This is a genomic window from Bradyrhizobium sp. ORS 86, assembly GCF_045571475.1.
Lineage (GTDB): Bacteria > Pseudomonadota > Alphaproteobacteria > Rhizobiales > Xanthobacteraceae > Bradyrhizobium.
Genome location: NZ_CP120699.1, coordinates 3,530,029 through 3,585,292 on the forward strand (window position 1 = coordinate 3,530,029; position 55,264 = coordinate 3,585,292).

The window sequence follows — 55,264 nt, forward strand, 5'->3', positions numbered from 1 at the left end:
TCAGCGTCCGCTTCAGCGCGAAGCCGAGCACGATCAGCAGAAACACCGGCAACAGCGCTGCGATCACCACGGCCATGGTCAGCGATCCCGGCGCAGCTTCGCCAGCCGGTCCAGCGCGCCCTGCAGGATGAAGATTGCGGCGTGCTCGTCGATCACCTCGGCGCGTCGGCTGCGGCTGACATCCATCCCGATCAGCTCGCGCTCGACCGCTGCGGTCGAGAGCCGCTCGTCCCACAGCGCAATGGCAAGCGGGGTGAGGCCGGCGAGGTTACGGGCAAAGGCCCGGGTCGATTGCGCGCGCGGGCCTTCGCTGCCGTCCATGTTGATCGGCAGGCCCAGCACGAAGCCGACCGCGTTGCGCTCGGCCGCGATCACCAGCAGCCGCGCCGCGTCGGCCTTGAAGGCTTTGCGCTGGATGGTCTCGACGCCGGTCGCGAGCCGCCGGTCCGGATCGGAGACGGCAACGCCGATGGTCTTGGTGCCGAGGTCGAGGCCAACAAGCGCGCCGCGCTCGGGCCAGTGCGGTGCTGCATCGGTCAGGGGAAGGATAGGGGCGGGCATGGCCTTGCGCATAGCACCGCAGCCGCAGGAGCGCAAAGTTCGCCTTCACCTCTCCCAATGGGAGAGGTCTCAACGTGCAGCTTGCATTATGCGGCGATCACGCGGTCGTCGCCGGCAAGGCAGGCGGCCAGTCCCTGCAGCGCGCTGGACTGGTGCGCGGTGCGGCGCTGGACGAACAGCGTCTCGACATGGGCATGCTGCGGGCTGAGCTTGTGGATTTTGATGTCACTTCTCACATGGCCGCGCTCGACGACGGCGCGCGGTAGCATGGTCACACCCATGTCAGCAGCGACGCAGCCGATCATGCCGTCGAGCGTGCCGAGCTCGAAGCGCGCGGCCGACGGCCAGCCGAATTCGGTGAAAACCTGTTCGAGCCGCTGCCGGTAGGTGCAGCCGGTGCGGAACACCAGCGCAGTCGGCCCGGATTCCGGCGTCCCCGCGCGCAGTTCGGCCAGGCTCTTCCAGCGCCGCGCGGTGACGAGCACGAGCTCTTCGCGGAAGGCCGCCGTCGCGGTGAGCTCGGCGTGCTCGATCGGGCCGGCGACAAAGGCGCCGTCGAGTGAACCGTCGAGCACGGCCGCCACGAGATCGGCGGTCGGGCTGGTTCGCAGTGTCAGGCGTACAGCGGGATAGCGGCGATGAAATTCGGCCAGCAGCGCGGGCAGCCGCACGGCGGCCGTTGTCTCCATCGAGCCGATCGACAATGGACCCTTGGGCTCGCCATCGTCGCGCGCGGCCAGCACCGCTTCACGTGTCAGCGCCGCCATGCGTTGAGCGTAAGGCAACAATCTGCGGCCGGCGCCGGTCAGCGTCATGCCGCGGCTGTGCCGTTCGAACAGCGCAGTGCCGATCTCCGCCTCCAGCGCCTTGATCCGCTGGGTGACGTTGGACTGCACCGTGTTGAGCTCCTCAGCGGCGCGCGTGATGCCGCCAAGCCGTGCGACCGCAGAGAAAGTGAGCAGATCAGTCAGTTCCACTGGCGACGCTCCGTTTCATTATGGAGATGGTAGCGTTCTCTCGTATTCATTTTTCAAGAATGTTAGGCCGGCCTACGCTCGCTGTCCAGAATAGGGAGCGAGCGCATGCCGATCAGCACTGAACTGACCGCGCGATTGGGCATCCAGCATCCGGTCCTGCTGGCGCCGATGGACACGATTTCCGGAAGCCGGCTCGTCCGGGCGGTAAGCGAAGCCGGTGGCTTCGGCATTCTCGGGGGCGGCTATGGAGACCGCGACCGGCTTGCGGCGGAGACGGCGAAGCTGAAGGGTTTCGCGCGTCCGTTCGGTATCGGCTTCATCACCTGGAGTTTGGCGAAGCGTCCCGAGCTGCTCGATCTTGCGCTCGAGGCGCGGCCGCATGCCGTCATGCTATCGTTCGGCGATCCCGCGCCGTTCGCGCCGAGCATCAAGGCGGCGGGCGCGCTTTTGATCTGTCAGGTGCAAGCCGAGGACATGGCACGGCCGGCGCTCGACTGCGGCGCCGACATCCTGATCGCGCAGGGGACGGAAGCCGGTGGGCACGGTGCGTCGCGCACGACGGTTGATATCGTGCCGGCGATCGTCGATCTCGCGGCGGGGCGGGTGCCGGTGGTCGCCGCCGGCGGGATTGCGGACGGGCGTGGGCTGGCGGCGATGCTGATGCTCGGCGCTTCGGGCGTGCTGATGGGAACGCGCTTCTATGCGAGTGTCGAGGCTGACGGCGCCGACGAGGCGAAGCGCCGGATTTGCGCCGCAAGGAGCGGCGAGACCGTGCGCGGCGTCGTGTTCGACTGGTCGCGCAAGCTGATGTGGCCGTCGCCATTCACCGCGCGCTCGCTTTCCAACGACCATCTGCGGCGCTGGACCGGCCGCGAGATCGAGCTGATGCAGCGCGCCGATCAGATTGCCGCCGAATATGCCGAGGCGAAGGCTGCCGGCAACTTTGATGTGGCTGCCGTATTTGCCGGCGAGTCCGCCGGCCTGATCCATGATATTCCACCCGCGGCCGAGATCGTCGGTCGCATCATCGCCGAGGCCGAGCAGTCGCTGCAGGGTCGGCGCAACTCTCTTCCTTCTCCCCTTGTGGGAGAAGGTGGCGCGGACAAAGTACGCGCCGGATGAGGGGTCTGTTTCCGCGGAGGCAGACCCCTCACCCGGCGCCTTCGGCGCCACCCTCTCCCACAAGGGGAGAGGGTACTTCCCCATCAGCCGAGCAATAAGACACACCATGTGGCCGGATCGTCGTATCATCGACCTCTTCAAGACCGAATTCCCGATCGTGCTGGCACCGATGGCGGGCGTGATGGACGCCGAGCTGGTGATTGCCGTGTCGCAGGGCGGCGGGCTCGGCTCGCTGCCGTCCGCGATGCTGTCGGCGGACAAGGCGCGCGAGCAGGTCAACATCATCCGCCAACGCGTCAACGCGCCGGTCAACATGAACTTCTTCTGCCACAAGGCAGTCGATGCCGATCCCGCCCGCGAGGCGAAGTGGCGGCAGCGGCTCGCGACCTACTATGGTGAATACGGCCTCGATCCGAACGCGCCGGTCAACGCAGCGAACCGCGCGCCCTTCGACGATGCGTTCTGCGCGGTGGTCGAGGAGTTGAAGCCGGAGGTCGTGAGCTTTCATTTCGGCCTGCCGGAGCCGAAGCTGCTGCGGCGGGTGAAAGCCACGGGCGCGGTCGTGATGTCGTCGGCGACGACGGTGAAGGAGGCGATCTGGCTGGAAGAGAACGGTGCCGATGTCGTGATCGCGCAGGGCGCCGAGGCGGGCGGTCACCGCGGCATGTTCCTCACGGACAACATCGCCGAGCAGCCGGGTACGTTTGCGCTGGTGCCGCAGGTGGTCGACGCGGTGAAGCTGCCGGTGATAGCGGCCGGCGGCATCGCCGACGGCCGCGGGATCGCGGCGGCGTTCGCGCTCGGCGCGTCCGGCGTGCAGATCGGCACCGCTTATCTGCGCTGCCCGGAGTCCAAGGTCATTCCGGCCGCGCGGGTGGCGCTGGCGCAGGCGAGCGACGAATCGACCGTCATCACCAACGTGATGACCGGCCGTCCGGCGCGCGGCGTCGCCAACCGGGTGATGCGCGAGGTCGGCCCGATCTCACCAGACGCACCGGCGTTCCCGCATGCGGCCACGGCACTCGGGCCGCTGAAGGTCGCTTCCGAAAAGCAGGGGAAGGTGGAGTTCACCAATCTCTGGGCCGGTCAGGCGGTGCGGATGGGCCGGGATATGCCGGCCGCCGAATTGACGCGCGCGCTGGCCGGCGCTGCGCTGACGCGAATGAGTGCGCTGTCTCAGCTCTGATGCGCGGACTCGTCGCGTTTGATCTCGAGATGCTCGGCGGCGAGCGTGCGATAATGCGCGGCCATTTCCTTGTAGTGTCGTCGGGAAATCGGGTCGGTCGCGCTTTCGGCACGGCGCTCGAACATCTCGGCCTTTTCCTGCAGAACCTTTGCCTGGGACATCGCAGCTCTCGATGGCAGTTCTTGCCTCACTCAGACCAGGCAGGCGACGTAGACGATCGCGATGCCGAGCACCGTCCCGATCGACCAAAGCGCTGGGTCCCAGCCTTCGGGCCGGGGCTTGTTTCCTGGCTTGGACATAACGCGCTCCACATTCTTCAGTTTCCGGGAAGTAGGCGCCGCGAATGTTTCGGGACGACTTCGTCGGGCCGCAAAGTGGTTTCGTCGCGGGGCTTACGGCTGGATATGCCCGGTTTGGCAGGACGTTCCGCCTGATCGTGGGCTAGGAGGCGGATTCCGAGGGCTGCCGCGGTTGCGGTGCAAAACCGGGCTCTGCTATACGGCGGGCTGACCTTTCAGCCTGACCTTTACGCCCTGGGGCTATATATAATGTCCGTCGACGCCACGACCGTCCGCCGCATCGCGCATCTGGCGCGGATCGCGGTCAGCGATGCCGAAGTTCCCCATCTCCAAGGCGAGCTGAACGCGATCCTGGACTTTGTCGAGCAACTGTCGGAAGTGAACGTCGAGGGCGTCGAGCCGATGACCTCGGTGACGCCGATGGAGATGAAGAAGCGCGCCGACGTGGTCAATGACGGCGACATTGCCGATGCGGTCGTCGGAAACGCGCCGGACACGGTGAACCACTTCTTCCTGGTGCCGAAGGTGGTCGAGTAGCTCTTTAATTCGGGAACGACAGTCCGATGTGTCTGCTCTGCGACGACGAGAAGGCCTACAAGGCCTATATGGATTTCCTCGATGCGATGGAGCGGAAGGGGAAGGTCGCCGATCCAAACGAGGCGATGGACGCCGTGCTCGACCATCTCGAGGCGCTTGACGCGGCCCGCGCCAAGGAAAATGCCAAGAGAAATACAAATCCCTGGCAAGACGATCCCGCCAACGACAAGACCTTGTCTCCGTTCTTCTGCAGCCCGATCAATAAATGACCGATTTGACATCGCTGACTATCGCCGAGGCCCGCCAGGGCCTCGCGAACAAGTCCTTCACCGCGCGCGAACTCACCGACGCCCATCTGGCGGCGATGGAAGCTGCGCGCGTGCTCAACGCCTATGTGCTGGAAACGCCGGATCGCGCGCGCGAGATGGCGAAAGCGGCTGACGACAAGATCGCGAAGGGCGAGGGTGGTCCGCTCGCGGGCATTCCGCTCGGCATCAAGGACCTGTTCGCGACCCGCGACATCAGAACCACCGCGTGCTCGAAGATCCTCGGCAACTTCCTGCCGCCCTACGAGTCGACCGTGACCTCGCAGCTCTGGCGCGACGGCGCGGTGCTGCTCGGCAAGCTCAACAACGACGAGTTCGCGATGGGCTCGTCGAACGAGACCTCATGCTTCGGCCCGGTCACCAATCCGTGGCGGCGCGAGGGCTCCAACACCACGCTGGTGCCGGGCGGCTCGTCCGGCGGCTCGGCTTCGGCGGTGGCGGCCTTGCTGTGCATGGGCGCGACCGCGACCGACACCGGCGGCTCGATCCGTCAGCCGGCGGCATTCACCGCGACCGTCGGCATCAAGCCGACCTATGGCCGCTGCTCGCGCTGGGGCATCGTGGCGTTCGCATCCTCGCTGGACCAGGCCGGCCCGATCGCGCGCAGCGTCCGCGACGCCGCGATCCTGATGCGCTCGATGGCGGGCCACGATCCCAAGGACACCACGTCGGTCGACGTCGCTGTGCCGGATTACGAGGCCGCGATCGGCAAGTCGGTGAAGGGCATGAGGATCGGCATCCCGAAGGAGTATCGCCTCGACGGCATGCCGGCCGAGATCGAGAAGCTCTGGAGTGAGGGCGCCAAGTGGTTGAAGGCGGCCGGTGCCGAGCTCGTCGAGGTGTCGCTGCCGCACACCAAATACGCGCTGCCGGCCTATTACATCGTCGCGCCCGCCGAAGCCTCGTCGAACCTCGCGCGTTACGACGGCGTGCGCTACGGCCTGCGCGTGCCGGGTCGCGGCGTCACCGAGATGTATGAGGGCACCCGCGCCGAAGGCTTCGGCGCCGAGGTGCGCCGCCGCGTGCTGATCGGCACCTATGTGCTGTCGGCCGGCTATTACGATGCCTATTATCTGCGCGCGCAAAAGGTGCGTACGCTGATCAAGAGGGATTTCGAGGATTGCTTCGCCAAGGGCGTGAACGCGATCCTCACGCCGGCAACGCCCTCGGCGGCATTCGGGATCGCCGAGAAGGCCGGCGCCGATCCGGTCGAGATGTATCTCAACGACATCTTCACAGTGACCGTGAACATGGCGGGGCTGCCGGGCATCGCCGTCCCCGCCGGCAAGGATGCGCAAGGGTTGCCGCTCGGCCTGCAATTGATCGGCCGTCCGTTCGACGAGGAGACGCTGTTCTCGCTCGGTGAGGTGATCGAGCAGGCTGCAGGCCGCTTCACACCGGCGAAATGGTGGTGAGCGATGGCGGATTTCCGGGCCAGTCTCGCTGACGCTGCGCCGGACAAGTCGCTGTCGCCGCCGCTCGCCGCTCTGTGGTGGGCCGCCAAGGGCGATTGGGATCAGGCGCACCGGATCGTCCAGGACGAGAGCGACGCCAATTCGGCCTGGGTGCACGCCTATCTGCATCGCGTCGAGGGCGATCTCGGCAATGCCGGTTGCTGGTATCGGCGGGCCGGTCAGCCTGTGGCGAAGGACACGCTCGAAGCCGAGTGGGAGCGGATCGTCGCCGCGCTGTTGTGAGCGTGCCGGTGCCGAGGCACCGCGATCGTTAACCGTGTTTCGGCCGCCATGCCGCCGCCTAGATTGACCGTGATACGCTGCTGGAACCGAGGCGGGGGCCAGTTAGAGAGTAATCGTGCGTGGGTCAGGTAGAGGGGGATGGCTGTCAACGATGCTGGTGGCCGTGGTGGCGGTGGGCCTGGCGGGCTGCGCGACCGTCTACAATCTGCCCGGCAATGCGCCGCTCGGCATGGCGCTCGCCGACAATGCGATCGCCCGCGACATTCCCGACTACCAGGACGACGTGCTGCTGGCGCTGTCGTTCTCCGGCGGCGGCACGCGCGCCGCGGCGTTTTCCTTCGGCGTGTTGCAGGAGCTTGACCGCGTTCGCTCCAGCGTGGCCGGCACCAAGACGCTGCTCGACCGCGTCGACTTCGTTTCCGGCGTATCCGGCGGATCGGTCACCGCCGCCTATTTCGGCCTGAAGCGTCGGGCCGCGCTCGACGATTTCCGCGAACGCTTCCTGCTGCGCAACGCCGAAGAGGGACTGAAGACCCGGGTCTCGCTCGGCAATATCGGGCGCGCGTTGGGCGGCGGCGTCAACGACAGCCAGTTCACCGATTGGCTCGATCGCAACCTGTTCGACGGCGCGCGCTTCGACGCATTGCCCGACGATCGCCGGCCGCGGGTCTGGATCAACGCGTCCGACATCTACAACCGTACGCCCTTCGTGTTCGGCAAGACGTCATTCGACGCGCTGTGCAGCGACATTCGTTCCTATCGCGTCGCCGAGGCGGTCGCGGCATCCGCCGCGGTGCCGCTGGCGTTCGCGCCGATCGTGCTGGAGACCTATCCCGGCGGCTGTTCGGCACCCCTGCCGCCCTGGCTCGAGCGGGTGCGCAACGATCCGAATGCGCAGCCGCTGCTGCACTCGTTTGCCGAAGCGATGGCACGCTACCGCGATGGCTCGATGCGTTACGTCAAGCTGCTCGACGGCGGCCTGGTCGACAATTTCGGCTTGTCGGGGTTGAGCATCGGGCTGCTTGCCGCGCAGCGGCCGTATGAACCGCTCAGCGAACGGCAGGCGGCAAAGCTACGGCGCATCCTGTTCCTGGTCGTCGATGCCGGCCGCGGCGTGTCCGGCGACTTCGTGCAGACGGTCGAAGGGCCGAACGGCGTCGAGCTGGTGGCCGCGGCCGCCGACACCGCGATCGACGCCAGCGTGCGCTCGAGCTACGCCGCATTCACCGCGCTCGCCAACGACTGGTCGGGCAAGCTCAAGCGCTGGCGCTGCGGCCTGTCGGCGGCGGATCGCAGCCGGCTCGGTATCGGCGCGAGCTGGAAGTGCGGCGACGTCGGCATCTATATCGAACGTCTGGGTTTCGACCGGCTGGGACCGGAGCGCGCCGGCATCCTCAATGCCATCCCGACGCGGTTTTCGCTGCCGCCGGAGCAGGTCGATCAGTTGATCGCGGGCGGGGCAGATGCCCTGCGTTCGAGCACGGCGTATCAATCGTTCCGGCGCGGTCTCTGACCGACGGCAAATCCGGCCCCGGGGCGGCTTGACTGCCGCGGTCGGTTGCGCGAAGCCCAGTTCATCCCAGATATCACTTTATCCGGAAAACGAGATCCATGACCGCATCTGCCGCACCCCACAAACTGATCAAAGGCGCGACCGGCGACTGGGAGGTCGTGATCGGCATGGAGGTCCATGCCCAGGTCACCTCGAGCTCAAAGCTGTTCTCAGGCGCGTCGACCGCGTTCGGCGGCGATCCCAATTCCCATGTCTCGTTGGTGGACGCCGCGATGCCGGGCATGCTGCCCGTCATCAACGAGGAGTGCGTCCGCCAGGCGGTACGTACCGGTCTCGGGCTGAATGCGAAGATCAACCTGCGCTCGGTGTTCGACCGCAAGAACTATTTCTACCCGGACTCGCCGCAGGGCTACCAGATCAGCCAGTACAAGTCGCCGATCGTCGGCGAGGGCGAGGTGCTGCTGGAGCTCGACGGCGGCCGAAGCGTGACGGTTGGGATTGAGCGGCTGCATCTGGAGCAGGATGCCGGCAAGTTGCTGCACGATCAGTCACCCACGATGTCCTATGTCGACCTCAATCGCTGCGGCGTGGCATTGATGGAGATTGTCTCCAAGCCCGACATTCGCGATGCCGAGCAGGCCAAGGCGTACGTGAGCAAGCTGCGCTCGATCCTGCGCTACCTCGGCACCTGCGATGGCGACATGGAGAAGGGCAACCTGCGCGCCGACGTCAACGTGTCGGTGCGCCGCTACGGCGAGACCGCGTTCGGCACCCGCTGCGAGATCAAGAACATGAACTCGGTCAACTTCATCGGCCAGGCGATCGAGTATGAGGCGCGGCGCCAGATCGATATCATCGAGGATGGCGGCAGCATCGAGCAGGAGACCCGCCTGTTCGATCCCAACAAGGGCGAGACGCGTTCGATGCGCACCAAGGAGGAGGCGCACGACTACCGTTACTTCCCGGATCCGGATCTGCTGCCGCTCGAGTTCAGCCAGGCCTTCGTCGACGATCTCAAGGCGCATCTGCCGGAGCTGCCAGACCAGAAGAAGATCCGGTTTATTACGGGCTTCGGTCTGTCGCTCTACGATGCGAGCGTGCTGGTCGCCGAGCGCGAAAGCGCCGACTTCTACGAGACGGTGCTGTCCGGCCTCGCTGACAAGGCGCGCGACGGCAAGCTCGCCGCCAACTGGGTGATCAACGAGCTGTTCGGCCGTCTGAACAAGGAGAGCCGCGACATTGCGTCGTCGCCGGTGTCGGCCGCGCAGCTTGGTGCGATCGTCGATCTGATCGGCGAGGGCACGATTTCCGGCAAGATCGCCAAGGACTTGTTCGAGATCGTCTGGCAGGAAGGCGGCGATCCGCGCGAGCTTGTCGAGACGCGCGGCATGAAGCAGGTCACCGATCTCGGCGCGATCGAAAAGGTGGTCGACGACATCATCGCGGCCAATCCGGACAAGGTCGCGCAGGCCAAGGCGAAGCCGCAGATGGTTGGATGGTTCGTCGGCCAGGTGATGAAGTCGTCCGGCGGCAAGGCGAATCCGCAGGCGGTGAACGACCTGCTCAAGTCCAAGCTCGGGATCTGAACGAACGAGACGACGCGTCGCTCCGGAGCATGATCCTTCCCGCAAGTGGTCTCGCGCTTCCGGATCATGCTCTCGCAACGTCTCCTTCGGCGTCGTCGCGCGCGCGTGATCGCACTGTGATCGCGCCTCACACCCTCCGTTCGTCGTCGCGATGACGACCGTCCTGCCGAATCGCCCAAGCCGCGATTCGTCCTCGAAGCGGGTCTCGATGACCGCAAACGAGGCGAAAGGCAGCTTTCCCACGAAATTTTTTTCGTTGCCAAAGATTGCGACTCGGAGGCGTCTGCGTTCTGCATTCCGACATCGCCAACGACTCAACGTGACAACGATCGCGCATCGATAGAGCAAATGCGAATTCAAGAAGTGCCTGCAAAACGGGCGTTTCCTGCGATATTGACAAATGCCGATGTCGACGGCTGCTGCACTTCTTGCATCGTCGCGCTTGCGCATCATCGATTTGTTCGATGGCGTGCGCTGCGCCTACACCCATCGCTGCGTCAACACTTCCTTAAGCGGGACACTGTTTTTTTTGGCCTGTTGGTGTATTCGGGAAGAAGTGCATTTCGATTCCCGAGTGCACGCAGCGAAGTAAGAGCCATCTCACATACTGGAGGGCAACATGGCTAAGAAGGCTAAGAAGGCGAAGAAGGCGAAGAGCGCAGTGAAGAAGACTGCGAAGAAGACCCGCAAGGTCGCCAAGAAGAAGAAGTAAGCCTCTCGCCTCGAGAGGATTGCCGGCAGCTTGATGCCGGCACGTCGCGAGGGCCACCGGGCAGAGTGCTGAGAGGCAACTGCCACGCGAGGCTCTGGTTGACGAAAGAGGGTGTCGGCGAGACATCAGGTCAAACGGCTGGATCGTATTTCGGGAAGCTTCTCTTTCCAAAACCGGTCCGGCAGAAGAAACGAGAGATTTCTTCGTTCGGTGCGGAACTCTCTTGGTTCCGCAATTTCACCGGCAGGAATGCCCAAGTGAAATCTGATCCTGACGTGTTCGCCGACCCCCTCGTTCCGGCGGCCCGCGCAGTCCGCGCTCCGGCGCCTCATTTCCCCAAAGTCCAGCTCTGATCGTCTTTCAGCCAAGCGGCCCCGCGTTCCCTGAGCGTTCGCGGCAGACGTGCCATGACGCCGAGCCACCGGCCGGTCGTGAACGGCCGCCGGCCTCAAACTCCAAACCACCGCGCGCGGGCGTGACGTCGGCACGACATGGCACGTTGCCATTGCCGGCAATGGTTATCGTTGTCCGAAAGGCAAGGGTAAACCGGCGTTCACGAATGCAAGGAAGTGCTTGCGGCACAGGCACTTCTGCGATTCCTGAAATCACGGTGCGCGCCCCGAATTTACATCCCGTTCATCGCGATACTTAAACCGCTCTTCAAACTTGAACGGCATGATCTCCCCAACAAGCCGACAAACGGCAGGCGCATGATCCGGCGGATCAGCGCGGAGGCAAACAGGCGTTTTGGACAGTGGACGGGGGCCGCGCTCGGGGGAGTGCGGTCAACAAGAAAAGGGGAGTTGCAACGGTGTTTCAGGGGGTCATCGATCAGGAGACGGCCGTTCCGGTCGCAGCAACCGCGATCCAGGACGTGCTGTTCGAACGCGGATTGTATTGGGCGAGCGGTCGCTCCGGCGTCGTCAATCTCGTCGCGGCGCACAAATGGTTCAACCTGGCGGCCCTCAAGGGGCGCACCGAGGCGATTGCGCTGCGCCGCGAAGTCGCCGAGCAGATGTCCGACGTCGAGATCGCGATCGCCCAGCGCGAGGCTCGCGACTGGATGACGACGAACTAACGGATCGGTGTTGATAGGGGGCCCGCCGGCTCCCTTCGCGATCTCTAGAACCAGTATCGCGCCGCATAGATCACCGCCATCACAACGCCAGCTACTCGCGTTCGCGGGGCAGGATCTCGTCCGCGATCTCCAGGATATGTTCGAGCTATGCCAGCGGCGTCCAGCCGGCGCTGCGCGATACGTGTCGGACTGTCCCACACCACGCCACGGAGCGCTCTGCACAGCCTCAGGGCACGGCCACCGACGCAATCGGCGAGTCGGTTCGCAGCGTCGCCATCGCGATGACGGCGGCGGCGACGTTGGCGGCCGCGCTGATCGCCACCGGGATGAAATAGCTGTGGCTGACGTCGAACGCGAAGCCCGCGGCGCTCGGGCCCAGCAGCGTCCCGATTGCGACGCTGGTGTAGAGGATGCCGATGATGCCGCCGACATTGCGGCCGCCGAAATGATCGGTGACGACGGCGGGCAGGATCGCGACCCAGCCGCCATAGAACACCCCGAACAGCAGCGCGAAGATCGTGAGCGACCAGAACCCTCCGGCGATCGCCCAGATCGCGAGCGAAACCGCCATCCCGACATACATCGCAATGAGGAACGTATCGCGGCCGATGCGGTCGGCGATGCTCCCCAGGACGAAGCGGCCGGCCGTGCTGCCGACGCCGATCATCCCGAGCAGCAGCACTGCGAGCGCTGATGTCACGTGGTGGTCGACAGCAAAAGGCACCAGATGCACGAAGGGGACGAACACCCCGAATGCGCTGATCAGACACGCCGCATAGAGACCGGCGAAGCGCGGCGTTCGCACCGCCTCGCCGATCGAGACGCCTTGGCGGGCCGGCGCGCTCGACATCGAGCCGAGCGGAACACCGTCCGGTCCGGTGCCATGGCGGCGCGGATCGTCGGCGATCAGCAGCGATGAGCCGACGCCGGTGATGACGGCGAGGACGCCCAGCACGAGATAGGCGTCGCGCCACCCGAGGCTTGCGATCAGCCACGTCGCGAGCGGCGGCATCACCAGCGTGCCTACGCCGATCCCGCTGACCGCCAGTCCCGACGCGAAGCCGCGCCGCTTGACGAACCAGCGCTGCACCGCGCCGAGCGTCGGCACATAGGCGCAGCCGACGCCGGCCCCGATGCCGATGCCGTAGGCGGCATAGACCTGGACGATCGTCTGCGCCTGGCTCGCGAGCATGAGGCCGAGACCGACCAGCGCCATGCCGAGCGCAGCGAGCTTGCGCGCGCCCCAGCGGTCGGCAAGTGGTCCGGAGATCATGCCGAGACCGAAATAGAGGAAGCCCGCGAGGGAGAAGACCAGCGACACCGAGCCGCGCGAGGCGCCGAAATCGCGCTGCAGGGATTCCACGAAAGACGAGAAGGTGTAGGCGCTGCCGAAGCCGACGAACGTGACGACGAAGGCGGCGGCCACGACGAGCCAGCCGTAGAACAGCTTTGTTGTTGGTTGCGCGCTATGCATGATGGCGCTCCTCATGATTGCTGGGTTGGTGCCGCGCGGCCGACAGCATCGGCGGGCGGATAGAGCAGCATCTGGGTGCAGCGAAACAGCGCGATGGTCCGTCCAGTCACCTCGCTCCGGATCTCGGCATCCCAGACCTGAGTCATGCGTCCGGCATGTACGAGGCGCGCTTCGCAGCTCACGACGCCTTCTCGCGCGGCGCCGATGAAGTTCGTCTTCAGCTCACCGGTGGCAAAGCCGGTGGCGCCCTCCGGCAGCGACGCGAGACAGCCGAATCCGCATGCGGAGTCAGCCAGCGCGACGATGGTTGCGCCGTGCAGAAGGCCATGCGGCGAGAAGTGCATCTTCGCGACGTTGAAGCGGCCGCTGACGCGGCCTTTCCCGGCTTCGGTCCATTGAAATTCCAGCAGGCCGGGTAAACTTCCCGTCTGCGATGCATTGATGTGATCGACGAGCGTGGTTGCATTATCACTGCCGGTCGGCCCCTGGAGGGTGAGTCTGTCGGGGGCATCAGTCATGTCCGGCGCTCCATCAGCCACGCAATGCCATCCGGCACCGGGACGGCATTGTGGCGTTGCGTATGGCCTAGAAAATCTAAGCTCAACCATGCAGCTTTCTCCGCGTTGACGCGGCTTTAGCCCACGATCTAGACTGATATGGCTCAAGAGGCGGAGGGTCGCAAACCAGAATTGCTGGCCACAAGAGATTAGAAAATCTAAATCATGAATCAGAAGGTTCCGCCACTGAATGCGCTCAAGGCGTTTGAGGCTGCGGCACGTCATCTCTCGGTGAAGCTCGCGGCCGAGGAGCTGTGCGTGACACCGGGCGCGGTCAGCCAGATGCTCAAGACGCTGGAGGCTCACCTCGGCGTGCGACTGTTCGAGCGCGTGCCGCGCGGCATCTATCTCACCGACGCCGGCCGCGACTACCTGCCGTCGATCCGCAATGCCTTTCGCCAGATCGCCGAAGCGTCGCGCCGCGTGGCGGCGTCAAACGATGTCGGCACGCTCACGGTCAGCGTCACTCCATTCTTTGCGTCGGCGTGGCTGGTGCCGCGGATGGCGTCGTTTCAGCGCGCGCATCCCGAGATCGATCTGCAGATCGTCACCAGCAGCGCGCTGGTGGATTTCTCGCGCAGCGGCGTCGACGTCGCGGTGCGCCACGGGCTCGGCCGCTATCCGGGACTGCGCAGCGACCGCGTTGTGACGGTCGAGATGGTGGTGGTCGCGGCTCCGTCGCTGGTGGCGCGCCTTGGGCGGCCCGCATCACCCGCCGATCTCGCGCGCTGGCCGCAGGTCCACGACGCCGATCGCAAGGGCTGGAGCCTGTGGTTTCAGACCAATGGCGTCGTGGAGGTTCGCGCGCCGCGCGGGCCGTCCTTCGACGACACGGGCCTGCTCTTGAAAGCGGTGATGTCGGGGCAGGGCGCGGGCCTGCTGCCGGCGGCGATGGTCGAGAACGAAATCCGCAGCGGCGAGTTGATCCAGCTCGTGCAGACCACGCAGATGGAAGAGTTCGCCTATTACCTGGTCTGCCCGGACAACAAGCAGGGGCTCCCGAAGATCGTAGCGTTCCGGGAGTGGATATTGGGGCCTGCAGGGGAATCGGCTGCCGTCAAGCAGTAGCTATCGATAGAACGCATTGGGCGGCACACCGAAGTGCTTGCGGAACATCGCGGAGAACGCGCTTTGGCTGGCGTAGCCGCTGTCGAGCGCGACATTGACGACCCGCTCGCCGCGCGCAAGACGTTCCAGCGCGAACAGCAGGCGCGCCTGCTGGCGCCACTCGCCGAACGTCATTCCGGTTTCCCTGATGAACAGGCGATGCACAGTCTTCGAGGTGACCTTCAGCTTGCGCGCCCATTGCTCGGCGGTTGAGGCATTGTCCGGGCGGGCGATCAGCGCCCGGCAGATTCGCCGGATCCTGGCATTGCGCGGCATCGGCAGATGCAGCGGCAGCACATCGACCTCACGTAGCTGATCGAGCAGGACATGCATCAGGCGCTCGTCGCTGGTGCCGGGTGCGTAATCGAGCGGGACACGCATCGCGGCAACGAACAGCTCGCGCAGCAGCGCAGACACCGCGAAGACGCAGCTCGTCCGCGGCAGGTTCGGCGCGACATCGGAGTCGACGAAGATGGTCCGGATCTTGACCGCACCGCACATGCGGACCTCATGCGCGAGCCCGGCCACCAGCCAGACGGCGCGATTGGGTGGGACCACCCAGGTGCCTTCAGTGGAGCGCACGATCATGACGCCTTCGATCGCGTAGAGCAGTTGGCCGCGTGGATGTGCATGCAGGCCGGTCGACGTGCCGCTCGGATAGTCGATCTCCATCGCCGCCATCGGCCGCGCCGTGGCGTGATAGTCGAGATGTCGCGTGATCAATGCGTCGAGCATGTCCCAATCTCGATAGGAGAGGTCACTTTAGCGTGAGACGGACTTCGGCGCGACAGGTAGTTGCTGGCGGCTCAATCATCCAGCGCGCCGTGAGGTCATGTTCAAGCAGAAAGCCGCACTTCTTTATCCCTTCGTCGCCATCGTGCTGTGGGCCGGGAATGTCATCGTGTCCCGTCTGTCGGCGCACGCCGTCGGTCCGCAGGCGATCACGTTCTATCGCTTGCTCGTCGCAGTGGCGCTGATGAGCCCCTTCGTCGCGCGCGGTGCCTGGCGCAACCGGCTCGCGATCTGGCCGCATATCGGACAACTCGCCATCCTCGGCTTCCTCGCGATGTGCCTGTTCCAGAGCTTGTCATATCTGGCCGCCGAAACGACGACCGCGACCAACATGGCGGTGTTCACGGCGCTCACGCCGCTGCTGACAGTCGGGCTCAGCGTCGCTTTGCTGGGCGAGGCGCCGACGCTGGGAATGGTCTGCGGCGCGCCGCTGTCGTTCGCGGGTCTCGTCTATCTCGTGAGCGGTGGTGAGGTATCGTCGCTGCTGCGCAACGGCGTGCACGCGGGCGACATCCTGATGCTGCTCGCCGCGATCGTCTACGCGTTGTACGGCGTGCTGTTGAAGCGATGGAGCTTGCCGATCACCGGATGGCAATCCACCTACATGCAGGCGCTCTGCGCGCTGGCGATCATGTTTCCCGCCTTCCTCGCAACGCCTGTGCCGCTCCGTCAGCTCAATTCCGCAACGCTGCCGTTGATCTTCTATGCCGGAGGGCTCGCCTCGGTCGTGCTTCCGTTCCTCTGGATCCGCGGTGTTCAGCAACTCGGGCCAAACCGCTGCGCGATCGTCATGAACCTGCTGCCGGTGCTGACCGCGGCAGCCGCAATCGTGATGCTTGGCGAGCCGGTCCGATCATTCCATGGCATCGGCGGCGGCCTGGCGCTGCTTGGCGTTGCCGCCGCGCAGGCGTTCCAGCGGCCGTTGGGAAGGGCTCTGCGTGATTGAGCAATCATTGCGGCGCTGGCCGGCCATCCGCGCGGGACCTCCTGGGAACTCAACTCGTATGCGCACCGTTATCGACATTCGAACGGCACGAGGCTGCGACGTCACGTTCACCAGCCCGGGAGGGGCCGATGAAAGCTCTGTTGATAGCTGTGTCGATGCTCACGCTCGGCATCGGCCCGGCGGCAGCGACAACCTGGTGCGGACCCGGCTGCCATCCGACCGTCCACGGTGTGTGTGTCGTGGACGGCTGGGGCACCGGGGCGCGCGTCTGGAATGAATGCCCGGCGGGATCTCATCCTCGCCCGCCGTGTCCGGCGGATTATGTCTGGCACCGGCAGATGCGGGCCTGTTTCCCGAGGTAGCGCGTCCTGTCAGTGACCGCGTCGCAAGGTCGCAACTCCGATGCGGACGGCCTGCAACCATCGGTTAACCATAGCGGTTGGAGAGTGACGACATCGCATGGAGGCGGTTATGACCGGGAAGATGCTGATTCTCGCGATGCTGGTGAGCGCGATCGGGCTGGACTTCACGCTCGGATATATCTTGGGTCTGCTGGATTTCGACCTCTGAAGCGCGCAGTAGGAGGCGTGGTTGTTCGGACGCACCACGCCATCGCGGCGTCCAGTCTCCCGATCGAAGGAATTGTAATGCGGCTGGCGGAGACGGAGGGATTCGAACCCTCGATAGGCCTTTACAAGCCTATAACGGTTTAGCAAACCGCCGCCTTCAGCCACTCGGCCACGTCTCCAGTGGCGCCGATATGCCCGAGAGGGCGCTGGGCCGCAAGCGGCAGATTCAGATTACGGCAAGATGTTTGATGGCAGCTCGGACTTGCGTGCCGGGCCCTAGCGCCGGATCGGGCACAAACGGTCCGCCAGCTTGCCTCTCCCCCGGCGTGGCCCGGTTGCCTAGCGACTGTTCAAGTTCGCAAAAATTCTATTTTCACCAATGGTTTACGTGGCGATTTGCGCCGTGTTCAGACATCGGCCGGACAGGTTGTCGAAAACCCTCTTCGTCAGCTCATTCGAGGCTGGCGCCGCGGCGCAGGTCGGCTTCGATCTGCAGCTTGGTTCCACCGCCGAACCGGGCGCGGTAGACCTGCAGGTTCTCCATGATCCGCTGGACGTAATTCCGCGTCTCCGAGAATGGAATCAGCTCGACCCAGTCGACCGCGTCGACCTTCGGGTCGCGTGGATCGCCGTAGCGCTCGATCCACTTCCGCACGCTGCCGCGCCCGGCGTTGTAGGCGGCAAAGGTCAGGATGTAGGAGCCGCGGTAGTCCTCGAGCAGGCCGCCGAGCTCGGCCGCGCCAAGCATCGCGTTGTAGACCGGATCGGTCTTCATCCGGCTGAGGTCGAAGCCGATGCCGGCGCGCTTGCAGACGTAGCGGCCGGCCTCCGGCGTCACCTGCATGAGTCCATAGGCCTGCGCCGGCGACACCACGGCGGGATTGAATGCGCTTTCCTGGCGCGCGATGGCATAGACGATGCTCGGCTCGACCTCCGGACCGACCTGTCTGAAGGAAGGGATTCCGTTGATCGGATAGGCGTAGTGGTCGAACGGCAAGCCGCGATTGAGCGCGGCCTTGCCCAAGAGCAGCATGCCGCGCGCATCGCCGTGGCGTGCGGTCAATTCGCCGAGACCGGCGAGGGCTTCCGGATCGCCATTGTCGCCCTGGTCGCTGTAAATCGGGATCGCCAGCTCGCGCTCGCCGATATCGTAGAGCAGCGCTGCCGCGCGCACGATCTCCAGCCGCTCGGCGCCGCGGCCGCGCGGCACGCCGTTCAGTTCGATCTGGGGCAGGCCGAGCTTGGCGCGCGCGAGCTGGCCGTAATAGCTGGTCGACTGCTCGGCCGCGCGCGCATAGGCGGCGCGCGCTTCCTGGCCACGGCCGGCGGCTTCCGCGGCGCGGCCCTGCCAGTAGCCGGCGCGCGCGAGCGCGGTCGGGTTGACGCTGCCGACGCCGATCCGCGCGAAGTGTTGCGCTGCGACCGCCGGATCGTTCAGGAAGCGGAGCGCAATCCAGCCCGAGGTGAATTCCTGCTCGGTCTTGTAGATGTCGCGGGTCGGCAGCGCCGCGTCGCGCGCGATCAGATAGGCGGTGCGGTACTGGCCGACGTCGAGCATCTTGCGCGCCAGCAGTCGGCGCTCGATCCACCATTCGTCGACGTTGTAGAGGCGCGCGGGTTCCCTCGGCGCGCTCATCATCAATTGCGCGGCTTCGGCGAATTTCTCCTCACGTCGGAGCAACTGGATCTTTGCGAAGAGGTAGCCGGTATCGCCGGTCAATTCGCGCGGCACCGCTTCCAGCAGGGCGCGCAGGTTCGACGCCTTGCGGTTGGCCGCGATGCGCGCCCTCGCCAGCGCCACATAGCCGGAACCGAGACGTTTTGCCGCGCGCATGCCGGCGGCCTCGTTGTCGGTGCCGTAGAGCATGACGTCCATGCGCGCCTTGTGGTCGCCGGCGGTCAGGAACGACCCAAAGAGATCGAGCGCGACGCTCTCGGTGTCCTCGCTCATCGGATCGTTGCGCCAGGCCTCCCGCACCAGGCGCTCCGCATTGGCGCGGTCACCGCGCGCGATCATCGCCTTGGCCAGCGCGAGACGGCCTTTGGCCGAGATCGGTGATTCATTCTGGAACCAGGCCCAGACGGCGGAGTCATCCCGACGATCGTCCCACAGCGAGGCCTCGATGCGGCGGCGAAGGAAGGTCTGCGAGGGCCAGCTCGGATTGGCATCGAGGAAGCTGCGGTAGCGTTCGACGGAGGCGCCATTGTCCTCGCTGCGCAGGATGAGCCATTCCGCAAGCTTGCGCGCGACCGGATCGGAGATCGAGGCCTCGGCCTCGGCCGCGTCGCTGGCCCTGCGTTTGCGCAAGAGCTCGACGACCGATTTGAGCGCCTCCTTGTCTGCCTGCGACGTCGATGACGTCGCGGCGACCGCCGCCGGCAGCACAGGCTTGCTGCGCACCGCAGGAGCGACGTGCTGACGGGTGGCCGGAACCAGTGCGGGGGCGACGGCACGGGCGGCGTGCGCCGGCTTATTCGGCGGACTAACCGGCGCAGCGGCCCTGGGCGCGATGGTTTTGGGCGTGGTGGTGGTCTTCGACGCAGTGGTCTTGGACGCCGTGCTCTTGGAATCGGTCGTCTTGGAAGGAACGGTCTTGTGACCGTCCGTCTTGACCGTGCTGGACCTGGAAGAGGTCGGCTTGGTTCCGTCGGTCTTGGCTGCATCGGTCGTGGCAGCGCCGTGTTTGGTTGCGGTTGACTTTGAAGCAGCCGGCTTGGGAGCAGCAGTCTTGGGTACGACAGTCTTGGGAGCGGCGGTCTTGGAGGCCGCGTTGTCGGTCGTCGGCGCCGGAACATCCGCGGCGGCCCATGCATCGGCCGTGATGGCGACAAGGCCGACAACGAGCACCAGGCCCGTCGCCAGTGCGGTCGATCGCAATGTGTTTGCGCGGGCGGAACGGATCACGGAGGCCCCCTGCGGCGTCGAATCACCTGATCGTTCGCGCCATGAATTCTTATTTGATTGAATATGTGGACAAAATGCTAAAAGCACCGCTGGTGCGGCTGTTTGCGCCAGCACCACGGCAAAATCGCGGCCGGGATAGGTACGATGCGGCCCTTTCGTCCCTGCGCCAGACCCGATATGAGTTGGCATTCACGGCGTTTTCGCGCGTCCCGGCTGGCGGCACGCGAACAGGACGCGCGCCAGAACCACGACACGTCAGCCCAGCCGCCAGCCTGAAGCGTTTGGAGGAATACCATGGCAGCCAAGACAAAATTCCGGGGTTCATTCACTGCCTTGGTGACGCCCTTCAAAAACGGCGGCGTGGACGAGGCGGCATTCCGCAGCCTCGTGAACTGGCAGATCGCCGAGGGCACGCACGGCCTGGTGCCGGTCGGCACCACCGGCGAAAGCCCGACGCTGAGCCACGACGAGCACAAGCGGGTGGTCGAGTGGTGTATCGAGGAGGCCAAGGGCCGCGTGCCCGTCATCGCAGGCGCCGGCTCGAATTCGACCAAGGAGGCCATCGAACTGGCCGAACATGCCGAGAAGGCAGGCGCGACCGCCGTGCTGGTCGTAACGCCCTATTACAACAAGCCGACCCAGGAGGGCCTGTACCAGCATTTCAAGGCGATCAACGACGCGATCGGCATTCCGATCATCATCTACAACATCCCGCCGCGCTCGGTGATCGACATGTCGGTCGACACCATGAAGCGGTTGTTCGAGTTGAAGAACATCGCCGGCGTCAAGGACGCCACCGCCAGCATGGTGCGGGTCTCGCAGCAGCGCGCGGCGATGGGCGAGGACTTCAACCAATTGTCCGGCGAGGATGCGACCATTCTCGGCTACATGGCGCATGGCGGCCATGGCTGCATCTCGGTGACGTCGAACGTCGCGCCGCGGCTGTGCTCGGAGTTCCAGACCGCCTGGCAGAAGGGTGACGCGGCCACCGCACTGAAGATCCATGACAAGCTGATGCCGCTGCACACCAATCTCTTCATCGAGAGCAATCCTGCACCGGTCAAATACGCGATGTCGCTGCTCGGCAAGATGGACGAGAAGCTGCGCCTGCCGATGGTCCCGGTCGCCGAGTCGACGCGCGCGGCCGTCCGCAGCGCCATGGTGCATGCCGGGCTGATCAACTGAGGCAAGCGGAGTGCGCCGTGAACACCGCGGTACGTAACGTCGAACAGAAGGGGATGGGCATGCTGAAGGAATTCCGCGAGTTCGCCATGAAGGGCAACGTCGTCGACCTTGCCGTCGCCGTCATCATCGGCGCGGCGTTCGGCGCGATCGTCAATTCGCTGGTCGGCGATGTCATCATGCCGATCATCGGCGCGATCACCGGCGGCCTCGACTTCTCCAACTACTTCACTCCGCTTGCCAAGTCGGTGACTGCGAGCAACCTGGCCGACGCCAAGAAGCAGGGCGCGGTGCTGGCCTGGGGCAACTTCATCACACTGACGCTGAACTTCCTGATCATCGCCTTCGTGCTGTTCATCGTGATCCGCGTGATGAGCCAGTTCAAGCGCAAGGAAGAAGCGAAACCCGCGGAGCCGCCGAAGCCGACTCCCGAGGTCGAGTTGCTGACCGAAATCCGCGATCTTCTCAAGAAGAGCTAAAGTGGCTGCTGACAAGAACGAGCGCCCGATCAAGGTCGTCGCCGAGAACCGCAAGGCCCGCTTCAACTACGCGATCGAGGACACCGTCGAGGCCGGCATTTCGCTGACCGGCACCGAGGTGAAGTCGATCCGCAGCGGCAAGAGCACGATCGCGGAATCCTACGCGGATTCCAAGAACGGCGAGTTATGGCTGATCAACGCCAACATTCCGGAATACCTGCAGGCCAACCGCTTCAACCACGAGCCGAAGCGGCCGCGCAAGCTGCTGCTGCATCGCAAGCAGATCAACAAGCTGCTGGGCGCGGTCGATCGCGAGGGCATGACGCTCATCCCGCTGAAGCTCTATTTCAACGAGCGCGGCCGCGCCAAACTCTTGCTGGCGGTTGCCAAGGGCAAGAAGCTCCATGACAAGCGCGAGACCGTCAAGAAGCGCGACTGGGGCCGCGAGAAGGGCCGCCTGATGCGGGCGCGGGGATGATTGGGGCGAACGGTGAATGGCGAGTGGCGAATAGGGGAGGGGGACATGCCTTCTTTCCATCTGCTGCGGGCCCTTCACCATTCGCAGCCTCCTGGAGCGTGACATGACGCAGCCAAGTCTGACCGACGTCGACTGGAGCAAGATTCCGGCACCGTCAGACGATGGCGGCGCGGCGCATCTGGCCGGCATGACGATCCCCTCGATCACGCTGCGCGCGACCAACGATACGTCAGTAATGTTGTCGGCGCTCGAGGGGCGCACCGTGGTGTTCGCCTATCCGCGGACCGGCGAGCCCGGCAAAATCGGACTGGTCGACGATTGGGACATGATCCCCGGCGCGCGGGGCTGCACGCCGCAGGCCTGCTCGTTCCGCGACCTGTTCGCCGAATTGAAGTCGGCCGGCGCCGCCCATGTGTTCGGCCTGTCGACACAGAGCAATGAGTACCAGACCGAGATGGCCTCGCGGCTGCATCTGCCGTTTCCGGTGCTGTCGGACGAGGACCTGGAACTGACACAAGCGCTGAAGTTGCCGACGATGTCGGTGGCAGGCCTGACCCTGATCAAGCGCCTCGCCCTGATCATCGATGATGCGCGCATCACCCACGTGTTCTATCCGGTATTCCCGCCGGACCGGAACGCCGGTGACGTGCTGGAATGGCTGAAGGCCAATCCGCAGGGGACCAGGGCAATATGAAGGTCATGGGGTCGTCGCAGCGGCGCTGCCAAAATATCGAGAACAACCCCATGCAAAGTAGCCGGCGGCGGCCGGCATTCGACCAAGCAATTTGACACGTCGGGCAATTCAGGGATATATTTCTAATATTCAGAAATTTTCCGGGTGCCTCCGCCCAGGGCAGTCGCGTATGCCAGCTAGCCGAGATCCTTGCGCACGGTCGCGAAGACCTTGCGGAACATGTCGGCCGTCAGCACGCCCGTGTTCGTGTTGTAGCGCGAGCAATGATAGCTGTCGTACAGCTTGAACTGTCCGGCGACATGCACGGCGCCGTGCGCAAACGGCGCTGCGGCCAGGCGAAGCCCCAGCGCCTTCACCGTCGATTCATGCGCGATGCGTCCGAGCAGCACGATCGCGCGCAGCTTCGGCATCGCGGCGATGGTCGCGCTCAGAAATTGCCGGCAGCAATTAATCTCCACAGGCAGCGGCTTGTTCTGTGGCGGCACGCAGCGCACTGCATTGCTGATCCGGCAATCGATCAGCTTGAGGCCGTCGTCCGGCCGCGCCTGATAGACACCACGGGCAAAGCCGTACTCAAGCAGGGTGCTGTAGAGTAGGTCACCGGCGTAATCGCCGGTGAAGGGGCGGCCGGTGCGGTTGGCGCCTTGAAGACCCGGCGCAAGCCCGACGATCAGCAGCCGCGCACCGGCATCGCCGAAGGAATCCACCGGCGAGTTGAACCAGCCCGGCTCACGCGCACGGGCCTGCGCGCGAAAGTCGGCCAGCCGCGGGCAGAGTGGGCAGTTGCTGTCGGGTCGGGTGGATGGAGTGACGAGACTACTCGTCGAAATCGTCATCGGCTCCCCGTGGGGCCACGGTGGTGGTCGCGCGCTGCAGGAATTGCGGCGAGTGATGGCGCGGTTCACGCGGGGCCGGACGTTCGGATGGATCGCGGCCGAGCTTGGATTGCAGTTCAACCAGGTCGGTGAAGACGTCGGCCTGGCGGCGCAATTCGTCGGCGATCATCGGCGGCTGGCTGGCGATGGTCGAGATCACGGTGACGCGAACACCGCGGCGCTGTACCGCCTCGACCAGCGAACGGAAGTCGCCGTCGCCAGAGAACAAAATCATCTGGTCGATGTGCTCGGCAAGTTCCATGGCGTCGACGGCGAGCTCGATGTCCATGTTGCCCTTGACCTTGCGACGTCCGCTGGCGTCGATGAATTCCTTGGTGGCCTTGGTGACGACGGTGTAGCCGTTGTAATCGAGCCAGTCGATCAACGGGCGGATCGACGAATACTCCTGATCCTCGATGATCGCGGTATAGTAGAACGCTCGTAGCAGCGTGCCGCGGCCCTGGAACTCCTTCAGCAGGCGCTTGTAGTCGATGTCGAACCCCAGCGTCTTAGCGGTAGCGTAAAGATTCGCTCCGTCAATGAAGAGCGCGATCTTGTTGGAAACAGGTGACGACATCAAAGTGTTCTCGCGTGGTTGTTAGTGTTCATAGCGCCGCGGCGAGCGACCGCGCGCAATGTCTGGCGTTGCTGCCTAAAGTTCGGTGAATCTTTCCCCACGACAGTCACCACCGCAATTATGGTGAGGCGAGGGCAAAATGCCTAGACCTTTGACATTGCAATGAAGAGATTTACCTGCCCGGGACAGCAACCAGGCCTTGTCATCGGGCGTTCCGGCCATTCTGGCCCGGGTAACGGCGTATCAGAGCCTGTTCGGAAGGCAAATCACAAATTTTGCCTTGCGAAACGGTGGCCGGGCCTATAACTAACCCTCATAATCCGCATATTCGGTCCCTTTTACCACGGAGCGCCTCGAGATGGCTCGCGTCACCGTTGAAGACTGCATTGATAAGGTCGACAACCGCTTCGACCTCGTCCTGTTGGCGGCGCATCGCGCCAGGATGATTTCGTCAGGTTCACAACTTACGGTTGATCGTGACAACGACAAGAATCCTGTCGTCTCGCTGCGGGAGATTGCCGACTCCACGATCTCCCCGGAAGACCTCCGCGAGGAACTCGTGCATTCCCTGCAGAAGTTCGTCGAGGTCGACGAGCCCGAGCCCGACACCGTTCCGCTGATCGGTTCCGCCGGCGCCAGCGTCGATGCCGACGATACCGAGGTTGCCGTCGAACGGATGACCGAGGAGGAGCTGCTGAAGGGCCTGGAAGGCCTGGCGCCCCCGGAAGAGCAGCCCGAGGAAGACGAGTAAGGCCGGGCTCCCAGCCCGCAAGCTCAGCACAGATTGCCAGAGGCCCGGACATTGCTCCGGGCCTTTGCTTTTGTTGACAATTTTGCTGTTACGATGCGTCCTATGCGGGCGCGGGAAATTGAACGTTTCTGGCCTCATGCGGGGTGCAGCTTCATTCGAAGGCGCACTAGATTGGATAGAGAGGGCCACCCGGCTCGCGCGAAAGGCAATGCGTCCATGGTTTATCGGCGCCGGAGCTCCAGCCAGATGCAGGCTGCGACCGAAACGGTCGCGGTGGCGCCGGCGTCGTCCACGGCTGAGAAGTCGGGCAGGCCGAGGGCGCGGATGATGCGGCAATATGACCTCGTCGAGCGCGTCCGCTCCTACAATCCCGATACCAACGAAGATCTGCTGAACCGCGCCTACGTCTACGCCATGAAGGCGCACGGCACCCAGACGCGCGCCTCCGGCGATCCCTATTTCTCACATCCGCTCGAGGTCGCCGCGATTCTGACCAACCTTAAGCTCGATGACGCCACGATCGTTGCGGCGCTGCTGCATGACACGATCGAGGACACCGAGGCGACGCGGGCCGAGATCGATCACGTGTTCGGCCATGAGATCGGCGCGCTGGTCGAGGGCCTGACCAAGCTGAAGCGGCTGGAACTGGTGTCGCGCGAGGCCAAGCAGGCCGAGAACCTGCGCAAGCTCTTGCTTGCGATCGCCGACGACGTGCGCGTGCTGCTGGTCAAGCTCGCTGACCGCCTGCACAACATGCGCACGCTGGAGTTCGTGCCGCCTGCGTCGCGTCGCCGCATCGCCGAGGAGACCCTCGATATCTATGCGCCGCTCGCGGGCCGCATGGGCATGCAGGAAATGCGCGGCGAGCTGGAGGACCTCTCGTTCTTCGTGCTCGATCCCGAGGCCTATGCGGTGGTCAAGCAGCGGCTTGATGCGCTGGCCGATCGCAACCGCAACCTGATCGGCGAGATCGAAAGCCAGCTTTCCAAGAACCTGCAGAAGAACGGCATCACCGCGCGGGTATTCGGCCGCCGCAAGCAGCCATTTTCGATCTGGACCAAGATGGAGCGCAAGTCGATCGGCTTCGAGCAACTGTCCGACATCTATGGCTTCCGCGTCATCCTCGACGACGTCGGTGCCTGCTATCGTGCGCTCGGCATCGTCCACACGACCTGGCCGGTGGTGCCGGGCCGCTTCAAGGATTACATCTCGACGCCGAAGCAGAACGACTACCGTTCGATCCACACCACGGTGATCGGGCCGGGCAAGCAGCGCGTCGAGCTGCAGATCCGGACCGAGGAGATGAACCAGATCGCCGAGTTCGGCATTGCGGCGCACGCCTTCTACAAGGAAGGGGCGGGCTCGCCGAACGAGCGGCTGAAGCACGAATCCAACGCCTTCGCCTGGCTGCGCCACACCATCGGCATCCTCTCGGAAAGCGCCAACCCGGAAGAGTTCCTGGAGCACACCAAGCTCGAGCTGTTCCATGACCAGGTGTTCTGCTTCACGCCGAAGGGCAAGCTGATCGCGCTGCCGCGCCAGGCCACGGTGGTCGACTTCGCCTATGCGGTGCATACCGACGTCGGCAACAGCGCGGTCGGGTGCAAGATCAACGGCAAGTTCGCGCCGTTGTCTTCCGAATTGCAGAACGGCGACGAGGTCGAGGTCATGACCTCGAAGGCGCAGTCGGCTCCGCCGTCGGCCTGGGAGGCGCTGGCCGTCACCGGCAAGGCCCGTGCCGCGATCCGGCGCGCCACCCGCAACGCGGTGCGCGACCAGTATGCCGGCCTCGGCCGCCGCATCGTCGACCGTCTGTTCGCCCGTGCCAAGATCGAATACGCCGACGACAAGCTGAAGGGCGCGCTGCCGCGGCTGGCGCGCACCTCGATCGAGGACGTCATGGCGTCGGTCGGGCGTGGCGAGATCAAGGCCTCCGACGTCGCGCGCGCGATGTATCCCGACTACAAGGAGGAGCGGCTGGTCCGCTATGGCACCTCGAAGGGGCTCGCCGCCAAGCTGAAGACCCAGACGCCGCCGCATCCGGCGCGCGCTGCCTCGGTGATCCCGGTGCGCGGCATCAATTCCGACCTGCCGGTGAAGTTCGCGCCGAACGGCGGCGCGGTGCCAGGCGATCGCATCGTCGGCATCGTCACGCCGGGCGAGGGCATCACGATCTATCCGATCCAGTCGCCGGCGCTGAAGGATTTCGAGGAGGAGCCGGAGCGCTGGCTCGACGTGCGCTGGGACGTCGATGAGACCATGCCGCAGCGCTTCCCGGCGCGGATCCTGGTCCACAACGTCAACGAGCCCGGCAGCCTGGCTCAGATCGCGACCGTGATCGCCGAGCACGACGGCAATATCGACAACATCCACATGTCGCGCCGCTCCCCCGATTTCACGGAGCTGACCATCGATCTCGAGGTCTATGACCTCAAGCATCTCAGCGCTATCATTGCCCAGTTGCGCGCCAAGGCCGTCGTCGCTCGGGTCGAGCGCGTCAATGGCTAGACTTCCGCCTCTCGTCGATCCTCATGGTGAGGAGGCGCGTCAGCGCCGTCTCGAACCATGCGGCCCGAGACGGGGCCACATCCTTCGAGACGCGGCGAAGGCGCCGCTCCTCAGGATGAGGCGATGGTTTAACTGATTTGTCAGAGAGTGGTTTGATGTCCAAAGCTCCTCCGCTGCGCCTCGGCGTCAATGTTGATCACGTCGCCACCTTGCGCAACGCGCGGGGCGGGGCGCGGCCCGATCCGGTCCGCCTGGCGCTTGCGGCGATCGCGGCCGGGGCCGACGGCATCACCGCGCATCTGCGCGAGGATCGCCGCCATATCCGCGACGAAGACATGGCCCGGCTGAAGGCCGAAATATCGAAGCCGTTGAACTTCGAGATGGCGGCGACCGACGACATGCTGCGGATTTCGCTCGCCACCAAGCCGCACGCTGTCTGCCTGGTGCCGGAGCGGCGTCAGGAACTCACCACCGAGGGCGGTCTCGACGTCGTCGGGCAGCACAATGCGCTCGCGCCCTTCATCGCGCGGCTCAGCGATGCCGGCATCCGGGTCTCACTGTTCATCGCCGCCGATCCCAGGCAGATCGAGATGGCCGCGACATTGAAAGCGCCGGTGATCGAGATCCACACCGGCGGCTGGTGCGATGCCGTGGTCGACGGCCACAAGGACAAGGCCGAGGCCGAATGGAAGCGGATCGTCGAGGGTGTCAGGCTCGCCAATGCGGCAGGGCTCGAGGTCCATGCCGGCCACGGCCTCGACTATGAGACGACGGAGACGATCTCGGCGCTGCCTGAGATCCGCGAGCTCAACATCGGCTACTTCATGATGGGCGAGGCGCTGTTCGTCGGCATCGCCGAGACCGTCCGCGCCATGCGCGCGGCGATGGATCGCGGTCGCGCCAAGGCAGAGGGCGCTGTCGGCGCATGATCATCGGCATCGGCTCCGACCTGATCGACATCACCCGGGTCGCCAAGGTGATCGAGCGCCATGGCGAGCGCTTCCTCGAGCGCATCTTCACCGACACGGAAAGAGCCAAGGCGATGCGCCGCGCCAACAGCGAGAAGATGGTGGTTGCGACCTACGCCAAGCGCTTCGCGGCCAAGGAGGCCTGCTCCAAGGCGCTCGGCACCGGAATCCGGCGCGGCGTGTGGTGGAAGGACATGGGGGTGGTGAATCTGCCCGGGGGACGGCCGACCATGCGGCTGACGGGCGGAGCGCTGGCGCGGCTGCAGGAGCTGACGCCCGAGGGCCTGGAGGCGCGGATCGACCTCTCGATCACCGACGATTGGCCGCTCGCGCAGGCCTTTGTCATAATTTCGGCTGTTGCCCCCGCCAAATGAGTCCGGCAGCCCGCGAGGTCGCCAGAAATCTTCAGAAAACTTAAAAGTCCTTGATATTTCAATGGATTGTGAAGTTTTTGGGCGGCGATTGATTGCGTGCGCGCGAACAACGGTCTAAAACGCCGCAGGGTTAGCATCGAGCGAGACGCGGATTCGGGTTTGCGCCGGAATTTGCCCTCAAGATCAGAATCAAGGCCATTTTCCTCACGCGAGGACCGAACGCTTCGCGGGAAGAGAACGTTCTGCCACCGCGCGGGCACCAAGGCTCGCGGGAATTGGGAAAGCAATGAGCGCGACCACCGGGACCAAATCTGAAAGCGGCTTGGGCGAAACCATCCGCGTCGTCATCCACGCTCTGCTGATTGCGCTCGTCATCCGGACCTTCCTGTTCCAGCCGTTCAACATCCCCTCAGGCTCGATGAAGGCGACACTGCTGGTCGGCGACTACCTCTTCGTGTCGAAATACTCCTACGGCTACAGCCACTATTCGATCCCGTTGTCGCCGCCGCTGTTTTCCGGGCGCATTTTCGGCTCCAACCCGAATCGCGGCGACATCGTCGTGTTCCGGCTGCCCAAGGACGACACCACCGACTACATCAAGCGCGTGATCGGCCTTCCCGGCGACCGCATCCAGATGAAGGAGGGACTGCTTTACATCAATGACGTCCCGGTCAAGCGCGAACGCATGAGCGATTTCGTCGGTGAAGATCCCTGCGGCTCGGACGCCACCGCCCGCGTCAAGCGGTGGAAGGAGACGCTCCCGAACGGCGTCAGCTATGAGACGCTCGATTGCGTCGACAACGGCTTCTACGACAACACCAACGTCTACACCGTGCCCGAAGGTCATTTCTTCATGATGGGCGACAACCGCGACAATTCGACCGACAGCCGGGTGCTGTCGGCGGTCGGCTATGTGCCGCTGGAGAACATCGTCGGGCGGGCCCAGATGATCTTCTTCTCGATCGCCGAGGGCGAGCACGCCTGGATGTTCTGGCGCTGGCCCACCGCCGTGCGGTGGAATCGCATATTCTCCATTGTGCGATGAACGACGAGACATCCGCCATCAAGGATCAACCGCCACCTGGTGAGCCAAGCCGGACGCCTGCCGCCGGCGGTGAGGCCGCGCCGAAGAAGCGGCGCAGCAAGGCTGCCAAGGCTGCAGAGGAAAGGGCCGCAATCGCCGGCACCGAGGCGCGCATCGGATACACTTTCACCGATCCCGCATTGCTGACCACCGCGTTCACCCACGTCTCCGCGCTCAAGCCCGCCACGCGCAACCGCGCCGACAGTTACCAGCGGCTCGAATTTCTTGGCGATCACGTGCTTGGGCTGATCGTCTCCGACATGCTGTTCCGCGCCTTTCCGAAGGCCGATGAAGGTGAGTTGTCGAAGCGGCTCGCCGACCTCGTGCGCAAGGAAAGCTGTGCAGACGTTGCCAAATCGCTCGGCCTGCTCGACGACATCAAGCTCGGCATGGTGAAGGCGGTCGAGGGAGCGCGCCTGCGCAAATCGGTGCTCGGCGACATCTGCGAGGCCGTGATCGGCGCGGTCTATCTCGACGGCGGCTACGAGGCTGCGCGGCAATTCGTCGAGCGCAACTGGACCGAGCGGATGCACAAGCCCCGTCGCCCGCTGCGCGACCCCAAGACCGTGTTGCAGGAGTGGGCCCAGGGCAAGGGGTTGCCGACGCCGGTCTATCGCGAGATCGAGCGTACCGGCCCGCACCATGATCCGCAGTTCCGGGTCGCCGTCGACCTGCCGGGATTGGCTTCTGCCGAGGGCGTCGGCGGCAACAAGCGCGCGGCCGAGAAGGCGGCGGCCTCGGCGATGATCGAGCGCGAGGGCGTCGGCACCAATGACTGATGAGGCCAAAGGGCAGGGGGCCGCGACGCGCTGCGGTTTCGTCGCGCTGATCGGCGCTCCCAATGTCGGCAAGTCGACGCTGGTCAATGCGCTGGTCGGCTCCAAGGTGACCATCGTCTCCCGCAAGGTGCAGACCACGCGCGCGCTGATCCGCGGCATCGTGATCGAGGGCAACGCGCAGATCATCCTGGTCGACACGCCCGGCATCTTCGCGCCGCGGCGCCGGCTCGACCGCGCCATGGTGTCGACCGCCTGGAGCGGCGCCCATGACGCCGATCTGGTCTGCGTGCTGCTCGACGCCAAGGCGGGCCTCGACGAGGAGGCGCGCGCAATCCTCGCCAAGCTCGAAACCGTCGGGCACCCCAAGATCCTCGTGCTGAACAAGATCGATCTCGTCCCGCGCGAAAAGCTGCTGGCGCTGGCGCAGGCAGCCAACGAGCGGATGCGCTTCGAGCACACGTTCATGATCTCCGCGCTGTCCGGCGACGGCGTCGCCGACCTGCGCCAGACGCTGGCGACCATGGTGCCGGAGGGACCGTTCCTGTATCCCGAGGACCAGATGTCGGATGCGCCGATGCGGCACCTGGCGGCGGAGATCACGCGCGAGAAGATCTACGGGCACCTGCATCAGGAGCTGCCGTACCAGTCGACCGTCGAGACCGATAGCTGGACCGACCGCAAGGACGGCTCGATCCGGATCGAGCAGACGATCTTCGTCGAGCGCGAGAGCCAGCGAAAGATCGTGCTCGGCAAGGGCGGTGCCACCATCAAGGCGATCGGCGCGGATTCGCGGAAGGAGATCGCCGAGATCATGGGCGTGCCCGTGCATCTGTTCCTGTTCGTCAAGGTGCGCGAGAACTGGGGCGACGACCCGGACCGTTACCGGGAAATGGGACTGGACTTCCCCAAGGAATAAGAGCCGGCGTGTGCGATGAACGTGCCTAGAAACGTGCTGTGGTTTGAAGTGCTGCTCTATCTCTCGCTGACGCTGGATGCGTTGTCGGTGGCATTCCAGGACCGCACGCCGAACAGTGAGATGACCGACCAGATGATCATGGTGGCGACGCTGATGGCCGGCGGCATGATCGTGCTGTTGATGTATTTCGTCTGGCTCGCCGCGCAGCGCCGCAAGAATTGGCCGCGCTGGGCGCTCGGCGCGGCGCTGGTGCTGTCGGTAATCTCGCTGGTGCAGGTGATCGGCGACCGCGGCGTGGAGCTCGACAGCGGCATCGAGGTGGTGTCCTGCATCCTGACCACGGCCGGGCTCTATTTCTCCTTCACCGGCGATGCGCAGGGCTGGTTCAACGCGTAGGTGCCGAGCGTCATTCCGGGATGGTCCGAAGGACCAGACCGCAGATGCACAATCGTGCATCGGGAATCAGGGGACGCGCGCGTTCAGTCGGAATCCTGTAAAGTGTCCTCATGGAATGGACCGACGAAGGCATCGTGCTGGGCGTGCGTCGGCATGGCGAATCCTCCGCCATTGTCGAGCTGCTGACGCGCGAGCACGGCCGCCATCTGGGCCTGGTGCGCGGCGGCGCCAGCTCGCGAATGCGGCCGCTGCTGCAGCCCGGCAACAATGTCACGGCGGTGTGGCGGGCGCGGCTCGACGAGCATCTCGGCATGTACGCGATCGAGGGCACGCGGCTGCGCGCGGCGACGCTGCTCGGCTCCTCCCACGGCGTTTACGGCGTGACGCATCTGGCAGCGTTGGCGCGGCTGCTGCCGGAGCGGGATCCTCACGAAGATATCTACGAGATGCTGCAATGGACGCTGGACGATTTCGAGGAGCCCGGCATCGCTGCGGTGCATCTGATCCGGTTCGAATTGGCGATGCTGGCCGAGCTCGGCTTCGGGCTCGATCTGCAGAGCTGCGCGGCCACCGGCGCGACCAGTGAGCTGATCTACGTTTCGCCGAAATCCGGCGGCGCGGTGTCGCGCGCAGCCGGCGAGGCGTGGCGCGATCGCCTGCTGCCATTGCCGGCGTTCCTGCGCGAGGGCGAGAGTGGCGCGAATGCCTGGTCCGAGCAGGACCTGCTCGACGGGTTCCAGGTCACCGGACTGTTCCTGCTTCGCCACGTGCTGGAGCCGCGCGGGCAGGGCCATTCCGATGCCCGCCACGGATTTATCAACGCGGTGACGAAGCGGCGGCCCAGGGCGGCGGTTCCGTAGGCCCGGTTCGCGGCCTAAATTGCCGCTGATTCGCGTCTTGCCCGATTCATCGTCACGGTTTAACGCCTCCCCATGGGAAAACGACAGATACCGCCGGAAGAGCCGGCCGAAATTCACGAGGTGCCGCTGCGTGATGCGCTCGAGGAGCGCTATCTCGCCTATGCGCTCTCGACCATCATGCACCGCGCGCTGCCGGACGCCCGCGACGGCCTGAAGCCGGTGCACCGGCGCATCCTCTACGGCATGCGGCTGTTGCGGCTCGATCCCGGCGTAACGCCGAAGAAGTCCGCCAAGATCGTCGGCGAAGTGATGGGCTCATACCATCCGCATGGCGACCAGGCGATCTATGATGCCATGGTGCGGTTGGCCCAGGATTTCAACTCTCGCTATCCGCTGGTCGACGGTCAGGGCAACTTCGGCAACATCGACGGCGATAACCCGGCGGCCATGCGCTACACCGAGGCGCGGCTGACCGATGTCGCACGGCTGCTGCTTGATGGCATCGACGAAGACGCTGTCGAACTGAAGCCGACCTATGACAACAGCGGCAAGGAGCCGGTGGTTCTGCCCGGCGGCTTCCCGAACCTGCTCGCCAACGGTTCGCAGGGCATCGCGGTCGGCATGGCGACCGCGATCCCGCCGCACAATGCCGCCGAGCTCTGCGACGCCGCGCTGCATCTGATCGACAAGCCCGACGCCAAGTCGAAGGCGCTGCTCAGATGGGTCAAGGGCCCGGATTTCCCGACCGGCGGCATCATCGTCGATTCCAAGGAAGCGATCGTCGAGGCCTACACGACGGGCCGCGGCTCGTTCCGCACCCGCGCGCGCTGGTCGGTGGAGGAGGGCGCTCGCGGCACCTGGGTGGTCGTCGTCACCGAAATCCCGTGGCTGGTGCAGAAGTCGCGCCTGCATGAGAAGATCATCGAGCTGCTGGAGCAGAAGAAGCTGCCGCTGGTCGGCGACGTCCGCGATGAATCGACCGAAGACATCCGCTTCGTCATCGAGCCGAAGTCGCGCACGGTCGATCCTGCGCTGATGATGGAGTCGCTGTTCCGGCTGAGCGAGCTGGAAAGCAGGATCTCGCTGAACCTCAACGTGCTGATCAAGGGCCGCATCCCGAAGGTGGTCGGCCTGGCCGAGTGCTTGCGCGAATGGCTCGACCATCTGCGCGACGTGCTGATCCGCCGCTCCAATTTCCGCAAGGGTGAGATCGAGCATCGCCTGGAAATTCTCGGTGGGCAACTGATCGCCTATCTGAACCTCGACAAGGTGATCAAGATCATCCGCACCGAAGACGAGCCGAAGCCGGTCTTGATGAAGACCTTCAAGCTGTCGGACATCCAGGCCGATGCCATCCTCAACATGCGCCTGCGCAACTTGCGGCGGCTGGAGGAGATGGAGATCCGCAACGAGGATAAGGAGTTGCGGAAGGAGCTGAAGGGCATCGAGGGCCTGCTCGGCTCCGAACCGCAGCAATGGGCCAAGGTCGGCGAGCAGGTCACCAAGGTCCGCGACATGTTCGGACCCAAGACCCCGCTCGGCAAGCGCCGCACCACCTTTGCCGACGCGCCCGAGCACGATCTGGCCGCAATCGAGGAAGCCTTCGTCGAGCGCGAGCCGTGCACGGTCGTGATCTCCGAGAAGGGCTGGGTGCGGACGCTGAAGGGCCATGTCGAGGATCTCTCGGGTCTCGCCTTCAAGACCGACGACAAGCTCGAGCACTCGTTCTTTGCCGAGACAACGTCCAAGCTGTTGCTGTTTGCCACCAACGGCAAGTTCTACTCGCTTGATGTGGCGAAGCTGCCGGGCGGGCGCGGCCATGGCGAGCCGATCCGCATGTTCATCGATCTCGAGCAGGATGCCGCGATCATCGCGCTGTTCGTCAACAAGGGCGAGCGCAAGTTCCTGATCGCGAGCAGCGAGGGCCAGGGCTTCGTCGTCAAGGAAGAGGACTGCGTCAGCAACACCCGCAAGGGCAAGCAGGTGCTCAATGTGGAGATGCCGAACGAGGCCCGCGCGATCACCACTGTGACCGGCGACACCGTTGCGGTGATCGGCACCAATCACAAGATGGTGCTGTTCGGTCTCGACCAGGTGCCGGAGATGGCACGCGGCCGCGGCGTGCGCTTGCAGAAGTACACCAGCGCGGCGCTGTCCGATGTCGCGGTGTTCGATTCCAAGGTTGGCCTGACCTGGAAGGATTCAGCCGGCCGCGATCACAGCATGACCATGAAGGAACTGGCCGACTGGCGCGGCAGCCGCGCCGACGCCGGCCGGCTCGCCCACGGCCTGCCGAAGTCGAACAAGTTCAATCGCGGCGTGGAGTAAGCCACGCTGTAGTCCGGATGGAGCGAAGCGCAATCCGGGGAGCCTTGGCTTGCGGGCACCGCTCCCGGATTTCGCTTCGCTCCATCCGGGTTACATTTTCGCCGAGCGCGGTGTGATAGTATCCATATTTCACCGCGCTATAACCGTCGTCAATGAGATCAGGCGACGGTTGCCAGGCGAATGGCGCATCATCATCACGATCATGATCCCGACGGTGGTGCTCACGGGCATGCCGGCCACAGCCACGTGCCCGACAGTTTTGGTGCGGCGTTTGCGATTGGCGCGTCGCTGAACACCGCATTCGTCGTCGCTGAACTGATCTTCGGCTATTCCGCTAACTCGCTGGCGCTGGTCTCGGACGCCGTTCACAATTTCTCCGACGTGATCGCCCTGCTGCTGGCCTGGGCTGGGGCATGGCTTGCCGGCAAGCGGCCGACCGATACCCACACCTATGGCTATCGTCGTGCCTCGATCCTGGCCGCGCTTGCCAATGCCGGGCTGCTGCTGATCGCCGTCGGCGGCATCGCGGTCGAGGCGATCAACCGCTTGCGCGAACCGGCCGAGGTGGCGAGCTGGACCGTGGTCTGGGTTGCGGCGCTCGGCATCCTCATCAACGGAGGTACCGCGCTCTTGTTCATGCGCGGCCGCGACACCGACCTCAATGTCCGCGGGGCCTATCTGCACATGGCGGCGGATGCCGCCGTCTCGCTCGGTGTCGTCGTCGCCGCGCTTCTGATCATGACGACCGGCTGGCAGTGGCTCGACCCGACGATCAGTCTCGTCATCGCACTGGTCGTGCTGGTGAGCGGCTGGGAACTCGCGCGCGACAGCGTCAATCTGGCGCTCGATGCGGTGCCGAAGGGCATCGATCTCAAGGCGGTGAGGGACTATCTGTTGACGCTCGAGGGCGTCATCGAGGTTCACGATCTGCACATCTGGGCGATGAGCACGAGCGAGACCGCGCTCACCGCGCACCTGGTTCGCCCCGGCGGCCATGACGATGCGTTCCTGCATCAGGTCTGCGCGGAGCTTTCGCATAGGTTCGACATCCATCACGCGACGCTACAGGTCGAGATCAGTAGCGAGACCTGCCGACTGGCGCCGGCGGAGACGGTGTAGCGGCTCTGGCCTGTGTCGAGGTGCTCGCGGCCCAGCGCCGGAACACCTGGGCGGTTTCCTCGTCCATCGGGAAGAAGCTCTCGATCCGCAGCTCCTGTAGCGTGATGTCCTGAGGAATCCCCAGCGTCGCAATGGTGGTGAACAATTGCAGTTGGACGTTGCCCTTACGGAATCGCATGGGGAGGACTGGATCAGGCGGCGACGTCGCCGGTTGCGCGCCAAGCGCCGCCGCCACACCATTATAAGCGCGCAGGCGTCGGAGTAAGTCCGCAGTGCCAGCGGTGCCGTCGGCGGCAGCATCAGCCTCGACGCTGCGGAGGAAATAGGCGGCAACCTCGGTCCAGTTCGTGAGATGCGGCCGCAACACGTCGGGGGCGACCAGCGCATCGGCAAGATTCACCGGCGCACCGGGAGCCAGCGGCCCGACCAGGAATTCCACCAGTCGTCCAGCACCTGAATTGGCCAACAGCAAATTCCAGTGCCGGTCGACCACGACGGCGGGGAAGGGCTCTTGCTGGGCCAGCATGAAATCCAGCGCGTGACGGACCTGGGAAAGCTCGGGAGCGCCAAGGTCGGTTTGCCGCCAAACCGGCGCGAAGCCGGCTGCGACCAGTAGCGCATTTTGCTGGCGCAGTGGCACATCGAGCGCGGTTGCAAGGCGGATCACCATGTCGCGGCTCGGTGCGGCGCGTCCGAGCTCCAGAAAGCTCAGATGGCGCTGCGAGATGTCCGCGCGTCCGGCGAGCTCGAGCTGCGAATAGCCCTTGCGCTGCCGCCACCCACGCAAGCTCGCGGCGAAATCGTGCTGCTGCGACATGAATACCTGCCAAGTAGTTGCCGAGATGATCTTGCCGGGCAAGATGGCATAAGCCAAATCGAAACGCATCGGGCCTGGCATGAGTGAATGGATCGGCGTTGCGATCGCGTTGATTTCGAGCTGTCTCGGCGGCACGGCGGCGGCGATCACGCGTTATCTTGCCGGTAATGCAGATCCGATCACACTCGCGATCCTGCGCTGGGTCATCGGTTTTCTCTGTGTTCTTCCCGCGGCGCTGCTGCTGCATGCAAAGTGGCCGGGACGTGATGACTCGCTGGCAGTCGCTGCGCTTGGCTTCGCCTTTTTCGGCGTGTTCTTCGTGCTCTACAACATCGCGATATCCTACACGACGGCGGCGCGTGCGAGCCTTGCGCTGGCGACGCTGCCGCTCTCCACCATGGTGGTCGGTGCCGCCCTTCGGGTCGAGCCGTTGACACCACGCAAATCGATCGGTGTCGTGATCGCGGTCCTCGGAGTAGGCGCAGCACTGGCATCCGGGCTATCGGCGGCGCCGGCAGGCGCGTGGCGCGGCGAATTGATCATGGCGGCAGCCGTCTTGTGCATGGCGTTCTATAATGTCTTGTCGCGGCCGTTGATCCGCCGCTCGAGCGCGCTCGGCTTCCTTACCGTCGGCATGGGCACCGGTGCCGTTGCGTTGGTGGTCGTGGGACTGTTCACCGGCAGCGTGGCGACGCTGCGTGATTTTGCGGCGCCGCAATGGATCGCCGGACTTTATCTCGGAGTGGCCGGTGGGGCGCTGGCCTTCATCCTGTGGGTGCTGGCGTTAGAGCGGGCGTCACCAACCCGCGTCGCCAACACCATGACGATCAATCCGGTCGCTGCGGGGTTGCTTGCGACGCAGTTGGTCGGCGAACCGATCACGCCCAATCTGGTGGTCGGTCTAATCGCAGTGTTCGCCGGGATCTGGATCGCAACCTCGGACGCCTGACGGGTATGGCGGTGCCGTCTTGCGACCCTCCTAGTTATCCTCGCGGCGCGGCCGGTGTGGCAACCGGCGATAAAGCAGGTGCCTGTTTCGGCTTCAACGTGCCGGCGTAGAACGACAGGGTGAAGACCAGAATCAGACACACCAGATAGACCGCATAGGACTGCGGCGGCTTGATCGCCCATTGCACAAAGCGTTGGACCGCGGAGTTCGGGCCGGTGTCGTTGTCCATGCCGATTTTGTGCGCCAAAGACCGCGCAAAGGGAAGCGCAAAGCGGGCCCCTTCGAAAAGGTTGCATTCCAGGGAAAACGCCATGCCGCCGGCTTGCATTGCGGCATCCGCAGTCGCATGTGATGGACACCCCGCGCCCCGGCCACGGCCTGGCACGCGGCCACGAGCCTATCTCCCGCACCAATTGACCGGCATAATCCCCCCATGGAACTGACGTCCCGTTTGCGCCTGACGAACTGGCTGGTCAGCCAGGGTCTCAAGGGCTTGCCCGAAAACGATCTGCTGCGCGGCTTCTGCGAGCGCTGCCGCGCCGCGGGCATGCCGCTGTCCCGGGCGATCGTCTTCATCGATACGCTGCATCCAATCTTCGAGGGCCGTGGGTTCCGCTGGAACGACGGCGAAAGCAACGAGGCCGATATCTTCGAATACGGCTCGACGAGCACGGGCGAGGCGAGCCAGACTTGGCGGCGATCGGCCTTCTATCACATGCTCGAGCACGGCCACGATGAGATGGTGATCGATCTCACCGACAGCGGCGCCCTCGATTTCTCGATGGTCGGTGAGCTTGCGGAGAAGGGCCACAAGCATTTCGCTGCCTTCGTACATCGCTTCGGCGAGGCGGGCACGATCGGGGAGATGGATTGCTTCTATTCCTACTACACGACGCGGCATTCGGGCGGGTTCAACGAAAACCACATGGCTGCGCTGCGTGACCTGGTGCCGGTGCTCGGGCTCGCGATCAAGTCGGCTGCCCAGGTCGAGATCGCCCGTACGCTCGGGCGGGTCTACCTTGGACGCGAGACGGCAGAGCAGGTCTTGCGTGGGCGCATGCAGCGCGGTGTCACGGAGAAGATCAGGGCCGTGTTGTGGTACTCCGACGTCCGCGGCTCGACCGCGATCAGCGAGCGCATCGGCCCGGACGAGATCATTCCCTTCCTCAACGATTACGCGCAGGCTTCGATCGACGCGATCCATGACGCCGGCGGCGAGGTCCTCAAGCTGATCGGCGACGGCGTGCTGGCGATGTTCACCAGCGAGAACATGGCAAACGCGAAGCGAGCGGCGCTTCGGGCCGAGCACAAATTCCGCGGCAATATAGATGCGCTGAACGCGCGTCGCGCCTCGGAAGCCAGGCCGACCACCACGGCCTATGTCGGCCTTCATGTCGGCGAGGTCTTCTACGGCAATATCGGCAGCGAGGACCGGCTCGATTTCACGGTGGTCGGACCCGCGGTCAACGAGGTCAGCAGGATTGCCTCGATGTGTGCCTCGGTCGACCGGGAATTGCTGACGTCGACGGCCTTCCGTACCGGTCTCGACGCCGCGGGCCGGAACTATCTGGTCTCGACCGGCCGCTTCGTGCTGCGCGGGATCAGCAATGCGCAGGATCTCTATACGCTCGATCCGGCCGTCGCCGCCGACGAGGTTGTCGGCGGCAAGTACGAGCGCTACCTGGCGAGCTAGGCCTTCTCAGCGTCATTGCGAGCGAAGCGAAGCAATCCACGTCTCCCCTTATGGAGAAATGGATTGCTTCGTCGCTTCGCTCCTCGCAATGACGCTGGGGCCGGGGCTATTCAGCAGCGCGCCGGCTCGCCGACCATGTCGGGCTGCCGCGTCAGTGACACGGCCGGTGACATCAGGATCACCAGCGCCTGCGCGGCGAAGATCGCGGCCGCGAGGTACAGGCAGGCTTCGGCGCCGTAGAGACCGCCGACGATTGCGCCCAGCGCGGAGCCGAGCGGGCGGGCGCCGTAGCTCATGATGTTGATCGCCGAGACCCGGCCGAGCAGGGAGGGTGGCGTCACCGACTGGCGCAGGGTGGTGGTCGAGATCACCCACAGGATCGGGCCGACGCCGAGCAGGAAGAAGCTGAGGCCCGCGAGCAGCGGCGTCGGGGCCCAGGTGGTCAGCGCCATCACGGCGGCTGCGACGAAGCCGGTCACCGGGCCGAGCCCGATCACGGTGCCGAACGCCAGCCGCTTCATCACGCGGGTTGCGAACAGGGCACCGACCACCATGCCGACGCCATACATTGCGAGCGTCGTGCCGACACCGGTCGCGCTGAGTCCGAGATGGCGCACCGCATAGGGCACGAACACGGCGAGCAGCAGGAAGGAGGCCGTGTTGAAGATGAACTGGGTGATGAACACCGGCCGCAGCAGGGCGTGGTGCAACACGAAGGCGGCACCTTCCTTGATGTCCTGCAGCGGATGGCGCTGCGGCGCCGGCGGGCGTGCGGGCTCATAAAGTCCGGCCAGCAGCACGACCGCGATCGCCGACAGTGCCGCGGCGAAGCCAAACGCAGGGGCAGCGCCGACCCAGCCGACCAGCACGCCGCCGAGCGCGGGTCCACTGGCAAAGGCCACGGTGCGTGCCAACTCGATCCGGGCGTTCGCGGCCGGCAATTGCTGCGACGTCACGAGCGACGGCACCAGCGCGGGGGCGGCGACGCTGTAGGCGACGGTGCCACAGACCGCGATGAAGCCGAGCAGAGCGAGCAAGGGCAGGGTCAGGAAGCCGAGCCAGATCGACAGCAGGATGATCGCGAGCGCGGCCGCGCGCAGCGCCTCGGAGCCCGCCATCACCCAGCGCCGCGACACCCGGTCGGCGAGCAGGCCTGCGGGGATGGCGAACAGGATGAAGGGCAGCGTCAGCGCCGTCTGCAGCAGGCCGGTCTGACCCTCGCCGACGCCGAGCAGCAGCACGGCGACGATGGGAGCGGCAGCCAGAGCGATCTGCTCGGCCGATTGCGCGGCGAGGTTGGACCAAGCCAGGCGATTGAACGTGGCTGGCAGGTGTTGCGTATCGGCGGACATGGCAGATTCCTGTGAGACATTCGATCTGGCCATAGTGTGTGGTTGGAGGACGTCCGATCCCACCCGTTTCCCGACAACGCCAAAGCGAAGGCCCGCTGCGCGATAGACCTGCGATGGTTGCGGGCGGCTCCGCGACGTCCCACGGGGTCGCGCCTTCGTGAGTCTAGATGCAGTTGCAAATGAGTTGCATTAAGGGGGCGGTTCGGCCATCTTTATGGGTATGGATGCCCGATCGCCTGAAGTGACCATTGTTTCCGGTTCCCCACCGGCCACCGTCGGCTGGCGCCGGGATGCCGGCCATGCCCGAAGTCTGCCCGAGGTGAATGCGACGGTCGCGGTTCCCAGGAGCGGGTTGTGGTGGCGGCGACTGCTGGCGTTCGCGGGACCGGGCTACCTGGTATCGGTCGGCTACATGGACCCCGGCAACTGGGCCACCGACCTCGCGGGCGGATCCAAGTTCGGCTACACGCTGCTGTCGGTCATCCTGCTTTCGAACCTGATGGCGATCCTGCTGCAGGCGCTGGCGGCACGGCTCGGCATCGCAACCGACCGCGATCTGGCGCAGGCCTGCCGCGCCACCTACTCGCGGCCGGTGAACTTCCTGCTCTGGCTCGCCTGCGAGGCCGCGATCATCGCCTGCGACCTCGCCGAGGTGATCGGCACTGCGATCGCGCTCAAGCTGTTGTTCGGCATTCCCCTGGTCGGTGGTGCGCTGCTTGCGGCGCTCGACGCCTTCCTGCTGCTGCTCCTGATGAACCGCGGCTTCCGCTTCCTGGAGGCCTTCGTGGTCGCGCTGCTGATCGTCATCGCGGTCTGCTTCGCGGTGCAGATCGCGGCCGCCGCGCCGCCGGTGGCCGCCGTGATCGGCGGCTTAATGCCGTCGCGCGAGATCGTCACCAATCCGGAGATGCTCTACATCGCGATCGGGATCATCGGCGCCACCGTGATGCCGCATAATCTCTACCTGCATTCCTCGATCGTGCAGACCCGCGCCTATCCGCGCACCGACGAAGGCCGCCGCGACGCCATCAAGTGGGCGACGCTCGATTCCACCATCGCGCTGATGCTGGCGCTGTTCGTCAACGCCGCGATTCTGGTCCTGGCGGCCGCGACCTTCCACAAGAGCGGTCATTCCGATGTCGCCGAGATCGACCAGGCTTTCGAGCTGCTGTCGCCGCTGCTCGGCCTCGGCATCGCCTCGACGCTGTTTGCGGTGGCCCTGCTCGCATCCGGCCTCAACTCCACGGTGACGGCGACGCTGGCCGGCCAGATCGTGATGCAGGGCTTCCTCGACCTGCGGCTGCCGGACTGGGCGCAGCGGCTGGTGACGCGCGGCATTGCCATCATTCCGGTCATCGGCGTTGCCGCGCTCTATGGCGAGAGCGGCACGGCGCAGCTTCTGGTGCTGAGCCAGGTCGTGCTGTCGATGCAACTGCCGTTTGCGGTGATTCCGCTGGTTCGCTTCGTGTCCGACAAGCGCAAGATGGGCGGGTTCGCGATCTCCGCATCAGTCGCGGCCGCGGCATGGATCGTTGCCGGCCTGATCGTGATCCTGAACGTCAAGCTCTTGATCGATACGTTCTTCGGATAACGAGGATCAGTCCTGCGGCTCCGCCAGCAGTTCGCCGGCGGCGTCGACGCGCAGCCAGCCGCTTGGCGCGAGCCGCTCTTGCGGCAGGAAGCGGCTCTTGTAGTCCATCTTCGTCGACCCCTCGATCCAATAGCCGAGATAGACATAGGGCAGGCCCTGCCGGCGAGCGCGAGCAATATGGTCGAGGATCATGAAGGTGCCGAGCGAGCGGCTTTCCTGCGACGGCTCGAAGAACGAATAAACCATCGACAGCCCGTCGCTGAGCACGTCGGTGAGCGCCACCGCCACCAGCTCGTCGCCACGGCCGGTGATGCCGCTATCGGCGCTGCGCTTGCGATACTCGATGATCCGCGTCTCAACGTGGCTGTCCTCGACCATCATTGCGTAGTCGAGCACCGTCATGTCCGCCATGCCGCCGTTGCGGTGGCGGCGGTCGAGATAGGCGCGGAAGACCGAATATTGCTCGGAGGTCGGCACAGCGCTGCGCTGTTCGCCGACGATGTCGGCGTTCCGGGCGAGCACCTTGCGGAAGTTGCGGGAGGGGCGGAATTCGTTGGCGACCACTCGGACCGAGACGCAGGCCCGGCACTGGTCACAGGCCGGGCGATAGGCGATCGACTGGCTGCGGCGAAAGCCGCCATGGGTCAGCAAGTCGTTGAGATCGCCGGCCTTGTCGCCGACCAGATGCGTGAACACCTTGCGCTCATGCCGGCCCGGCAGATAGGGGCAGGGCGAGGGCGCGGTCAGATAGAACTGCGGAGTATCACGCGAGTGCTGGGTCACGTCGGATCGTCAGGCTCCACACAAAACAGGCAGCCGAATGAACATCGCCCTCCGGAGGCTAGCGGTCAATTGGTTTAAGCGGGCCTAATAGGCCCGCGCGGCCGGCGCCACCGGGGCCCGGACCGAACTGTTGATAATGACGGTTCCCAGGATGATGTCGTGCAGCAGCCGGCGGCGGCCGTTGAACAGACCGACCAGCAGCACCAAGGGCGACAGGAACGAGACCGTCGCCCAGAACAGCACGGCATGGACAGCGCCGAGCACGAAGTAGCCGGGGGCGCCGTACCAGGTACGCAGTTCCAGATCCATCATGCGCATGCCGATGGTGGCCGAATGGGGGCCGCCGATCGAGGCGCCGTAATAGACGATCGCCCAGATGATCGAGGCCGGCGACACCAGCCAGAACAACGCCCAGCCAAGGCCGAGCGTGACGATGCCGAAAATCGCGATGAACAGCACCGCGAGGATCACCGGCACCGCGAGCACGAGAAGATCGATCAGGAACGCGAACACGCGTCGGGTCAGCACGCCGCGGAACAGTTCCGGCTGCGTCCAGGGATCGAACGCATGCGGCGGAACGCCGCCGTCGTTGCGCCAGGTGCCACCGTCATTGCCGTAGGACATGACCAACCTCCAATGAGAGTCCCGCCGAGGAGATGGGAAGCTACGCCGGACCTGCCAAGGGGGCAGGGGCAAATGGCGAATGGTGAATAGCGAATAGGGAACGCGTTTCCACTCGCTACTCCCCCACTTGCTACTCCTCAGCGCTCCGCCTTGATCTTCTCTGCTGCCTGCGGCGCGAAATAGGTCAGGATGCCGTCGGCACCGGCGCGCTTGAAACCGACCAGGCTCTCCATCATCGCGCGCTCGCCGTCGATCCAGCCATTGGCGGCGGCGCCGGCGATCATCGCGTACTCGCCGGACACTTGATACACGAAGGTCGGCATCGCGAACGTGTCCTTCACGCGGCGTACGATGTCGAGATACGGCATGCCCGGCTTCACCATCACCATGTCGGCGCCTTCGGCGATGTCGAGCTCGACCTCGCGCAGCGCCTCGTTGGAATTGCCGCAGTCCATCTGATAGGTGCGCTTGTCGCCGGTCAGCGTCTTCGCCGAGCCGATCGCGTCGCGGAACGGGCCGTAGAAGGCCGAGGCGTATTTCGCGGCGTAGGACATGATCTGCACGTCGCCGAAGCCATTGTCGTCAAGCGCCTCGCGGATCGCGCCGACGCGGCCGTCCATCATGTCGGAGGGCGCGATTACGTCGCAGCCGGCCTCGGCCTGCGTCAGTGCTTGCTTCACCAGCACCGCAACCGTCTCATCGTTGAGGATCTTGCCGTCGGCGATCAGCCCGTCATGGCCATGGCTGGTGAACGGATCGAGTGCGACGTCGCAGAGCACGCCGATGTCGGGAAATTCCGTCTTGATCGCGCGCACCGCCTGGCAAACGAGGTTGTTGGGGTTGAGCGCCTCCGAGCCCTGCTCGTCGCGCAGAGACGGTTCGGTAAAGGGGAACAGCGCGATGCAGGGGATGTTGAGCTTGGCGGCGCGCTCGGCGTCGCGGACGATCTGGTCGACGGTGAGCCGTTCGACGCCGGGCATCGAGGCAACGGGAGTGCGCGCGTTGCGGCCGTCGACCACGAACATCGGCCAGATCAGGTCGTCGGTCGTCAGCACGTTCTCGCGCACCAGGCGCCGCGCCCATTCCGACTTGCGGTTGCGGCGCATGCGGATCGCGAGGTCGAGCGACGGCGAGGCAAGGGTGTCGGCCTGGCGCCGCGGCGCGTCGCGCAGTTCGATCGGGCGCCCGAATTTGATCGCCATGTCTTAGGTCTCCTCAACGGCGGGTTAGGCCGGATCTGATATAAGTCCATTTCTAGCATCTTTCAGGGGGCGCCGTCATTGCGCCCTTGGCATTGCGTCCTGACGCCCTCGATTTGCCGCAACGGCAATTGATTTTGCGGTGACGGCGGGCCAAGACTGCCGCCATGAACCCCAATTTGCAGCCCTTGCGCAGCGATTCGCATGTCTGACACTTCTGCGCGCGACCAGTCGCGGGACAACGCCATGACGGTCGGCGGAATCTCCTCTGACCGTATCGAGCCGGATGAGAATGCGTGGACGCGCCGCCTCGTCATCTTCCTGCGCATCATGGCGGTCGTGTCGATCGCCAAGGGTCTTTATCACTGGGCTCAGGTGACCGGCTTCGTCGGTGGCGAGGAGGAGGCCTTCGAGAACCAGTCCTGGGCCTGGCAGACCGCGACGGTCTATTTCGCCGTGATTGAGCTCGTCGCCGCGGTCGGACTATGGCTTGCGACGCCCTGGGGTGCCGTGGTGTGGCTGACCACCGTGGTGTCGATGGCGGTGATCGAGCTGATGTTTCCGGCGATCTATGGCGGCAGCCTGATGGTGGTCGGGTTCGAGGCGGTGATGCTCGCCGCCTATCTTGCGCTCGCCTGGATGGCAGCGCGTGAACGGCCGCCGTAGCGCGGCACACGCCGCCACGACGCGCATCGCATGCACAATCCATCACGCGATCCCATAAGATTTTTCGAGATTTTTTCCGGTAACCGTTCGGTGACTGTAAAGGGTTCCCTCACACCTGTTACGTCACCGTTTCGAATTCAGACGAAGCTGTTTCCGAATGCGACAGGGCAGGCAGACGAAGCGTGAACAAAGGGCTCTCCACCGTCAATGAAAAGTTGCCGAAAGTCCTTGATCTACGGGCTTAATCCGCGATTCACTGTCTTAAATTCATGATCTCTTTATTGTCTTATTTAAGCTGATCTTCAAACGGCCCCCTTACGTTGCACCTATCAGGCGGGACACAAGTTTCGTCGAATAAGTCGATAAAAGCGACAACAGGGGAAGTGTCATGATCAAAGCCGTTGCGACAACGGCGGTGGAAGCCGCTGATCGCGCTACCGGTCAATCGCCGGTGCAGCCGCTCTATCTCGAAGCACTGACTTTGGTGGAGCGGCTGCATCGCCGGCTCCTCGATGTCATCAAGGACGAGTTCGACCGCCGCGGCCGCGCCGACATCAACTCGGTGCAGGCGCTGCTCCTCTACAACATCGGTGATAAGGAGCTGACCGCTGGCGAGCTGCGCACCCGTGGCTACTATCTCGGCTCCAACGTCTCCTACAATCTGAAGAAGCTCGTCGAGCTCGGCTTCCTCGATCATCAGCGCTCGCGCGTCGATCGCCGCTCGGTTCGAATTCGCTTGACTGCGCAGGGCCAGGAGGTCCGCCGCATCGTCGACGCGCTCTATCAGAAGCACGTCAAGACAGTGGAGCAGGTCGGCGGCATCTCGAACGAAGAGTTCGCAAGCCTCAACAAGTCGCTGCACCGTCTCGAGCGGTTCTGGACCGACCAGATCCTCTATCGCCTCTAAGCCCCATCTTTCCCGCCTGACGGCCAAGCCGGCCAATCCAGAAGACCGGCAGCCATCCTCCAGACACGCATCGGCCATGCCCGGCCGGTGCGTTTTGTCATGCTGCATCTGCGAAAAAAAAGCGCGTCGACGAGGAACCAAGTCCGTCCTTACGGCTTATTGTCAGCCCAATGGAGACTGGGGATATGGTGGTCGAGCGCGAGATGCAGATCGTGTTGAACGTCGAGGTCGTCGGTGACGCCTACGCGATCGCATCGAACTATCTGCGCAAATCCGGCGCCATTCCCGACACATTCGTCACCAACGAGCGCCTGCTCGGCATCATCGTGACGCTGTTCCAGCGCGGTGAGCTCAACAGGATCCGCCTCGCCAACAAGGCGATCGCGCAATTTGAGGCCGAGACGCTGGTCGTCGCTTGAGCGTTAACCCGGAGACATCAATGGAAGCCGCCATCGATCGCATCATGCTGACCTACGATCTGCTGCTCAATCGCACGGCCGCAGCGAGCGACGAAGCGCGCGCCAAGGTGACCGAGTACGTGCGGACGCTGTTCGAGGCCGGCGAGACCGACCCGCATCGGTTGACCGTCTGCGGTTTGACCTATCTGCGGCAGCTCGACGGCAGCGCGGACCATGTGAAGGCCGGGTATACCGGGCTGTAGGCCTCTCGCTCCCGTCATTGCGAGACGCATCGGCGTGCTCGCGCAATGACGCGACGCAGATTCCGATTCAACTGTCAAACAGCCTGGCGGCGTCGTCACCCGCGAAGGCGGGTGACCCAGTATTCCAGAGACGTTGGGGCTTGAGCCGAGAGGCCGCGGCGTACTGGATGCCCGCCTGCGCGGGCATGACGATCGAGAAGAAAGTGAATCTGCGTTCTCGCGACATGAATTGCCCGAGCTTTGCATCTTCGCTTCGCCCTCATCAGGTAGAGATGCAACACCCGCAGACGGCGCCTTGGATGCGGTATGATATTCGTATTGTATCGTCATACAGGTGCGGCTAGCGTCCAGGCGCCGGGCAAATCGAACTGCAGAGATCCAGCGGGGATCGCTGGTGACCGGCGATGGCGGGCGTGCATTGATCTTAGGACTGTTCGACGACGAAGCGGCCGATGCCAAGGCGAAGGCGTATTGTCTCGGTGCGCTGCTGGTCCTGGTGAACGTCGCGGTCTGGCTTTGGGCCTATCTCAGCTTTCGCGATTATCCGCTGCTGCTTGGAACGGCATCGCTCGCCTACACGCTCGGGCTTCGTCACGCCGTCGACCCCGACCATATCGCGGCGATCGACAACGTCACGCGCAAGCTCATACAGGACGGCAAGCGGCCGCTCGGCGTCGGCCTGTTCTTCGCGATGGGCCATTCGACGGTGGTGATCGCGGCCTCCTTGCTGGTTGCGATCTCGGTTGGCGCCCTCGAAGCCAGGTTCGAGGGCTTCAAGGCGTTCGGCGGCGTGATCGGGACCGGGGTGTCCGCCGTCTTCCTGCTGGTGATCGCCCTGATCAATACGATGATCCTGATCTCGGTCTTTCGCGCCTTTCAGGCGTCCCGCCGCGGCGATCACGCCACCGAGCAGGAGCTTCACGAGCTGCTGCAACAGCGCGGCTTCTTTGCCCGCATGCTGCGCTCGCTGTTCGCGTTGATCACCAGGAGCTGGCAGATGTATCCGCTCGGTTTTCTGTTCGGCCTGGGATTCGACACCGCGAGCGAGATCGGCCTGATCGGAATTTCCGCCGCGCAGGGCTCCGCCGGCTTGCCGGTGTGGTCGATCCTGGTGTTTCCGGCGCTGTTCACCGCCGGCATGTCGCTGATCGACACCGCCGACGGCATCATCATGGTTCAGGCCTATGGCTGGGCGTTCCGGCAGCCCGTGCGCAAGCTCTACTACAATCTGACCATGACGCTGATCTCGATCATCGTTGCGCTCTTGATCGGCGGCATCGAGGCGCTCGGTCTGATCGCGAGCAAGCTCGATCTTCAAGGACCGTTCTGGGAACTCGTCGGCAAGATTAGCGACGATTTCAGCCTGCTCGGATATCTCATCGTGGCCGTGTTCATCGCTGCGTGGTTGATCTCGGTGCTGGTGTATCGGCTCGGCCGGTTCGACGAGATCAAGCAGCAAGGAAGTGTGGTCGAGACGCCGACATCGTGAGAGATCGGCGTTGCCCGCGAAGGGTTGGTCGCCGCGCAATCCGCTGAGAACAGAGAGGCGCACGGCCAACTGAGCGGCTGCGATCCGCCTGATTCGGCACACCGCCTATCATCGAACCACGTGCCCGGCAGTGCGACGATTTGCTGCATGCGGTTCTCGCGCCGGTCGGCTTGCCGAAGCCTGTGTCGAATGGTCGCTAGGGCACGCGACACCGGCAAGCGATTCCTTCAAACAGCGTCCGCTTTCCGACTGACGTGCGACCACGTGACAGGTGCGGCGAGTGATCGATCGGCCGCTCCGACAATCAGGAGGAGCCCAATGATGCCGTCCCGCATGCGCCTGCTCGGCGCGATCGTCGCACTGATGCTCGGAGTGAGCCATACGGCGAGCGCGCAGCAGCTCGAGCTCAAGCTGATGGCACCGGCGGCGCCCGGCGGCGGATGGGATCAGACCGCGCGATCGATGCAGCAGGCGCTCGTCGCCTCCGGCGTCGCGCGCAGCGTCCAGGTGACGAACGTTCCCGGTGCCGGCGGCAGCGTCGGCATCGCGCAATTCGTCAACGGCGCCAAGGGCGACGGCAACCAGATGATGGTGAACGGCTTCGTGATGGTCGGGGCGCTCGCCATGAACAAGTCGCCGGTCACGCTCGATCAGGTGACGCCGATCGCGCGCCTCACAGAAGAAATCCAGGTCATCGTCGTGCCGGCGAATTCGCCGATTAAGACGGCGCAGGATCTTGCGGCCGCCGTCAAGGCCGATATCGCCAAGGTCACCTTTGCCGGCGGCTCGGCCGGGGGTGTCGACCATGTGATGGCCGCGCTGTTCGCCGGCGCGGTCGGCGCCGACGCGAAGAAGATCAACTACATTCCGTTTTCCGGCGGCGGAGAATCGCTCGCCGCCATTCTCGGCGGCAAGGTCACCGCAGGCATCTCGGGACTGAGCGAGTACGAGGGCCAGATCAAGGCCGGCAAGCTGCGGGCGCTCGGCGTGACCTCGGAGAAGCGTCTGTCCGGCGTCGACATCCCGACCTTCAAGGAGCAGGGCATCGATCTGGTGCTGGCCAATTGGCGCTCGGTGGTCGCGCCGCCCGGCATCACGCCGGAGCAACGCAAGACGTTGAGCGACGCCGTGGAGAAGATGGTGAAGTCCGCCGCGTGGAAGGAGATCCTGAAGCAGAAGGGCTGGGATGACGCCTATCTCGGCGGCGACGCGTTCGCGGAGTTCCTGAAGAAGGAGACCGCGCGCGTCACCGACGTGCTGAAGTCCGTCGGCCTCGTGAAGTCATGACGCCGGACGGTGCTTCCGGCGGCGGGCAGAGGCGGCGTGTCGATCGTGCGGGACTTGTCATCGCAGCGGCGCTTGCCGCGCTCGCTGCGGTGCTGGTCTGGGATGCGAGCAAGCTGCCGTCCACAACGATGTACGGAATGGGGCCCGAGGCGATGCCGGTCGTCATCGCCGTCGGCCTCGTCATGCTCGCCATCGGCAATCTGATCGATGCGTTGCGCGGCAACCTGCCGCCGCGCGAGAGCGCCGATCCCAGGCCGGTGTGGTTGATCATCGCCGGGCTTGCACTCTTGATCGCGATCATCGGCTTCGGCGGCGGCTTCATCCTCGCCACCTCGGCACTGTTCGTCACCACCTCGGCTGCATTCGGCCGGCGTGCCATCCTGGCTGACAGCGTGATCGCACTCGTCATGACCACCCTGATCTATCTCGCGTTCGACAAGCTGTTGACGCTGAGCCTTCCTGCCGGCCCGCTGGAGCGATTGCTGTGATGGATACCTTCGCCGCGCTGGCGCATGGCATGGCAGTTGCCGTCCAGCCGATGAATCTGCTCTATGCGCTGATCGGTGTGTTCCTCGGCACCGCGGTCGGCGTGTTGCCGGGCATCGGTCCGGCGCTGACGGTCGCCTTGCTGTTGCCGGTGACTTACAAGCTCGATCCCGGCGGCTCGCTGATCATGTTCGCCGGCATCTATTACGGCGGCATGTATGGCGGCTCGACCACCGCGATCCTGATCAACACGCCGGGCGAGAGCGCGTCGATGGCGACCGCGCTCGAGGGCAACAAGATGGCGAAGGCCGGCCGCGGAGGTCCGGCACTTGCGACCTCGGCGATCGGCTCGTTCGTGGCAGGCACCATCGCCACCATCGGTCTCGCCTTCCTGGCGCCCTGGCTGGTCGATGTCGCGGTCCGCTTCGGGCCAGAGGATTACTTCGCGCTGATGTGCGTTGCCTTCGTCACGGTCTCGGCGACCTTCGGCGACTCGCCGGTTCGCGGATTGACCAGCCTGTTCATCGGCCTGACGCTCGGGCTTGTCGGCATCGACAAGCTCACCGGTCAGGCGCGGCTTGCCTTCGGCATCCCTGAACTGCTCGACGGCGTCGAAGTGACGACGCTCGCGGTCGGCCTGTTCGCGGTGGGGGAGGCGCTTTATGTCGCCTCGCGCCGTCATCATACCGAGGAGAAGCTCGAGCCGGTGCGCGGCTCGCTGTGGATGACGCGCGAGGACTGGCGGCGGTCGTGGAGGCCATGGCTGCGCGGCACGCTGTTCGGTTTCCCGATCGGTGCGCTGCCCGCCGGCGGCGCCGAGATCCCGACCTTCCTGTCCTATTCCACCGAACGGCGGCTCACAAAGCATCCGGAGGAATTCGGTAAAGGTGCGATCGAAGGCGTCGCCGGCCCCGAAGCCGCCAACAACGCCTCCGCCGCCGGCACGCTGGTGCCGCTGTTGACGCTGGGGCTGCCGACCTCGGCGACCGCGGCGATGATGCTCGCAGGCTTCCAGCAATACGGCCTGAACCCTGGACCGCTCTTATTCGCCGAGCGGCCCGATCTGGTGTGGGGACTGATCGCGAGCCTGTTCATCGCCAACGGCATGCTGCTGGTGCTCAATCTGCCGCTGGTCGGCCTGTGGGTGCGGCTGCTCGCGATCCCGCAACCCTGGCTCTACGCCGGCATCCTGGTGTTCGCGACCATGGGCACCATCGCCGCCAAACCGTCGGTGGTCGAACTGTCGATGCTGGCGGCGTTCGGCGTGATGGGCTTTGCGATGCGCCGGTTCGATTTTCCGATCGCGCCCGTCGTTATCGGCCTCATCCTTGGGCCGATCGCCGAGAGCCAGTTGCGCCGTGCGCTGGCGATCAGCCTCGGCGATCCCCTGGTGCTGCTGCAAAGCCCGATGTCGGCGACGCTGCTCGCGATCGCGCTGATCGCGCTGCTGGCGCCGTTCGTGCTGAAGGGGCTGGGACGGTTCAAGGCCAACGAAGATTAAGCTGTGACCCCATCAATCGACCGGGCGGACGGTTTTGCCGGAGTCCGCTGGGCGCCGAGGCCGTGTAGCCTATTTTACGCATGCTGCGCGCGATGCGTCGATCAAGCCAAACGTTTGCGTGATCCGGAAATATCCAGAGTCCAATCCCGGTCTTCCATTCAGCAACGCACATGCCTCCGCCCCCGCGAGGCTCAATCAAGGCGGCTGAACAATGAAGATCGCATACCTTCTGGCGGCATTACTGCTGGTGCCATTTCTCGCGACGCAAGCCACGGCTCATGTGCAAACTGACAAAAGTCGCACTATCACGCGCATCGCCAAGCGACCGATCATTGGCGGTCGACTGCAAGGGGCTGGGATCGTAGGTCGTCAGATCGCGGCCCCGCCATGGAGTGCTGCCTGCATGAACGACCAAGGCCCGCAACAATGCGACGAGCCGATGTGGGTCTATGGGAGCCCCGACTATGTCGCGCAATTCAAGAATGCATTCTGACGTTGATCCGCGCGCTCAGGAAGCCGCCGCTCGACGCTACCTGTCGCGCCGGTTCGCGAGCTGGCTCGCGCGTCGCTGCTATCGCCAGAGGCCGAGCGAGGCCCACTTCGATTCCGGGATCGTGCCGCCGATCTTGTAGTGCAGGCTCGTTACGTGCAGGTGGTCGGGCGTGCCCTGGCAGACGTAGGATAATCCGTACCATCGGCCGTTGCTGCGGAACGCGCCGCCCGTCGCCGTGATCGTGTCGCCAGCGTGCGAGGGACGCGAGGTGACGTCCGACTTCGCCCGATCGGCCTCCTTTCCGGTGTCGCGGTCGATGCGGGACATCACGGCGTAGTCGCAGACCTGCTCTAGTCTCGTTTGCGGCTCGAGCCTGCGCAGGCTGTCGAGGAAGCGTTGGTCTTGGGCAAAAGCGGGCGTGGACAGCGCGAGCAGCGCCGTCAGGTAGATCAGTCTCAATTGTGCCTCGCTGTCGAGAGGAGGGAATCGACGGGTCCGCGTGATATACAAAAACACGCACGCCCATCAATCATCGGCGCACGTCGTCGGCGGTATCGCCGTGTGCAAGTCGCGCACGATTGCGCGAGCCGGGGCTCACGCCGGCGAGGTCTTCTTTTTCTTGTTCTGCTTGATGACCTTGGCTTGCGCGCGAAACGCTGTCGCGAGCGCCTTCAGCTCCCTGGTCACGATTTCATCGGCAGTCGCCTTTGCCGCGACTTCGGCCCTCCGGGCTTGCCTCTTGAGTTCTTTGGTCGTCTTGCTCATGACCCAGATCGCGGACCACAGCCGCGCTCCCTGCCGCAAATCCAGCCACCGCATGCGTGCTGTACGTCGCCGACGCGGCTGGCGTTTCACGCCGCTCGACCAAATAATGACGTGATGGACCCCGCAAAGGATCCATCGGCGAATTCCGATCGGCTCTATCGTACGGCGTTGCCGGTGATGTAACGCCGGCGGCGGCCTTTCAGATATCCCGGGGCCGGGCATCTGTTCCGCCGGTTTCGCCGCCGTCCGCGCCGGGCGGCGAGGGAAACCAGTCCCCGGGTCGATCTGGCGGATCCCCGCCGTCCCCACCATATCTGGCATAATCGGCGGTGGGGGACCGCAACCGCTTGGCCATTTTGGGCCGATGTGGTATCGCTCTGCGACCAGCTTCGACCGCCACTCGTGACCGTCCGCATCCTGCGTAAAGGCTTGCGGCGGTGGAGATATTTCGCCGATGACCTCTTCGCCCAAAACTGCTTCCGCGCCCGACTCCTTCTTCACGGCCGGTCTTGCCGAGGCCGATCCCGAGATCGCAGCCGCGATCAAGGGTGAGCTTGGGCGCCAGCGCCATGAGATCGAGCTGATCGCCTCGGAGAACATCGTCAGCCGGGCGGTCCTGGAAGCACAGGGCTCGGTGATGACCAACAAATACGCCGAGGGCTATCCGGGCGCGCGCTACTATGGCGGTTGCGAGTGGGTCGACGTCGCCGAGAACCTGGCGATCGATCGCGCCAAGAGGCTGTTCGGCGCCCAGTTCGCCAACGTCCAACCCAATTCCGGCAGCCAGATGAACCAGGCGGTGTTCCTGGCCCTGCTGCAGCCCGGCGACACCTTCATGGGCCTCGATCTCGCCGCCGGCGGCCACCTCACTCATGGCTCGCCGGTCAACATGTCCGGCAAGTGGTTCAAGGCCGCGCACTACACCGTGCGGCGCGAGGACCAGATCATCGACATGGACGCGGTGCAAAAGCAGGCCGAGGAGGTTAAGCCGAAGCTGATCATCGCCGGCGGCTCGGCCTATTCGCGCGCCTGGGATTTCAAGCGCTTCCGCGAGATCGCCGATAGCGTCGGCGCCTATCTCCTGGTCGACATGGCGCATTTCGCGGGCCTCGTCGCCGGCGGCGTGCATGCTTCGCCGGTGCCGCACGCCCACGTCACCACGACCACGACGCACAAGTCGCTGCGGGGGCCGCGCGGCGGCCTGATCCTCACCAATGACGAGACGCTCGCCAAGAAGCTGAATTCGGCGATCTTCCCGGGCCTGCAGGGCGGCCCGCTGATGCACGTCATCGCCGCCAAGGCGGTCGCGTTCGGCGAGGCGCTGCGGCCGGACTTCAAGGTCTACGCCAGGAACGTGGTCGAGAACGCCAAGGCGCTGGCGGAGACGCTGCGTGGCCACGGCCTCGACATCGTGTCCGGCGGCACCGACAACCATCTGATGCTGGTCGACCTGCGTCCGAAGGGACTGAAGGGCAACGTCTCGGAGAAGGCGCTGGTGCGCGCCGCCATCACCTGCAACAAGAACGGCATCCCGTTCGATCCCGAGAAGCCGTTCGTCACCTCCGGCCTGCGGCTCGGCACCCCGGCGGCGACCACGCGCGGGTTCGGCGTCGCCGAGTTCAAGCAGGTCGGCGGCATGATTGCCGAGGTGCTGAATGCGCTCGCGCAGTCGCCCGACGGCAAGGCGCC

General features: G+C 64.7%; 58 protein-coding genes and 1 tRNA gene (2 of these 59 running past the window's edge). 40 read left to right on the forward strand and 19 right to left on the reverse strand.

Translation table 11 applies throughout. From position 1 onward, the window contains the following. The 3 genes from P6U25_RS16150 to P6U25_RS16160 all read right to left on the reverse strand — a co-directional run. A protein-coding gene (locus P6U25_RS16150; RefSeq protein WP_407152117.1) for an AEC family transporter crosses the window boundary here: on the reverse strand, positions 1–76 show its 5' end (the start). The gene continues 851 nt to the left of window position 1, outside the view; 76 of the gene's 927 nt are visible here — the first part of the coding sequence; its start codon is at positions 74–76; its stop codon lies off the left edge, out of view. A 2-nt stretch (positions 77–78) separates the two neighbouring features. Continuing rightward, entirely contained in the window at positions 79–561 is a 483-nt protein-coding gene (ruvX, locus tag P6U25_RS16155) for a Holliday junction resolvase RuvX (RefSeq protein WP_407152536.1), read from the reverse strand. Between the two features lie 86 nt (positions 562–647). Then, positions 648–1,538 carry a LysR substrate-binding domain-containing protein gene (locus P6U25_RS16160; protein ID WP_407152118.1) on the reverse strand — a complete coding sequence of 297 codons (891 nt, stop codon included), beginning with the start codon at positions 1,536–1,538 and terminating at the stop codon, positions 648–650. 105 nt (positions 1,539–1,643) lie between these two features. Here P6U25_RS16160 and P6U25_RS16165 point away from each other — a divergent pair, with 105 nt between their 5' ends. After that, a complete protein-coding gene (locus P6U25_RS16165) occupies positions 1,644–2,660 on the forward strand; it encodes an NAD(P)H-dependent flavin oxidoreductase (protein ID WP_407152119.1) in 1,017 nt (338 codons plus the stop codon). A gap of 106 nt (positions 2,661–2,766) precedes the next feature. Next, complete coding sequence (locus P6U25_RS16170) at positions 2,767–3,846, forward strand: NAD(P)H-dependent flavin oxidoreductase (RefSeq protein WP_407152120.1); 1,080 nt, start codon at positions 2,767–2,769, stop codon at positions 3,844–3,846. On the opposite strand, the gene P6U25_RS16175 is transcribed toward P6U25_RS16170, so the two are convergent. Continuing rightward, a complete protein-coding gene (locus tag P6U25_RS16175) occupies positions 3,837–4,007 on the reverse strand; it encodes a hypothetical protein (protein WP_407152121.1) in 171 nt (56 codons plus the stop codon). The genes P6U25_RS16170 and P6U25_RS16175 overlap by 10 nt on opposite strands. A 387-nt stretch (positions 4,008–4,394) precedes the next feature. On the opposite strand from P6U25_RS16175, the gene gatC reads away from it, so the two are divergent. The 8 genes from gatC to P6U25_RS16215 all read left to right on the forward strand — a co-directional run bounded on the left by gatC (position 4,395) and on the right by P6U25_RS16215 (position 11,594). Beyond that, positions 4,395–4,682: an Asp-tRNA(Asn)/Glu-tRNA(Gln) amidotransferase subunit GatC gene (gene gatC, locus P6U25_RS16180; RefSeq protein WP_407152122.1), complete on the forward strand. Its 288-nt coding sequence runs from the start codon at positions 4,395–4,397 to the stop codon at positions 4,680–4,682. Positions 4,683–4,708: 26 nt separating this feature from the next. After that, positions 4,709–4,951: a hypothetical protein gene (locus P6U25_RS16185; RefSeq protein WP_407152123.1), complete on the forward strand. Its 243-nt coding sequence runs from the start codon at positions 4,709–4,711 to the stop codon at positions 4,949–4,951. Next, entirely contained in the window at positions 4,948–6,423 is a 1,476-nt protein-coding gene (gene gatA, locus P6U25_RS16190; RefSeq protein WP_407152124.1) for an Asp-tRNA(Asn)/Glu-tRNA(Gln) amidotransferase subunit GatA, read from the forward strand. Before P6U25_RS16185 ends, gatA begins: the two co-directional genes overlap by 4 nt. A gap of 3 nt (positions 6,424–6,426) precedes the next feature. Next, on the forward strand, positions 6,427–6,705 hold the full coding sequence (locus P6U25_RS16195) for a hypothetical protein (RefSeq protein ID WP_407152125.1): 279 nt from the start codon (positions 6,427–6,429) through the stop codon (positions 6,703–6,705). Positions 6,706–6,856: 151 nt separating this feature from the next. Beyond that, positions 6,857–8,218: a patatin-like phospholipase family protein gene (locus tag P6U25_RS16200; protein ID WP_407152126.1), complete on the forward strand. Its 1,362-nt coding sequence runs from the start codon at positions 6,857–6,859 to the stop codon at positions 8,216–8,218. Between the two features lie 98 nt (positions 8,219–8,316). Then, complete coding sequence (gene gatB / locus P6U25_RS16205) at positions 8,317–9,804, forward strand: Asp-tRNA(Asn)/Glu-tRNA(Gln) amidotransferase subunit GatB (RefSeq protein WP_407152127.1); 1,488 nt, start codon at positions 8,317–8,319, stop codon at positions 9,802–9,804. Between the two features lie 810 nt (positions 9,805–10,614). Further along, positions 10,615–10,869, forward strand: a complete 255-nt coding sequence (locus P6U25_RS16210; protein ID WP_407152128.1) for a hypothetical protein — start codon at positions 10,615–10,617, stop codon at positions 10,867–10,869. 458 nt (positions 10,870–11,327) lie between these two features. Then, a complete protein-coding gene (locus P6U25_RS16215; protein WP_407152129.1) occupies positions 11,328–11,594 on the forward strand; it encodes a hypothetical protein in 267 nt (88 codons plus the stop codon). 226 nt (positions 11,595–11,820) lie between these two features. On the opposite strand, the gene P6U25_RS16220 is transcribed toward P6U25_RS16215, so the two are convergent. Together P6U25_RS16220 and P6U25_RS16225 are read right to left on the reverse strand one after the other, a co-directional pair. Continuing rightward, positions 11,821–13,068: an MFS transporter gene (locus P6U25_RS16220; RefSeq protein ID WP_407152130.1), complete on the reverse strand. Its 1,248-nt coding sequence runs from the start codon at positions 13,066–13,068 to the stop codon at positions 11,821–11,823. Positions 13,069–13,079: 11 nt separating this feature from the next. Next, positions 13,080–13,586, reverse strand: a complete 507-nt coding sequence (locus P6U25_RS16225) for a PaaI family thioesterase (RefSeq protein WP_407152131.1) — start codon at positions 13,584–13,586, stop codon at positions 13,080–13,082. A 204-nt stretch (positions 13,587–13,790) separates the two neighbouring features. On the opposite strand from P6U25_RS16225, the gene gcvA reads away from it, so the two are divergent. Continuing rightward, entirely contained in the window at positions 13,791–14,693 is a 903-nt protein-coding gene (gcvA, locus tag P6U25_RS16230; protein ID WP_407152132.1) for a transcriptional regulator GcvA, read from the forward strand. On the opposite strand, the gene P6U25_RS16235 is transcribed toward gcvA, so the two are convergent. After that, positions 14,694–15,467: an AraC family transcriptional regulator gene (locus tag P6U25_RS16235; RefSeq protein ID WP_407152133.1), complete on the reverse strand. Its 774-nt coding sequence runs from the start codon at positions 15,465–15,467 to the stop codon at positions 14,694–14,696. Positions 15,468–15,564: 97 nt separating this feature from the next. Here P6U25_RS16235 and P6U25_RS16240 point away from each other — a divergent pair, with 97 nt between their 5' ends. Continuing rightward, on the forward strand, positions 15,565–16,470 hold the full coding sequence (locus P6U25_RS16240; RefSeq protein ID WP_407152134.1) for a DMT family transporter: 906 nt from the start codon (positions 15,565–15,567) through the stop codon (positions 16,468–16,470). Positions 16,471–17,124: 654 nt separating this feature from the next. Here P6U25_RS16240 and P6U25_RS16245 read toward each other — a convergent pair. Then, a tRNA-Ser gene (locus P6U25_RS16245) sits at positions 17,125–17,218 on the reverse strand. 272 nt (positions 17,219–17,490) lie between these two features. Next, a complete protein-coding gene (locus tag P6U25_RS16250) occupies positions 17,491–19,944 on the reverse strand; it encodes a transglycosylase SLT domain-containing protein (protein WP_407152135.1) in 2,454 nt (817 codons plus the stop codon). A gap of 294 nt (positions 19,945–20,238) precedes the next feature. On the opposite strand from P6U25_RS16250, the gene dapA reads away from it, so the two are divergent. From dapA to P6U25_RS16270, 4 genes are all read left to right on the forward strand, one after another. After that, positions 20,239–21,129, forward strand: coding sequence for a 4-hydroxy-tetrahydrodipicolinate synthase (gene dapA / locus P6U25_RS16255; RefSeq protein ID WP_407152136.1), 891 nt, complete (start codon positions 20,239–20,241; stop codon positions 21,127–21,129). Positions 21,130–21,188: 59 nt separating this feature from the next. Next, positions 21,189–21,605: a large conductance mechanosensitive channel protein MscL gene (mscL, locus tag P6U25_RS16260; protein ID WP_407152537.1), complete on the forward strand. Its 417-nt coding sequence runs from the start codon at positions 21,189–21,191 to the stop codon at positions 21,603–21,605. Between the two features lies 1 nt (position 21,606). Further along, a complete protein-coding gene (smpB, locus tag P6U25_RS16265; protein ID WP_212398364.1) occupies positions 21,607–22,083 on the forward strand; it encodes an SsrA-binding protein SmpB in 477 nt (158 codons plus the stop codon). Positions 22,084–22,186: 103 nt separating this feature from the next. Beyond that, positions 22,187–22,777 (forward strand): peroxiredoxin, encoded by a 591-nt coding sequence (locus tag P6U25_RS16270; RefSeq protein ID WP_407152137.1) that lies wholly within the window; start codon positions 22,187–22,189, stop codon positions 22,775–22,777. Between the two features lie 176 nt (positions 22,778–22,953). On the opposite strand, the gene P6U25_RS16275 is transcribed toward P6U25_RS16270, so the two are convergent. Both P6U25_RS16275 and P6U25_RS16280 read right to left on the reverse strand, forming a co-directional pair. Next, a complete protein-coding gene (locus tag P6U25_RS16275; protein ID WP_407152138.1) occupies positions 22,954–23,613 on the reverse strand; it encodes a uracil-DNA glycosylase in 660 nt (219 codons plus the stop codon). Beyond that, positions 23,594–24,229, reverse strand: coding sequence for an NYN domain-containing protein (locus tag P6U25_RS16280; protein WP_407152139.1), 636 nt, complete (start codon positions 24,227–24,229; stop codon positions 23,594–23,596). The genes P6U25_RS16275 and P6U25_RS16280 overlap by 20 nt, the downstream gene beginning before the upstream one ends. Positions 24,230–24,587: 358 nt before the next feature. Here P6U25_RS16280 and rpoZ point away from each other — a divergent pair, with 358 nt between their 5' ends. From rpoZ to P6U25_RS16335, 11 genes are all read left to right on the forward strand, one after another. After that, positions 24,588–24,980, forward strand: a complete 393-nt coding sequence (rpoZ, locus tag P6U25_RS16285; protein ID WP_024512695.1) for a DNA-directed RNA polymerase subunit omega — start codon at positions 24,588–24,590, stop codon at positions 24,978–24,980. A gap of 216 nt (positions 24,981–25,196) precedes the next feature. After that, positions 25,197–27,488, forward strand: a complete 2,292-nt coding sequence (locus tag P6U25_RS16290) for a RelA/SpoT family protein (RefSeq protein ID WP_407152140.1) — start codon at positions 25,197–25,199, stop codon at positions 27,486–27,488. Positions 27,489–27,643: 155 nt separating this feature from the next. Continuing rightward, positions 27,644–28,417 (forward strand): pyridoxine 5'-phosphate synthase, encoded by a 774-nt coding sequence (locus P6U25_RS16295; protein WP_407152141.1) that lies wholly within the window; start codon positions 27,644–27,646, stop codon positions 28,415–28,417. Beyond that, complete coding sequence (gene acpS / locus P6U25_RS16300; protein ID WP_407152142.1) at positions 28,414–28,830, forward strand: holo-ACP synthase; 417 nt, start codon at positions 28,414–28,416, stop codon at positions 28,828–28,830. The genes P6U25_RS16295 and acpS overlap by 4 nt, the downstream gene beginning before the upstream one ends. Before the next feature lie 286 nt (positions 28,831–29,116). After that, a complete protein-coding gene (gene lepB / locus P6U25_RS16305; RefSeq protein ID WP_407152143.1) occupies positions 29,117–29,875 on the forward strand; it encodes a signal peptidase I in 759 nt (252 codons plus the stop codon). Beyond that, a complete protein-coding gene (rnc, locus tag P6U25_RS16310; protein ID WP_407152144.1) occupies positions 29,872–30,693 on the forward strand; it encodes a ribonuclease III in 822 nt (273 codons plus the stop codon). Before lepB ends, rnc begins: the two co-directional genes overlap by 4 nt. Continuing rightward, the gene (gene era / locus P6U25_RS16315; protein ID WP_407152145.1) at positions 30,686–31,609 is read left to right on the forward strand and encodes a GTPase Era; all 924 of its coding nucleotides are present in this window, start codon (positions 30,686–30,688) and stop codon (positions 31,607–31,609) included. The genes rnc and era overlap by 8 nt, the downstream gene beginning before the upstream one ends. A gap of 15 nt (positions 31,610–31,624) precedes the next feature. Further along, entirely contained in the window at positions 31,625–32,005 is a 381-nt protein-coding gene (locus tag P6U25_RS16320; RefSeq protein WP_407152146.1) for a hypothetical protein, read from the forward strand. A 110-nt stretch (positions 32,006–32,115) separates the two neighbouring features. Beyond that, positions 32,116–32,865, forward strand: a complete 750-nt coding sequence (recO, locus tag P6U25_RS16325) for a DNA repair protein RecO (RefSeq protein WP_407152147.1) — start codon at positions 32,116–32,118, stop codon at positions 32,863–32,865. Between the two features lie 72 nt (positions 32,866–32,937). Continuing rightward, positions 32,938–35,193 (forward strand): DNA topoisomerase IV subunit A, encoded by a 2,256-nt coding sequence (parC, locus tag P6U25_RS16330; protein WP_407152148.1) that lies wholly within the window; start codon positions 32,938–32,940, stop codon positions 35,191–35,193. Positions 35,194–35,373: 180 nt separating this feature from the next. Continuing rightward, positions 35,374–36,312 carry a cation diffusion facilitator family transporter gene (locus tag P6U25_RS16335; RefSeq protein ID WP_407152149.1) on the forward strand — a complete coding sequence of 313 codons (939 nt, stop codon included), beginning with the start codon at positions 35,374–35,376 and terminating at the stop codon, positions 36,310–36,312. Here P6U25_RS16335 and P6U25_RS16340 read toward each other — a convergent pair. Then, complete coding sequence (locus tag P6U25_RS16340) at positions 36,269–37,279, reverse strand: helix-turn-helix domain-containing protein (RefSeq protein ID WP_407152150.1); 1,011 nt, start codon at positions 37,277–37,279, stop codon at positions 36,269–36,271. The genes P6U25_RS16335 and P6U25_RS16340 overlap by 44 nt on opposite strands. On the opposite strand from P6U25_RS16340, the gene P6U25_RS16345 reads away from it, so the two are divergent. Beyond that, positions 37,209–38,078, forward strand: a complete 870-nt coding sequence (locus P6U25_RS16345) for a DMT family transporter (RefSeq protein WP_407152151.1) — start codon at positions 37,209–37,211, stop codon at positions 38,076–38,078. The two genes, P6U25_RS16340 and P6U25_RS16345, sit on opposite strands and share 71 nt — an antisense overlap. A 34-nt stretch (positions 38,079–38,112) precedes the next feature. Here the strand turns inward: P6U25_RS16345 and P6U25_RS16350 are convergent, their stop codons facing one another. Then, positions 38,113–38,406, reverse strand: coding sequence for a hypothetical protein (locus tag P6U25_RS16350; protein ID WP_407152152.1), 294 nt, complete (start codon positions 38,404–38,406; stop codon positions 38,113–38,115). A gap of 105 nt (positions 38,407–38,511) precedes the next feature. Here P6U25_RS16350 and P6U25_RS16355 point away from each other — a divergent pair, with 105 nt between their 5' ends. Next, positions 38,512–39,771 carry an adenylate/guanylate cyclase domain-containing protein gene (locus P6U25_RS16355; protein ID WP_407152153.1) on the forward strand — a complete coding sequence of 420 codons (1,260 nt, stop codon included), beginning with the start codon at positions 38,512–38,514 and terminating at the stop codon, positions 39,769–39,771. Positions 39,772–39,881: 110 nt separating this feature from the next. Here the strand turns inward: P6U25_RS16355 and P6U25_RS16360 are convergent, their stop codons facing one another. Further along, positions 39,882–41,123 (reverse strand): MFS transporter, encoded by a 1,242-nt coding sequence (locus P6U25_RS16360; protein ID WP_407152154.1) that lies wholly within the window; start codon positions 41,121–41,123, stop codon positions 39,882–39,884. Positions 41,124–41,343: 220 nt separating this feature from the next. Here P6U25_RS16360 and P6U25_RS16365 point away from each other — a divergent pair, with 220 nt between their 5' ends. Continuing rightward, positions 41,344–42,714, forward strand: a complete 1,371-nt coding sequence (locus tag P6U25_RS16365; RefSeq protein ID WP_407152538.1) for an Nramp family divalent metal transporter — start codon at positions 41,344–41,346, stop codon at positions 42,712–42,714. Between the two features lie 6 nt (positions 42,715–42,720). Here P6U25_RS16365 and P6U25_RS16370 read toward each other — a convergent pair whose 3' ends face one another. The 3 genes from P6U25_RS16370 to hemB form a co-directional block, all read right to left on the reverse strand. Next, positions 42,721–43,497, reverse strand: a complete 777-nt coding sequence (locus P6U25_RS16370; RefSeq protein WP_407152155.1) for an arginyltransferase — start codon at positions 43,495–43,497, stop codon at positions 42,721–42,723. Between the two features lie 84 nt (positions 43,498–43,581). After that, positions 43,582–44,121: an RDD family protein gene (locus tag P6U25_RS16375; protein ID WP_407152156.1), complete on the reverse strand. Its 540-nt coding sequence runs from the start codon at positions 44,119–44,121 to the stop codon at positions 43,582–43,584. 137 nt (positions 44,122–44,258) lie between these two features. Then, on the reverse strand, positions 44,259–45,323 hold the full coding sequence (gene hemB, locus P6U25_RS16380) for a porphobilinogen synthase (RefSeq protein ID WP_407152157.1): 1,065 nt from the start codon (positions 45,321–45,323) through the stop codon (positions 44,259–44,261). Positions 45,324–45,524: 201 nt separating this feature from the next. Between hemB and P6U25_RS16385 the strand changes: the two genes are divergently transcribed. The 9 genes from P6U25_RS16385 (at position 45,525) to P6U25_RS16425 (ending at position 52,810) form a co-directional block, all read left to right on the forward strand. Then, the gene (locus P6U25_RS16385) at positions 45,525–45,986 is read left to right on the forward strand and encodes a DUF6163 family protein (protein ID WP_407152158.1); all 462 of its coding nucleotides are present in this window, start codon (positions 45,525–45,527) and stop codon (positions 45,984–45,986) included. Positions 45,987–46,374: 388 nt separating this feature from the next. Continuing rightward, complete coding sequence (ldtR, locus tag P6U25_RS16390; RefSeq protein WP_407152159.1) at positions 46,375–46,893, forward strand: transcriptional regulator LdtR; 519 nt, start codon at positions 46,375–46,377, stop codon at positions 46,891–46,893. Positions 46,894–47,078: 185 nt separating this feature from the next. Continuing rightward, positions 47,079–47,312 carry a hypothetical protein gene (locus tag P6U25_RS16395; protein ID WP_407152160.1) on the forward strand — a complete coding sequence of 78 codons (234 nt, stop codon included), beginning with the start codon at positions 47,079–47,081 and terminating at the stop codon, positions 47,310–47,312. Between the two features lie 20 nt (positions 47,313–47,332). Continuing rightward, positions 47,333–47,554, forward strand: a complete 222-nt coding sequence (locus tag P6U25_RS16400) for a hypothetical protein (protein ID WP_407152161.1) — start codon at positions 47,333–47,335, stop codon at positions 47,552–47,554. Positions 47,555–47,948: 394 nt separating this feature from the next. Next, complete coding sequence (locus tag P6U25_RS16405; protein WP_407152162.1) at positions 47,949–49,043, forward strand: HoxN/HupN/NixA family nickel/cobalt transporter; 1,095 nt, start codon at positions 47,949–47,951, stop codon at positions 49,041–49,043. 333 nt (positions 49,044–49,376) lie between these two features. Continuing rightward, a complete protein-coding gene (locus P6U25_RS16410) occupies positions 49,377–50,330 on the forward strand; it encodes a Bug family tripartite tricarboxylate transporter substrate binding protein (protein WP_407152539.1) in 954 nt (317 codons plus the stop codon). Then, positions 50,327–50,818: a tripartite tricarboxylate transporter TctB family protein gene (locus P6U25_RS16415; RefSeq protein WP_407152163.1), complete on the forward strand. Its 492-nt coding sequence runs from the start codon at positions 50,327–50,329 to the stop codon at positions 50,816–50,818. Before P6U25_RS16410 ends, P6U25_RS16415 begins: the two co-directional genes overlap by 4 nt. Beyond that, complete coding sequence (locus tag P6U25_RS16420) at positions 50,818–52,317, forward strand: tripartite tricarboxylate transporter permease (protein WP_407152164.1); 1,500 nt, start codon at positions 50,818–50,820, stop codon at positions 52,315–52,317. The genes P6U25_RS16415 and P6U25_RS16420 overlap by 1 nt, the downstream gene beginning before the upstream one ends. Positions 52,318–52,528: 211 nt before the next feature. Further along, on the forward strand, positions 52,529–52,810 hold the full coding sequence (locus P6U25_RS16425; protein WP_407152165.1) for a hypothetical protein: 282 nt from the start codon (positions 52,529–52,531) through the stop codon (positions 52,808–52,810). Positions 52,811–52,888: 78 nt separating this feature from the next. Here P6U25_RS16425 and P6U25_RS16430 read toward each other — a convergent pair whose 3' ends face one another. Together P6U25_RS16430 and P6U25_RS16435 are read right to left on the reverse strand one after the other, a co-directional pair. Continuing rightward, positions 52,889–53,269: a DUF930 domain-containing protein gene (locus P6U25_RS16430; RefSeq protein WP_407152166.1), complete on the reverse strand. Its 381-nt coding sequence runs from the start codon at positions 53,267–53,269 to the stop codon at positions 52,889–52,891. A 135-nt stretch (positions 53,270–53,404) separates the two neighbouring features. After that, positions 53,405–53,665, reverse strand: coding sequence for a hypothetical protein (locus tag P6U25_RS16435; RefSeq protein WP_407152167.1), 261 nt, complete (start codon positions 53,663–53,665; stop codon positions 53,405–53,407). A gap of 364 nt (positions 53,666–54,029) precedes the next feature. Between P6U25_RS16435 and glyA the strand changes: the two genes are divergently transcribed. After that, a protein-coding gene (gene glyA / locus P6U25_RS16440) for a serine hydroxymethyltransferase (RefSeq protein WP_407152168.1) crosses the window boundary here: on the forward strand, positions 54,030–55,264 show its 5' portion. Its footprint extends 67 nt past the window's final position; only the first 1,235 of its 1,302 coding nucleotides appear in the window; its start codon is at positions 54,030–54,032; the stop codon falls past the right edge of the window.

Excerpts from the sequence above, each read along its gene's own strand:
- hemB (WP_407152157.1), bottom strand. The coding sequence starts at position 45,323 with ATGGCGATCAAATTCGGGCGCCCGATCGAACTGCGCGACGCGCCGCGG.
- P6U25_RS16270 (WP_407152137.1), top strand. The coding sequence starts at position 22,187 with ATGACGCAGCCAAGTCTGACCGACGTCGACTGGAGCAAGATTCCGGCA.
- P6U25_RS16275 (WP_407152138.1), bottom strand. The coding sequence starts at position 23,613 with ATGACGATTTCGACGAGTAGTCTCGTCACTCCATCCACCCGACCCGAC.
- P6U25_RS16295 (WP_407152141.1), top strand. The coding sequence starts at position 27,644 with ATGTCCAAAGCTCCTCCGCTGCGCCTCGGCGTCAATGTTGATCACGTC.
- P6U25_RS16425 (WP_407152165.1), top strand. The coding sequence starts at position 52,529 with ATGAAGATCGCATACCTTCTGGCGGCATTACTGCTGGTGCCATTTCTC.
- P6U25_RS16185 (WP_407152123.1), top strand. The coding sequence starts at position 4,709 with ATGTGTCTGCTCTGCGACGACGAGAAGGCCTACAAGGCCTATATGGAT.
- P6U25_RS16200 (WP_407152126.1), top strand. The coding sequence starts at position 6,857 with ATGCTGGTGGCCGTGGTGGCGGTGGGCCTGGCGGGCTGCGCGACCGTC.
- P6U25_RS16360 (WP_407152154.1), bottom strand. The coding sequence starts at position 41,123 with ATGTCCGCCGATACGCAACACCTGCCAGCCACGTTCAATCGCCTGGCT.
- mscL (WP_407152537.1), top strand. The coding sequence starts at position 21,189 with ATGCTGAAGGAATTCCGCGAGTTCGCCATGAAGGGCAACGTCGTCGAC.
- gatB (WP_407152127.1), top strand. The coding sequence starts at position 8,317 with ATGACCGCATCTGCCGCACCCCACAAACTGATCAAAGGCGCGACCGGC.
- rnc (WP_407152144.1), top strand. The coding sequence starts at position 29,872 with ATGAACGACGAGACATCCGCCATCAAGGATCAACCGCCACCTGGTGAG.
- P6U25_RS16175 (WP_407152121.1), bottom strand. The coding sequence starts at position 4,007 with ATGTCCCAGGCAAAGGTTCTGCAGGAAAAGGCCGAGATGTTCGAGCGC.
- P6U25_RS16240 (WP_407152134.1), top strand. The coding sequence starts at position 15,565 with ATGTTCAAGCAGAAAGCCGCACTTCTTTATCCCTTCGTCGCCATCGTG.
- P6U25_RS16220 (WP_407152130.1), bottom strand. The coding sequence starts at position 13,068 with ATGCATAGCGCGCAACCAACAACAAAGCTGTTCTACGGCTGGCTCGTC.
- P6U25_RS16410 (WP_407152539.1), top strand. The coding sequence starts at position 49,377 with ATGCGCCTGCTCGGCGCGATCGTCGCACTGATGCTCGGAGTGAGCCAT.
- era (WP_407152145.1), top strand. The coding sequence starts at position 30,686 with ATGACTGATGAGGCCAAAGGGCAGGGGGCCGCGACGCGCTGCGGTTTC.
- P6U25_RS16170 (WP_407152120.1), top strand. The coding sequence starts at position 2,767 with ATGTGGCCGGATCGTCGTATCATCGACCTCTTCAAGACCGAATTCCCG.
- P6U25_RS16335 (WP_407152149.1), top strand. The coding sequence starts at position 35,374 with ATGGCGCATCATCATCACGATCATGATCCCGACGGTGGTGCTCACGGG.
- P6U25_RS16165 (WP_407152119.1), top strand. The coding sequence starts at position 1,644 with ATGCCGATCAGCACTGAACTGACCGCGCGATTGGGCATCCAGCATCCG.
- acpS (WP_407152142.1), top strand. The coding sequence starts at position 28,414 with ATGATCATCGGCATCGGCTCCGACCTGATCGACATCACCCGGGTCGCC.
- ruvX (WP_407152536.1), bottom strand. The coding sequence starts at position 561 with ATGCCCGCCCCTATCCTTCCCCTGACCGATGCAGCACCGCACTGGCCC.
- P6U25_RS16345 (WP_407152151.1), top strand. The coding sequence starts at position 37,209 with ATGAGTGAATGGATCGGCGTTGCGATCGCGTTGATTTCGAGCTGTCTC.
- P6U25_RS16415 (WP_407152163.1), top strand. The coding sequence starts at position 50,327 with ATGACGCCGGACGGTGCTTCCGGCGGCGGGCAGAGGCGGCGTGTCGAT.
- P6U25_RS16395 (WP_407152160.1), top strand. The coding sequence starts at position 47,079 with ATGGTGGTCGAGCGCGAGATGCAGATCGTGTTGAACGTCGAGGTCGTC.
- P6U25_RS16225 (WP_407152131.1), bottom strand. The coding sequence starts at position 13,586 with ATGACTGATGCCCCCGACAGACTCACCCTCCAGGGGCCGACCGGCAGT.
- P6U25_RS16350 (WP_407152152.1), bottom strand. The coding sequence starts at position 38,406 with ATGCAAGCCGGCGGCATGGCGTTTTCCCTGGAATGCAACCTTTTCGAA.
- dapA (WP_407152136.1), top strand. The coding sequence starts at position 20,239 with ATGGCAGCCAAGACAAAATTCCGGGGTTCATTCACTGCCTTGGTGACG.
- parC (WP_407152148.1), top strand. The coding sequence starts at position 32,938 with ATGGGAAAACGACAGATACCGCCGGAAGAGCCGGCCGAAATTCACGAG.
- P6U25_RS16195 (WP_407152125.1), top strand. The coding sequence starts at position 6,427 with ATGGCGGATTTCCGGGCCAGTCTCGCTGACGCTGCGCCGGACAAGTCG.
- lepB (WP_407152143.1), top strand. The coding sequence starts at position 29,117 with ATGAGCGCGACCACCGGGACCAAATCTGAAAGCGGCTTGGGCGAAACC.
- recO (WP_407152147.1), top strand. The coding sequence starts at position 32,116 with ATGGAATGGACCGACGAAGGCATCGTGCTGGGCGTGCGTCGGCATGGC.
- rpoZ (WP_024512695.1), top strand. The coding sequence starts at position 24,588 with ATGGCTCGCGTCACCGTTGAAGACTGCATTGATAAGGTCGACAACCGC.
- P6U25_RS16355 (WP_407152153.1), top strand. The coding sequence starts at position 38,512 with ATGGAACTGACGTCCCGTTTGCGCCTGACGAACTGGCTGGTCAGCCAG.
- P6U25_RS16235 (WP_407152133.1), bottom strand. The coding sequence starts at position 15,467 with ATGCTCGACGCATTGATCACGCGACATCTCGACTATCACGCCACGGCG.
- P6U25_RS16290 (WP_407152140.1), top strand. The coding sequence starts at position 25,197 with ATGGTTTATCGGCGCCGGAGCTCCAGCCAGATGCAGGCTGCGACCGAA.
- P6U25_RS16375 (WP_407152156.1), bottom strand. The coding sequence starts at position 44,121 with ATGTCCTACGGCAATGACGGTGGCACCTGGCGCAACGACGGCGGCGTT.
- P6U25_RS16280 (WP_407152139.1), bottom strand. The coding sequence starts at position 24,229 with ATGTCGTCACCTGTTTCCAACAAGATCGCGCTCTTCATTGACGGAGCG.
- gatA (WP_407152124.1), top strand. The coding sequence starts at position 4,948 with ATGACCGATTTGACATCGCTGACTATCGCCGAGGCCCGCCAGGGCCTC.
- P6U25_RS16385 (WP_407152158.1), top strand. The coding sequence starts at position 45,525 with ATGTCTGACACTTCTGCGCGCGACCAGTCGCGGGACAACGCCATGACG.
- P6U25_RS16365 (WP_407152538.1), top strand. The coding sequence starts at position 41,344 with ATGGATGCCCGATCGCCTGAAGTGACCATTGTTTCCGGTTCCCCACCG.
- gcvA (WP_407152132.1), top strand. The coding sequence starts at position 13,791 with ATGAATCAGAAGGTTCCGCCACTGAATGCGCTCAAGGCGTTTGAGGCT.
- P6U25_RS16420 (WP_407152164.1), top strand. The coding sequence starts at position 50,818 with ATGGATACCTTCGCCGCGCTGGCGCATGGCATGGCAGTTGCCGTCCAG.
- gatC (WP_407152122.1), top strand. The coding sequence starts at position 4,395 with ATGTCCGTCGACGCCACGACCGTCCGCCGCATCGCGCATCTGGCGCGG.
- P6U25_RS16320 (WP_407152146.1), top strand. The coding sequence starts at position 31,625 with ATGAACGTGCCTAGAAACGTGCTGTGGTTTGAAGTGCTGCTCTATCTC.
- P6U25_RS16400 (WP_407152161.1), top strand. The coding sequence starts at position 47,333 with ATGGAAGCCGCCATCGATCGCATCATGCTGACCTACGATCTGCTGCTC.
- ldtR (WP_407152159.1), top strand. The coding sequence starts at position 46,375 with ATGATCAAAGCCGTTGCGACAACGGCGGTGGAAGCCGCTGATCGCGCT.